General features: G+C 72.5%; 41 protein-coding genes. 11 read left to right on the plus strand and 30 right to left on the minus strand.

Annotation, left to right across the window (positions count from 1 at the left end):
- Positions 1-447: 447 nt before the first annotated feature.
- The 5 genes from C1I92_RS16560 to C1I92_RS16580 all read left to right on the plus strand — a co-directional run bounded on the left by C1I92_RS16560 (position 448) and on the right by C1I92_RS16580 (position 6,360).
- A complete protein-coding gene (locus tag C1I92_RS16560; protein WP_111255758.1) occupies positions 448-1,458 on the plus strand; it encodes a LacI family DNA-binding transcriptional regulator in 1,011 nt (336 codons plus the stop codon).
- 76 nt (positions 1,459-1,534) lie between these two features.
- Positions 1,535-3,172 carry a glycoside hydrolase family 13 protein gene (locus C1I92_RS16565; protein ID WP_111255759.1) on the plus strand — a complete coding sequence of 546 codons (1,638 nt, stop codon included), beginning with the start codon at positions 1,535-1,537 and terminating at the stop codon, positions 3,170-3,172.
- Positions 3,169-4,560 carry an ABC transporter substrate-binding protein gene (locus C1I92_RS16570; RefSeq protein WP_111255790.1) on the plus strand — a complete coding sequence of 464 codons (1,392 nt, stop codon included), beginning with the start codon at positions 3,169-3,171 and terminating at the stop codon, positions 4,558-4,560. Before C1I92_RS16565 ends, C1I92_RS16570 begins: the two co-directional genes overlap by 4 nt.
- 37 nt (positions 4,561-4,597) lie before the next feature.
- Entirely contained in the window at positions 4,598-5,485 is an 888-nt protein-coding gene (locus tag C1I92_RS16575) for a carbohydrate ABC transporter permease (protein WP_111255760.1), read from the plus strand.
- Positions 5,470-6,360 carry a carbohydrate ABC transporter permease gene (locus C1I92_RS16580; protein ID WP_438940533.1) on the plus strand — a complete coding sequence of 297 codons (891 nt, stop codon included), beginning with the start codon at positions 5,470-5,472 and terminating at the stop codon, positions 6,358-6,360. Before C1I92_RS16575 ends, C1I92_RS16580 begins: the two co-directional genes overlap by 16 nt.
- 18 nt (positions 6,361-6,378) lie before the next feature.
- Here the strand turns inward: C1I92_RS16580 and C1I92_RS16585 are convergent, their stop codons facing one another.
- The 6 genes from C1I92_RS16585 to C1I92_RS16610 all read right to left on the minus strand — a co-directional run bounded on the left by C1I92_RS16585 (position 6,379) and on the right by C1I92_RS16610 (position 12,408).
- Positions 6,379-7,575 carry a glycerophosphodiester phosphodiesterase gene (locus C1I92_RS16585; RefSeq protein ID WP_111255762.1) on the minus strand — a complete coding sequence of 399 codons (1,197 nt, stop codon included), beginning with the start codon at positions 7,573-7,575 and terminating at the stop codon, positions 6,379-6,381.
- 110 nt (positions 7,576-7,685) lie between these two features.
- Positions 7,686-8,891 (minus strand): low temperature requirement protein A, encoded by a 1,206-nt coding sequence (locus C1I92_RS16590; RefSeq protein ID WP_111255763.1) that lies wholly within the window; start codon positions 8,889-8,891, stop codon positions 7,686-7,688.
- A 47-nt stretch (positions 8,892-8,938) separates the two neighbouring features.
- The gene (locus C1I92_RS16595; protein WP_111255764.1) at positions 8,939-10,069 is read right to left on the minus strand and encodes a hypothetical protein; all 1,131 of its coding nucleotides are present in this window, start codon (positions 10,067-10,069) and stop codon (positions 8,939-8,941) included.
- A gap of 2 nt (positions 10,070-10,071) precedes the next feature.
- The gene (locus C1I92_RS16600; protein WP_111255765.1) at positions 10,072-10,389 is read right to left on the minus strand and encodes a PepSY domain-containing protein; all 318 of its coding nucleotides are present in this window, start codon (positions 10,387-10,389) and stop codon (positions 10,072-10,074) included.
- Positions 10,390-10,436: 47 nt separating this feature from the next.
- Positions 10,437-11,741, minus strand: a complete 1,305-nt coding sequence (locus C1I92_RS16605) for a sensor histidine kinase (RefSeq protein WP_111255766.1) — start codon at positions 11,739-11,741, stop codon at positions 10,437-10,439.
- Positions 11,731-12,408 carry a response regulator transcription factor gene (locus C1I92_RS16610; protein ID WP_111255767.1) on the minus strand — a complete coding sequence of 226 codons (678 nt, stop codon included), beginning with the start codon at positions 12,406-12,408 and terminating at the stop codon, positions 11,731-11,733. The genes C1I92_RS16605 and C1I92_RS16610 overlap by 11 nt, the downstream gene beginning before the upstream one ends.
- A 199-nt stretch (positions 12,409-12,607) precedes the next feature.
- On the opposite strand from C1I92_RS16610, the gene C1I92_RS16615 reads away from it, so the two are divergent.
- From C1I92_RS16615 to C1I92_RS16630, 4 genes are all read left to right on the plus strand, one after another.
- Positions 12,608-13,738, plus strand: a complete 1,131-nt coding sequence (locus C1I92_RS16615; protein WP_158564167.1) for a HupE/UreJ family protein — start codon at positions 12,608-12,610, stop codon at positions 13,736-13,738.
- 22 nt (positions 13,739-13,760) lie between these two features.
- Positions 13,761-18,476 carry an outer membrane protein assembly factor BamB family protein gene (locus C1I92_RS16620; RefSeq protein ID WP_146605167.1) on the plus strand — a complete coding sequence of 1,572 codons (4,716 nt, stop codon included), beginning with the start codon at positions 13,761-13,763 and terminating at the stop codon, positions 18,474-18,476.
- 187 nt (positions 18,477-18,663) lie between these two features.
- The gene (locus C1I92_RS16625) at positions 18,664-19,191 is read left to right on the plus strand and encodes a GVDTG sorting domain-containing protein (RefSeq protein WP_111255770.1); all 528 of its coding nucleotides are present in this window, start codon (positions 18,664-18,666) and stop codon (positions 19,189-19,191) included.
- 14 nt (positions 19,192-19,205) lie between these two features.
- On the plus strand, positions 19,206-19,859 hold the full coding sequence (locus tag C1I92_RS16630; RefSeq protein ID WP_158564168.1) for a sortase domain-containing protein: 654 nt from the start codon (positions 19,206-19,208) through the stop codon (positions 19,857-19,859).
- Here the strand turns inward: C1I92_RS16630 and C1I92_RS16635 are convergent.
- Both C1I92_RS16635 and C1I92_RS16640 read right to left on the minus strand, forming a co-directional pair.
- Positions 19,820-20,392 carry a GNAT family N-acetyltransferase gene (locus C1I92_RS16635; protein ID WP_111255772.1) on the minus strand — a complete coding sequence of 191 codons (573 nt, stop codon included), beginning with the start codon at positions 20,390-20,392 and terminating at the stop codon, positions 19,820-19,822. The two genes, C1I92_RS16630 and C1I92_RS16635, sit on opposite strands and share 40 nt — an antisense overlap.
- A gap of 60 nt (positions 20,393-20,452) precedes the next feature.
- Positions 20,453-21,028 (minus strand): TetR/AcrR family transcriptional regulator, encoded by a 576-nt coding sequence (locus tag C1I92_RS16640; protein ID WP_111255773.1) that lies wholly within the window; start codon positions 21,026-21,028, stop codon positions 20,453-20,455.
- Positions 21,029-21,057: 29 nt separating this feature from the next.
- Here C1I92_RS16640 and C1I92_RS16645 point away from each other — a divergent pair, with 29 nt between their 5' ends.
- Entirely contained in the window at positions 21,058-21,498 is a 441-nt protein-coding gene (locus tag C1I92_RS16645; RefSeq protein ID WP_111255774.1) for an SRPBCC family protein, read from the plus strand.
- Positions 21,499-21,502: 4 nt separating this feature from the next.
- On the opposite strand, the gene C1I92_RS16650 is transcribed toward C1I92_RS16645, so the two are convergent.
- The 18 genes from C1I92_RS16650 to C1I92_RS16725 all read right to left on the minus strand — a co-directional run bounded on the left by C1I92_RS16650 (position 21,503) and on the right by C1I92_RS16725 (position 44,835).
- On the minus strand, positions 21,503-21,979 hold the full coding sequence (locus C1I92_RS16650; protein ID WP_146605168.1) for a hypothetical protein: 477 nt from the start codon (positions 21,977-21,979) through the stop codon (positions 21,503-21,505).
- A 13-nt stretch (positions 21,980-21,992) separates the two neighbouring features.
- Positions 21,993-23,021 carry a sigma-70 family RNA polymerase sigma factor gene (locus tag C1I92_RS16655; RefSeq protein WP_369124109.1) on the minus strand — a complete coding sequence of 343 codons (1,029 nt, stop codon included), beginning with the start codon at positions 23,019-23,021 and terminating at the stop codon, positions 21,993-21,995.
- A gap of 171 nt (positions 23,022-23,192) precedes the next feature.
- Complete coding sequence (locus tag C1I92_RS16660; protein WP_111255776.1) at positions 23,193-24,152, minus strand: sugar phosphate isomerase/epimerase family protein; 960 nt, start codon at positions 24,150-24,152, stop codon at positions 23,193-23,195.
- Positions 24,153-24,187: 35 nt separating this feature from the next.
- Entirely contained in the window at positions 24,188-25,195 is a 1,008-nt protein-coding gene (locus tag C1I92_RS16665; RefSeq protein WP_111255777.1) for a sugar phosphate isomerase/epimerase family protein, read from the minus strand.
- A 35-nt stretch (positions 25,196-25,230) separates the two neighbouring features.
- Complete coding sequence (locus C1I92_RS16670; RefSeq protein WP_158564169.1) at positions 25,231-26,610, minus strand: alkaline phosphatase family protein; 1,380 nt, start codon at positions 26,608-26,610, stop codon at positions 25,231-25,233.
- Positions 26,607-27,782, minus strand: coding sequence for a metabolite traffic protein EboE (eboE, locus tag C1I92_RS33855; RefSeq protein WP_158564170.1), 1,176 nt, complete (start codon positions 27,780-27,782; stop codon positions 26,607-26,609). The genes C1I92_RS16670 and eboE overlap by 4 nt, the downstream gene beginning before the upstream one ends.
- Positions 27,782-28,654 carry a TatD family hydrolase gene (locus tag C1I92_RS16675; RefSeq protein ID WP_111255778.1) on the minus strand — a complete coding sequence of 291 codons (873 nt, stop codon included), beginning with the start codon at positions 28,652-28,654 and terminating at the stop codon, positions 27,782-27,784. Before C1I92_RS16675 ends, eboE begins: the two co-directional genes overlap by 1 nt.
- Positions 28,655-28,656: 2 nt before the next feature.
- The gene (locus C1I92_RS16680) at positions 28,657-29,319 is read right to left on the minus strand and encodes an EboA domain-containing protein (RefSeq protein ID WP_111255779.1); all 663 of its coding nucleotides are present in this window, start codon (positions 29,317-29,319) and stop codon (positions 28,657-28,659) included.
- Positions 29,316-30,197: a sugar phosphate isomerase/epimerase family protein gene (locus tag C1I92_RS16685; protein ID WP_111255780.1), complete on the minus strand. Its 882-nt coding sequence runs from the start codon at positions 30,195-30,197 to the stop codon at positions 29,316-29,318. The genes C1I92_RS16680 and C1I92_RS16685 overlap by 4 nt, the downstream gene beginning before the upstream one ends.
- 220 nt (positions 30,198-30,417) lie before the next feature.
- Positions 30,418-31,272 carry an SCO3242 family prenyltransferase gene (locus C1I92_RS16690; protein WP_111255781.1) on the minus strand — a complete coding sequence of 285 codons (855 nt, stop codon included), beginning with the start codon at positions 31,270-31,272 and terminating at the stop codon, positions 30,418-30,420.
- A complete protein-coding gene (locus C1I92_RS16695; protein ID WP_111255782.1) occupies positions 31,269-32,426 on the minus strand; it encodes an inositol-3-phosphate synthase in 1,158 nt (385 codons plus the stop codon). The genes C1I92_RS16690 and C1I92_RS16695 overlap by 4 nt, the downstream gene beginning before the upstream one ends.
- On the minus strand, positions 32,423-32,632 hold the full coding sequence (locus C1I92_RS33385; protein WP_146605169.1) for a hypothetical protein: 210 nt from the start codon (positions 32,630-32,632) through the stop codon (positions 32,423-32,425). Before C1I92_RS33385 ends, C1I92_RS16695 begins: the two co-directional genes overlap by 4 nt.
- Before the next feature lie 31 nt (positions 32,633-32,663).
- Positions 32,664-38,402 (minus strand): ThuA domain-containing protein, encoded by a 5,739-nt coding sequence (locus tag C1I92_RS16700; RefSeq protein ID WP_199521298.1) that lies wholly within the window; start codon positions 38,400-38,402, stop codon positions 32,664-32,666.
- A gap of 165 nt (positions 38,403-38,567) precedes the next feature.
- On the minus strand, positions 38,568-39,761 hold the full coding sequence (locus tag C1I92_RS16705; RefSeq protein WP_111255783.1) for a Gfo/Idh/MocA family protein: 1,194 nt from the start codon (positions 39,759-39,761) through the stop codon (positions 38,568-38,570).
- Between the two features lie 96 nt (positions 39,762-39,857).
- Positions 39,858-40,925 carry a substrate-binding domain-containing protein gene (locus C1I92_RS16710; protein WP_111255784.1) on the minus strand — a complete coding sequence of 356 codons (1,068 nt, stop codon included), beginning with the start codon at positions 40,923-40,925 and terminating at the stop codon, positions 39,858-39,860.
- Between the two features lie 84 nt (positions 40,926-41,009).
- A complete protein-coding gene (locus C1I92_RS16715) occupies positions 41,010-42,080 on the minus strand; it encodes an ABC transporter permease (protein ID WP_199521299.1) in 1,071 nt (356 codons plus the stop codon).
- Positions 42,077-43,561 carry a sugar ABC transporter ATP-binding protein gene (locus tag C1I92_RS16720; protein WP_111255795.1) on the minus strand — a complete coding sequence of 495 codons (1,485 nt, stop codon included), beginning with the start codon at positions 43,559-43,561 and terminating at the stop codon, positions 42,077-42,079. Before C1I92_RS16720 ends, C1I92_RS16715 begins: the two co-directional genes overlap by 4 nt.
- Positions 43,562-43,578: 17 nt before the next feature.
- Positions 43,579-44,835: an ROK family transcriptional regulator gene (locus C1I92_RS16725; RefSeq protein WP_199521300.1), complete on the minus strand. Its 1,257-nt coding sequence runs from the start codon at positions 44,833-44,835 to the stop codon at positions 43,579-43,581.
- A gap of 419 nt (positions 44,836-45,254) precedes the next feature.
- Between C1I92_RS16725 and C1I92_RS16730 the strand changes: the two genes are divergently transcribed.
- The gene (locus C1I92_RS16730; RefSeq protein WP_111255785.1) at positions 45,255-45,638 is read left to right on the plus strand and encodes a VOC family protein; all 384 of its coding nucleotides are present in this window, start codon (positions 45,255-45,257) and stop codon (positions 45,636-45,638) included.
- A 97-nt stretch (positions 45,639-45,735) separates the two neighbouring features.
- On the opposite strand, the gene C1I92_RS16735 is transcribed toward C1I92_RS16730, so the two are convergent.
- The 4 genes from C1I92_RS16735 to C1I92_RS16750 all read right to left on the minus strand — a co-directional run bounded on the left by C1I92_RS16735 (position 45,736) and on the right by C1I92_RS16750 (position 53,816).
- Positions 45,736-47,847: a PQQ-dependent sugar dehydrogenase gene (locus C1I92_RS16735; protein ID WP_111255786.1), complete on the minus strand. Its 2,112-nt coding sequence runs from the start codon at positions 47,845-47,847 to the stop codon at positions 45,736-45,738.
- Between the two features lie 201 nt (positions 47,848-48,048).
- A complete protein-coding gene (locus tag C1I92_RS16740; protein WP_111255787.1) occupies positions 48,049-51,375 on the minus strand; it encodes a PQQ-dependent sugar dehydrogenase in 3,327 nt (1,108 codons plus the stop codon).
- Between the two features lie 14 nt (positions 51,376-51,389).
- Positions 51,390-52,337: a sugar phosphate isomerase/epimerase family protein gene (locus C1I92_RS16745; protein ID WP_111255788.1), complete on the minus strand. Its 948-nt coding sequence runs from the start codon at positions 52,335-52,337 to the stop codon at positions 51,390-51,392.
- Between the two features lie 285 nt (positions 52,338-52,622).
- Positions 52,623-53,816, minus strand: a complete 1,194-nt coding sequence (locus C1I92_RS16750; RefSeq protein ID WP_111255789.1) for an ROK family transcriptional regulator — start codon at positions 53,814-53,816, stop codon at positions 52,623-52,625.
- Positions 53,817-54,053 lie beyond the last annotated feature (237 nt).

Below are 54,053 nucleotides of genomic sequence, written 5' to 3' on the forward strand. Positions count from 1 at the left end.
CGACGGCGGCAACAAAAACGCCTGGTCACGATCCACCGACCGGTACTCCTTCGCCACGACCGCCACCCTCTCAAACCACGATCAACCAGGCCAGACGCCACACCGAGCCAAAACGCAACAGGCTCCATAGCGGCGCAAAAGGTTGATGATCATGGGAATCCACAAGGAGGCCAGCGAACCGGCGAACGTGGGCCGACACCGGTACGGCGTGCCCACACTCCCCCGTCCCCCTGATAGCTGCCCGTTCTTGGCCGGGACGACGCGGGTCAAGTACGACGGCCCCAGCCACAACCCAACAGCAACCAGCAGGAGCCGCCGGACTTGAGGCGCGTCGGCACGGCTAAGAAAATGGGCAGCAGGGGGACGGCCAACGTTCGCCGTCCTCAAGCCAACTCGTCAGAGAACTCGCGCAAACTTCTTGCAAGATCCTGTCGTATGCTTGCAGCCATGGCTGGACGACTGACTGAGGTGGCGGCGAAGGTCGGCGTGAGCGAGGCGACCGTGAGCCGCGTGCTCAACGGACGCCCGGGGGTGTCGGCGGCGACCCGCGAGGCGATCCTCACGGCGCTCGACGTGCTGGGGTACGAGCGGCCGACGAAGCTGCGGGGCGAGCGCGCGCGGCTGGTCGGGCTGGTCCTGCCGGAGCTGCAGAACCCCATCTTCCCCGCGTTCGCCGACGTCGTGGGCGGGTCGCTGGCGCAGCAGGGACTGACGCCGGTGCTGTGCACGCAGACGGTGGGCGGCGTGACCGAGGCGGACTACATCGAGCTGCTGTTCCAGCAGCGGGTGTCCGGCGTGCTGTTCGCCGGCGGCCTGTACAGCGGCCGCAACGGGGCACACGACCACTACGCCCGGCTGATCGAGCGCAAGCTGCCCACCGTCATGGTCAACGCGGGCATCGACGAGCTGCCGTTCCCGCGGGTGAGCTGCGACGACGCGGTGGCGACGGAGCAGGCGGCGGGGCATCTGCTGTCGCTGGGGCACCGCAGGATCGGCCTGATCCTGGGACCGCCGGACCACGTGCCGTCGCAGCGGAAGCTGGCCGCCGCGCACACCCGGCTGGCGGCAGCCGGCCTGGAACTGCCCGACGACCACGTCGAGCACTCCATGCACTCCCTCGAGGGCGGCCAGGCCGCCGCCACCCGCCTGCTGCGCCGCGGCGTCACCGCCGTCATCTGCGGCAGCGACCCCATGGCCCTGGGCGCCATCCGCGCCGCCAAGCGCGCCGGCCTGCGCGTCCCGGACGACCTCTCCGTCGTCGGCTACGACGACTCGGCGCTGATGAACTGCACCGAGCCGCCGCTGACCACGGTGCGCCAGCCGATCGAGGCGATGGGCAAGATCTCCGTCGACCTGCTGGTGGGCCTGATCAACGGGCACGAGGTGGAGTCCGACGAGCTGCTGTTCGAGCCGGAGCTGGTGGTCAGGGGGTCCACGGCACCGCCGCCACGGCAGTAGGACGTAACGTAATCGTGTTGTTGCGTCTTCTTGTTTAACTCTTGCGTGACGTTGTCGCCATCGTTACGGTGACGCCATGGAGAACGCGTGGTGGCGCAGCGCCGTCATCTACCAGGTCTACGTGCGCAGCTTCGCCGACGGGAACGGCGACGGCACCGGCGACCTGGCCGGTGTCCGGGACAGGCTGCGCTACCTCGCCGACCTCGGCGTCGACGCCATCTGGTTCAGCCCGTGGTACCCGTCGCCGATGGCCGACGGCGGCTACGACGTGGCCGACTACCGGGACATCGACCCCGCCTACGGGACGCTCGAACAGGCCGAGCAGCTCATCGCCGAAGCGAAGCAGCTGGGCCTGCGCACCATCGTCGACATCGTCCCGAACCACGTGTCCGACCAGCACGCCTGGTTCCGGGCCGCACTCGACGCGCCGCCCGGGTCGCCGGCCCGGCAGCGGTTCTGGTTCCGGCCCGGCCGCGGCCCCGGCGGCGCGGAGCCGCCGAACGACTGGAGCTCGATCTTCGGCGGCCCGGCCTGGACCCGCACCAAGAACGCCGACGGCACGCCCGGCGAGTGGTACCTGCACCTCTTCGCCCCTGAGCAGCCCGACCTCAACTGGACCCACCCACTGGTCTGGCACGAGCACGAGCAGATCCTGCGGTTCTGGTTCGACCGCGGCGCCGCCGGCGTCCGCATCGACTCGGCCGGGCTGCTGGCCAAGCACGCCGACCTCCCCGACGTCGACCCCGACCACGCGCCCGGCCAGCACGTGCACACCGACCGCGACGAGGTGCACGACATCTACCGCAGCTGGCGCCGGCTGGCCGACAGCTACGCCGAGCCGCGCGCGCTGATCGGCGAGATCTGGCTGCCCGACCTGGAGCGGCTGGCCCGCTACCTGCGCCCGGGCGAGCTGCACACCGTCTTCAACTTCGACTTCCTCGCCTGCCCGTGGGAGCCGGACCGGCTCCGGCGCAGCATCGAGCAGAGCCTGTACTTCCACGAGCGGGTCGGCGCGCCCGCGACCTGGGTGCTGTCCAACCACGACGTCACCCGGCCGGTGACGCGGTACGGGCGCGCGGACTCGTCGTTCGCGTTCGAGACCAAGCGGGCCGGCACCGCGTCGGACCTGACGCTCGGTCTCCGGCGGGCCCGGGCGGCGGCGCTGCTGATGCTCGCGCTGCCCGGCTCCGCGTACGTCTACCAGGGCGAGGAGCTGGGCCTGCCGGAGGTCGAGGACATCGAGCCCGGCCGCATCCAGGACCCCATGCACTTCCGCTCCGGCGGCGTCGACCCCGGCCGCGACGGCTCCCGGGTCCCGGTCCCGTGGAGCGGCGCCGCGCCGCCGTACGGGTTCAGCGCGACCGCCGACACCTGGCTCCCCCAGCCCGCGACCTGGGCGGACCTGACGGTCGACGCGCAGCAGAACGACCCCGCCTCGACCCTCAGCCTCTACCGGGCCGCACTGCGGCTGCGCAGGGCCGAACCTGCCCTCGGCGACGGCGCGCTGACCTGGCTCGACACCCCGGCGGACGTGCTCGCCTTCCGGCGCGACGACGTCGCCTGCGTCGTCAACCTGTCGGCGGACCCCGTCGACCTGCCCGCACATGAGGAGGTCCTGCTCGCCAGCGCGGACCTCGACGACGGCCGGCTCGGCTCCGATGCCGCCGTCTGGCTACGCCTGCCGACCACAGACAACGGATGGAGCACGAGATGAGCAGCACACGCAGACACCTGGCCACCGTGGCCGCGGCGGCGATGGCGCTGAGCCTGACGGCCGCCTGCGGGTCCGACGACGACCCGGCCGCCGACGGCGGCGGCGACGGCGAGGGCGGCGACGGCGTCACCATCAGCGTGAGCAACCTGCCGCCGGCGACGGAGGCCGCGACCCGCGAGGCGTTCCTCGCCCGGGTCGAGGAGTTCGAGGCCGCCAATCCCGGGATCACCATCGAGCCCAGCGAGTACGAGTGGGACGTGACGACGTTCGCCGCCCAGCTCGCCGGCGGCACGCTGCCGACGACGTTCGAGTTCCCGTTCACCGACGGCCAGGCGATGATCGAGCGCGGCCAGCTGGCCGACATCACCGCCGAGGTGGAGGCGCTCCCCTACGCCGACGCGTTCAACCCCAGCGTGCTGCAGGTCGCGCAGGACGACGCCGGCGCCATCTACGCCGTGCCGACCGCCGCGTACGGCATGGGCCTGCACTACAACCGCGCCCTGTTCGAGCAGGCCGGCCTGGACCCGGACGCGCCGCCGACGAGCTGGGACGAGGTGCGCGAGTACGCCGACGCGATCGCCGAGGCCACCGGCCAGGCCGGCTTCGCCCAGATGAGCCAGAACAACACCGGCGGCTGGATCCTCACCACGCTCACCTATGCGCTCGGCGGCCGGATGGAGGACGGCTCCGGCGACGACGTCACCGCGACACTGGACAACGAGGGCACCCAGCGGGCGCTGGAGCTGCTGCGCCAGCTGCGCTGGGAGGACGACTCCATGGGCGACAACTTCCTGTTCGACTGGGGCACGATCAACCAGGCGTTCGCCGCCGGCCAGGTCGGCATGTACATCGGCGGCTCGGACGTCTACAACAGCCTGGTGACGGAGAACAGCATCGACCCGGACAGCTACGGGCTGACGGTGCTGCCGCTGGACGGGCCCGACGCCGGCGTGCTCGGCGGCGGGACGATCGTCGGGGTCCGGCCCGACGCCAGCGACGCCGAGCGCGAGGCCGCCGTCAAGTGGATCGACTTCTTCTACATGAGCAAGCTGACCCAGCAGGAGGCGGCGCTGGCCGACGCCGAGGCGCTGGTCGCGACGGACGCGCCGCTGGGCACGCCGGCGCTGCCGATCTTCGGCGCCGAGCAGCTGGCCGAGTCCGACGCGTGGGTGGCCGACCTGGTCAACGTCCCGCTGGCGCAGATGATGCCGTTCAAGGACGCGATCCTGGACCAGCCGCTGGTGCCGGAACCGCCCGTGCGCGCCCAGGACCTCTACGCCGAGCTGGACGCCGTCGTGCAGGCGGTGCTGACCGACGAGAACGCCGACATCGCCGCGCTGCTCCAGACGGCGAACGACAACGTCAGCTCGTTCGTCGAGGCCGGCTGACACCCGGGGCGACGGCGCCGTCGATGGGAGAACCGAGGTGAACGCGACCCTGCGCTGGGTCCGTGGCGGCGGGCTGAGCACGCTGCTGCTCCTGCTGCCACTGCTGCTGGTGTTCGGCTACTTCGCCTGGTTCCCCATCGGCCGCGCCGTCGTCATGAGCTTCCAGGAGACCAACCTGGTCACCGACCCGGCGTGGGTCGGCCTGGACAACTTCCGCCGCGTCCTGGAGGACCCGCTGTTCTGGACGTCGGTGCGCAACACGTTCTACTTCACCGGGCTCGCCCTGCTGTTCGGCTACCCGGTGCCGCTGGTGCTGGCCGTCGTGATGAGCGAGCTGCGCCGCGGCCGCGGCCTCTACAGCGCGCTGGCCTACCTGCCGGTCGTCGTGCCGCCGGTGGTGGCCGTGCTGCTCTGGCGGTTCTTCTACGACGCGAGCCAGACCGGCGTGTTCAACACGATCCTCGGCTGGGCCGGGCTCGGCCCGTTCAGCTGGATCCAGGACGCGTCGTCGGCGATGCCGTCGCTGGTGCTGCAGGCGACCTGGGCCAACGCCGGCGCGACGGTGCTCATCTACCTGGCGGCACTGACGGCCGTGCGCGGCGACCTGTATGACGCGGCCGAGGTCGACGGCGCCGGCCTGTGGCGCAAGATCTGGCACGTGACGCTGCCGCAGCTGCGCGCCATCCTGCTGATCACGTTGATCCTGCAGGTCATCGCCACGTTCCAGGTGTTCACCGAGCCATACCTGATGACCAACGGCGGCCCGCAGAACGCCACGGTCACGGTGCTGCTGCAGATCTACAACTATGCGTTCCGCTTCGGCGACTACGGCGCGGCGACGGCGCTGTCGGTGCTGCTGGCGCTGTTCCTCGCGGTCCTGTCCGCCGTCTACTTCCGGCTCACCCGGTCCTGGAGCACGACGTGAGCGAACGAAGCATCCTGTCCGGCTTCGATCGCGCCCGCACCGGCACCCGCTGGAGCCTGCGCGCCGCACAGGGGCTGGTGCTGGTGGCGCTGGCCGTCGCCAGCCTGGGCCCGATCCTCTGGCTGGCCCGGGCGTCGATCAGCACGACGCAGGACACGCTGCGCACGCCGATGGCGTTCTGGCCCAGCGGCGTGGACTGGGCGAACCTGTCGACGGCGTGGAACCAGGCGCAGATCAGCCACTACTTCGCCAACACCGTGTGGGTGGCGCTGGGCTCCTGGTTCGTGCAGTTGCTGATCGCGACGACCGGCGGCTACGTGCTGTCGGTGCTGCGGCCGCGCTACGCGCCGGCGGTGACGGCGGCCGTGCTGGCCACGCTGTTCATCCCCGGTGTCGTCGTGCTGGTGCCGCTGTTCCTGACCGTGCTCGACCTGCCGGTGGTGAGCGCGTCGCTGCTGAACACGTACTGGGCGGTGTGGCTGCCCGCCGGCGCCAACGCGTTCAACGTGCTGCTGGTGAAGCGGTTCATGGACGGCCTGCCCCGCGACGTCTACGAGGCGGCCCGGATGGACGGCGCCGGCCCGCTGCGGATGCTGTGGTCGGTGGTGCTGCCGATGTCGAAGCCGATCCTCGGCGTCGTGTCGATCTTCGCGTTCCTCAACGCGTGGAAGGACTTCCTCTGGCCGCAGATCGTGCTGCCGGAGCCGACGCTGCAGCCGCTGTCGGTGCGGCTGCCGCTGATCCGCGACACCGTCGAGCTGGACGTCTTCCTGGCCGCGCTGCTGATCTCGATGGCGCTGCCGATCGTGATCTTCCTGGTGTTCCAGCGGCTGTTCCTGCGCGGCGCCGGGCTGGGTGGCGCCGTCAAGGGCTGACGGCGCCACCCGCTCCGCCTACGGGACGAGCCGCGCCGCAGAAGCGTGCACGGCGCCGTCGCCGCCGAACGTCACCCGCGCGCCCAGCCAGTGACCGTCCGGCACCGCCACGCAGCCGCCGCGGCCGGAGGTCACCTCGGCGGACTTGTCGCCGCGCTCGAACCGCACCGGCTTGCCCGGGAAGCCGAACCCGTTGTCCGCGTTGACCAGGCAGATCTCGTCGATGCGGCCGCGCTCGCTCCGGCCGACCTCGATCGCGGAGTCGACGGCCTCGCCGGCGGCCGCGACGATGAGCTCCGGCTGGTTGGTCTGCACGCCGTCGGCGCCCATCGCGCGGGCCTGCAGGAACTGCGCGACCTCCTGCTCCGGGCCGGCGTCGTAGGCGTGCGGCATGACGATCGCGCAGTTGTCATGCGCGGCCGCGATCGACTCCGGCGTGTACTCGTCCAGCCGCGAGCCGAACACCTTGAAGATCCCGGCGATCTCGTAGATGAGGAAGTTGGGCTCCCACCGGTCCCGGTTGTAGATGAGCCGGGCGGCCGGCTCGGCCATGAAGATGCGCGCGTCGCCGGAGTTGAAGATCGACTCCTCGATCAGGCCGTACTCGCCGACCAGCTCGGCCAGCTCGCCCTCCTCGGTGACCGACCCCTTGATGTCCAGCTCGAGGCCCTTGCCGGCCTGCTGCGCGAGCTCGAGGACCTCCTCCAGCGAGGCGACCTGGGCGGGGTCGTAGGCCGTGCCCTTCCACGGCTCGTAGTCAGCCGCGTTGAGAGCGCGGACCTCGTCGTAGGTGAGGTCGGCGATGTTGCCGGTGCCGTTCGTGGTGCGGTCGACGGTGGAGTCGTGCAGCGCGACGAACCGGCCGTCCTTCGTCTGCTGGATGTCGACCTCGACCAGGTCGACGCCGTAGGCGAACGCGTAGGCGTAGGAGTCCAGCGTGTTCTCCGGCGCCAGCGTCAGCGCGCCACGGTGGGCGGAGATGACGGCATCGGCCGAGCCCTGGTCGGGGGCGCCGGCGTCGACCCAGCGGGCCGGCTCGGCCACCTGGTCGCAGGCCGGCGGGTCGGTCAGCGGACGCAGGGCCGCCAGCGCCTGGCGGTACTGCTCGATCCGCGGGTCCTCCTCGTCGGCGCCGGCTTGCACCGCCGCCAGGCCGGTGAGCAGCGCGATCGCGCCGGCGGCCGACACCGTCCGGCGCAGTGTCCGCAGAGCCATGACTGATCCTCTCGACGAGCGTGCAGGGGCTCGTCGAGTATTCGCACCGTCGCCGGACCGGCCGGTGAACCGCGGACGACGGCGGCACGGCGTCCGCGCGACGTTTCGCCTCAGTCCGGGTCTGACGACGCCCGCACCGCGCGACGGTGCTCGACGACCGCCAGCGTGCCCAGCACCACGAGCGAGAACGCCGCCGTCACGAGGCCGCTCTGCCCGGCCATGACCGGAACGCCCGCGAGCAGGACGACCACCGCGACGATCGCCGGCCAGCCGACCGGGTGCTTGACCCGGACGCCGCAGGCCGCCAGGCCGAGGAGGAACAGCGCCGGTCCGCCGAGGACGGCCAGCGCCCCGACCGTCTCCATGTCGTAGTCGGGGTGGGCGACCACCAGCTCGTCGCCGACAGCCATCAGCACGATTCCGGCGACGATCGGCACGTGCAGGTAGGTGTAGATGTCGCGGCCGAGCGCGCCGACGTCCTCGCTGCTGCTGCTCCCGATGCGGCGCGCGATGACCGGCGACGCGCCGGAGAAGTACAGCCACCACAGCGCCACCGAGCCGAGGAACGACAGGCCCAGGGCCAGGCCGGTCTCGGCGTTCATCTCCCCGTTCGACGCCGTCACACCGGTGAGCACGATGCTCTCGCCCAGCGCGATGATGATGAACAGCTGGAACCGCTCGGCGAAGTGGTGCCCGTCGATCGACCACTGGCTCATCGGCGTGGCGCCGGCGCCGGGGAGCCAGTAGCGGGCCAGCGGGCCGGCGAGGTCGAGCGCCAGCGCGGCCAGCCAGAGCGGCCAGCGGGCATCCTCGATCAGGCCGCCGGCCACCCACAACGGCGCGGAGAGGACGGACCAGGCGAGGATCTGGCGGAAGTTCTGGTGGAACAGCCCGGGCGGCGTCGCGAGGACGACGAAGAGGTTGCGGCCGATCTGCAGGCCGGAGTAGGTGCAGGCGAACAGCAGCGCGAGATCGCCGAAGCCGTCCGGGATGGCCACCGCCATCAGCAGGCTGGCCAGCATGACGAACGTCAGCACCAGCCGCACCGGCACCGTCTCTGGGTCGAACCAGTTCGCCATCCAGGTCGTGTAGTTCCACGCCCAGTAGACCGCCACCAGCATGAACGCCGTCTCGGCCGCCCCCGTCCAGCTCAGGTGCGTGGCCAGCAGGTGGTGCGAGAGCTGGGTGACGGCGAAGACGTAGACGAGGTCGAAGAACAGCTCGAAGAACGTCGCCCGCTGCTCCTGGCCGGACCGCCGCATGATCCGGATCTGCGGAATGAGCGCGTCCTGGCCGTCTCGGGTCGCGTCGGACATGAAGCGGAGCGTAGTACCGCACCCGCCCGGCCGCGACGCACGTTCGCTCAGCGCGTGGCGGCGCCACGGTCGCGCAGGGCCACGAGGATCGCCGCGTCCGACCGCTGCCCGGCCAGGTCACCGGCCGCGGTGTCGATCTCCAGCTGCCGCGCGACGACGTCCAGCCGCGCGCCGTCGACCTCGGCCGGCGGGCGGTGGACGAGGGTGAGGTCGAGCACGGCGGTCGCGGTGTCGACGGCCGCCTGCCGGACGGCGTCCGGGTCGCCGGCCGTCGCGGCCCCCGTCAGCCGGTCGAGCGCGTCGCCCAGTTCAGCGACCAGTACGGGCGGCGACGCGTCGCCTTCGGGCCGGGAGCGCCAGGCGGCGGCCATCGCGTCCGCCCGGACGGCGGCCGCGGCGGGGTCGTCGAAGACCCGCGCGGCGCCGTCGGCAAGCTGTTCGAGCAGCAGCGGGACCGGGCCCGGCGCCGCGTCCGTGGGCACGGCGAGGGCGACCTGGACCAGCTCGTCCGGCGCCTCGGCGCGGAACTCCCCGTACCCGGGCGCGAACACCTTGTGCTCGACGGTGCCGTCCATGAGGTGCTCCTCGGTGGCGACGGCGCCCGGCACCGGCCCGCGCGGGCCGTCGGCGGTGACGTCGTCATCCTGGATCGTGACCTCCTCGAACACCAGGTCCGGGATGTTCTCCGGCCGGAACACGTCACCCTCGCGAGGGTCGGCCGGCATGATCAGCCCACCGGGTCCGTCGCGGCCGGCCAGCCAGCTGCCCTCGTGGTCGGCGACCACCCCGTCCTCGTAGTTGTCGACGTCCTCGCCGAGGTACCAGACCCCGCCGGCGTCGTCCTGCGCGTAGTAGTCCAGCGCGATCTCGACGACGCGGCCGGACCGGTAGGCGACGTACTGCGACACGACGGCCTCGATCCGCCGGCCGTTCCAGCTGATCGTCCGCGTCCGCGGCAGCGTGGTCACCTCGACCCGCAGCGGCTCGCCCTCCTCCTGACCCAGCTGGATCGTCTGATCGCCGGGTCGCACGGGGAACAGCGGGTTGGTGACGGCGCTCCGGCCGGCGAACGACGGCGTCGCGGTGTCGACCCGCCGCGTGGTCGCGCCGCCGTCGTCGCCGCAGCCGGCCAGCAGCGCGCCGGCCACGGCGATCGCAAGCCCGGCCGCCGCGCGCACCGTCAGTCCTCGGTGTCGCCGGCGCCGTCGGACTCGTCGCCCAGCACGGCGAAGTCCCGGTCGAGGTGGACGTCGACCTGGGTGCCGTCGTCGAGGGTGACCTCGACCTCGTAGTAGCCCTCCTCGTCGCCGAGCTCGGTCGCGGTGACGGCGCCGCCGCCGGTGTGCTCCAGCGCCGCCGCGGCGGCGCGGTCCAGGGCGTCTCCGGTGATGGGCCGTTCGCCGCCGTCGTCGTCCCCGCCGGCCGCCGCGCCGATGGTGGCGATCCCTCCGGCCGCCACCAGTGCGGCGGTCCCGATCCATGCCTTTGTGTTCTTCATGGCACGAGCGTGCATCGGCGGTGCTGAACCGGCGCTGAACGCGGCGATCACCCAGCGGGGAGGTGGACGACGAGCCGGGCGCCGCCGCCCGCGCGCTCCGTCACCTCGACCGTGCCGCCGTGCGCGTGGACCAGCTCGTCGACGATGGCCAGGCCCAGGCCGGCGCCACCGGCGTCGCGGTCGCGGGCCTCGTCGAGGCGGACGAAGCGGCGCAGGACGCGCTCCCGGTCGGCCGGCGCGATGCCGGGGCCGTCGTCCTCGACGGCCAGGACGGCGGCGCCGTCGCGCGTCGCGGACGACAGGGCGACGACGGCGGACGCGTGCCGGGCCGCGTTGTCGCCGAGGTTGCGCAGCACCCGGCGCAGGGCCGCCGCGTCGCCGGTCGCCCGCGCGGCGGCCACGCCGGTCGTGTCGACGGTGACGCCGGCCGCCCGCAGCCGCACGGCCTCCTCGAGCACGAGGTCGTCGAGGTCGACGGGGTGCGCGGCCAGGCGCAGCAGCTGCTCGTCGGCGCGGGCCAGCACCAGCAGGTCTTCGACCAGCCGCTGCACCCGCAGGTCCTCGGCCAGCACGGTGGCGGCCAGCTCCGGCACGGTGGTGCGGTCCGGGTGCGCCAACGCGACCTCGGCGTGCTGGCGGATCGACGCCACCGGCGAGCGCAGCTCGTGCGACGCGTCGGAGACGAACTCGCGCTGCCGGGTCTGCGCCTCCTCCAGCCGGTCCAGCATCGCGTTCATGGTGCGGGCCAGCCGGGCGATCTCGTCGTCGCCGCGGCCGCCGGGCACGCGCCGGTGCAACTGCGCGGCCGAGATCTCGTCCACCTCGGCCCGGACCGCCTCGACCGGCGCCAGCGCCCGGCCGGTCGTCCACCAGGTCGTGACCGCCACCACGGCGAGCAGCGCGGGCAGCCCGAACCCGAGCAGCCGGGTCACCACGCCGGTCGCCTCGGCGACGTCGTCGGCGGACTGGCCGGCCACGACCGTCCGGTCGCCGGACCGCACCGCGACGGCCAGCATGTCCTCGCCGTGGACGACGTCCACCCGCGCCGTCTCCCCCGGCCGGACGTCGACGGCGGGCGCGCCGGCCACGTTCGCCGTCGCGGCGACGACCCGCCGATCACCGTCGAGCACCTGCACGAAGCCGTCGTCGTCGGTGCCGGTCAGCCGCGGATCGGCGGCGTCCACCGACGCGGCCCGCGACTGCGCGGCGTCGGCCACCTGCTCCAGCAGCGTCGAGCGCATGACGACGACCAGCGCGACGCCGCCCAGCAGCAGTGCCAGCCCGGCGATCAGCACGGCCCCGGCCGTCGTCCGCAGCCGGACCGAGCCCCGGCGACCGCCCTCAGCCGCCATCGGCGGCCATCCGGTAGCCGGCCCCGCGCACCGTCTCGATCCCCCGCCGCCCGAACGGGCGGTCCAGCTTGGTGCGCAGGTGACCGACGTAGACCTCGACGATGTTCGGGTCGCCGTCGAACGCCTCGTCCCACACGTGCCGCAGGATCTCCGTCTTCGACAGCACCTCGCCGCGGCGACGCAACAGGAACTCCAGCACGGAGAACTCGCGCGCGGTCAGCTCCACCTCGTGGTCGCCGCGCCAGGCCCGCCGCGACCCCGGATCGGCCCGCAGGTCGCCCGCCGCCAGGACCACCGGCCGTTCCCGCAGGTCACGGCGGAGCAGCGCGCGCAGCCGGGCCACCAGCACGTGGTGCGAGAACGGCTTGGTGAGGTAGTCGTCGGCGCCGGTGTCGAGCGCCTCGACCTCGTCCCACTCGCCGTCCTTCGCGGTGAGCACCAGGATCGGCGTCCACACGCCCCGCTCGCGCAGCCGGGCGCACACCTGGTAGCCGTTGAGGCCGGGCAGCAGCAGGTCGAGCACGATCGCGTCGTACGGATGCTCGGCCGCCGCCCAGAGCCCGTCGACGCCGGAGTGGGCGACGTCGACGGCGAACCCCTCGGCCTCGAGGCCGGCCCTGATCCCGGCGGCCAGCCGCCGCTCGTCCTCGACCACCAGGACCCGCATCGCCTCACCTCCGGTCCGACCGTGCGGTGGCGCACCTGAACCCCCGCTGAACGATCGGTCCCAGTCTCGTCCTTCGAAGGCCAGTCGTCGCCGGTACGAACCCTCGGCGAACATCGGGCGACGACCATTGCCCGGCCGAACTCCGGCAAACCAGGGTGTTCCCGGCGGAATGCCGGATCCCCTGGACCGGAAGGTGTGCATGTCGAGCAGTCGGGTGGTGCGCGCGGTCGTGGCCGGGACCGTCGCGGTCCTCGCGCTGCTCGCGGCCGCCGCGCCCGCCCTGGCGCACGTGCGCACCAGCGACGGCTGGTCGCAGCTGCGCGCCGACGGCGACCACGTCGACTACCGGCTCGGCCTGGAGTACGAGATCCTCGCCCGCGCCATCGGCATGGGCACCGAGGCGATCGAGGCGCCCGACGACGGCGGCCGCCGGGCCCAGCTCGACGCGCAGCGCGCGCTGATCGAGGACTACCTGCGGGAGCGGATCCTCCTCCTCGTCGACGAGGTCGAGTGCACCATGAGGCTGACGGGCGCCGACGTCCAGCAGCAGCCGGCCACCGACGCGACCGCCGAGGACATCCCGTACGCCGTCCTCGACCTGGACTACGACTGCCACGGCGCGACGTCGGGCCGCTACGTCGTCGACTACTCGGTGTTCTCCGGCGCCGGCTCCGACGCCGTCGTCGACGACCACACGACCACCGTCGACTACGACCTCGGCGGCGAGCGCGGCCGGGTCGTGCTGGACGGCGGGCAGACGTCGTTCAGCGCCGGCCGGCCATCGTTCGGCGACTCCGCGCTGCGCTCGGCCGGGCTCGGCGTGCAGCGCGTGCTGACCGGCGCGGACCACGCGCTGTTCGTCGCCGCGCTGGCCGTCGGCGCGACCGGTCTGGCACAGCTCGCTCGCGGCGTCGCCGCGTTCGCCGCCGCCGGCAGCGTGGGCCTGCTGGCCGTCGTCGCCGGCTGGGTCGATCCGCCGGAACAGTTGGTCGGCGCACTGGTCGCGCTGTCGGTGGTCTGGGTCGCCGCGGCGAACGTCGTCGGGCCGGGGTCGCGCCGGCGGCTGCCCGCCGTCGCCGTCGCGGGACTGCTGCACGGGCTCGCGTTCGCCGGCGAGCTGCGCTTCGGCGACGACCTCGGCTGGGACCTGGTGACGTCGTTCGCCGGCTACGACCTCGGCATCGCGCTCGGCACGGCCGCCCTGGCCGCCGGGCTGTACGCAATGGCGTCCGCCGCCCGGCGGCACGCCTGGTTCCCGCTGGCACACGTCGTCGCGGCCGCCGCGACCGTCGTGACCGGGCTGGCCTGGTTCGTCCATCGGCTGCTGTGACCCCTCAGTGAATGGAGTCGACGTGAGAACGCTCACCGCCCGCCTCGCCCCGGAGGCGCTCGGCCGCTACCGCCGCGCCGTCTACGCGGCGCTGGCGCTGCTCACCGCGCTGGCCCTGATCGGCCCGGTCGCGACCGTGGTCGCGGAGACGATCGCCGCCGCGGCCGCGCCGGTCACCGGCGTGGTGTTCGAGGACCACGACGGCGACGGCACGCAGGACGCCGGCGAGCCCGGCGTCGCGGGCGTCAGCGTGTCCGACGGCGTCGCGCTGGTCGAGACCGACGCGCAGGGCCGCTACCAGCTGGAGATGGACGTCGACCGGCGGCTCAGCGACATGGTGTTCATCACCCAGCCGACCGGCTACGTCGTCGGAGCCGACGAGTTCATGACGCCGCGGTTCTACCGGAACTTCGGCCCGGTGACCGCCGGGCAGGCGCGGACGGCGGACTTCGCGCTGACCCGCGACCCGGGCAGCCAGGGCTCCACGTTCTCGTTCGCGAACATCGCCGACCCGCACGTCAACCCGCAGTTGCCGGAGCAGATCCACGAGATCAACTCCACCTCCAACGACATCCCGTTCATCGCCGTCAGCGGTGACCTCACGAACAACGCCACCGACGCGGAGTTCACCACCTACAAGAACGCGACGGCCGGTTCCGAGGTCCCGGTCTGGCCCGCGGTCGGCAACCACGAGTACTTCTCCGGCGGCGGCACCACGTACGCCGCGCGGATCGACAACTACCGCCGGCACGTCGGCCCCGAGTGGTACTCGTTCGACTACGGCGACCGGCACTTCCTGGTGCTGGAGAACAACGGCCAGGCGCCGTTCGACGAGCAGCTGAGCTGGATCCGCCGCGACCTCGAGGCCAATGTCGGCGACAAGGAGCTGATCGTCCTCGCGCACCAGCCGATGAACGTGCCCTTCGGCTCGCCGTCGCAGTACGACCAGTACGGCGACCTGTTCGACCAGTACGGCGCGGAGCTGATGCTGGTCGGCCACGAGCACTCCAACGACGTCGAGCCGAACAGCGAGTTCGCTCCGTCGGCGAAGCACATCCAGACGGTGTCCAGCTCGTACACGATCGACAACGCGCCGCGCGGCTTCCGCTTCATCCACCTGCGCGGCGAGACGTTCGAGAACCCGTTCCGGATGTACGGCGTGGACCAGGCGCTGACGATCACCAGCCCGGCGCCGGGCAGCGAGGTCGGCGCCGACGGCAACCGCACCGGCTTCCCCGACATCCAGGTCAACGCGTACGACACCGCCGACGAGGTGGTCCGGGTCCGGTACCGCATCGACGGCGGCTCGTGGCGCAGCCTGAAGCCGTCCGGCGAGCTGACCTGGCACTCGGAGTTCGTCGGCCGGGCGCCGGCGCCGGGCCCGCACACCATCGAGGTCGAGGCGGTCGACGAGGGCGGTGAGCGTTGGACCGAGTCGGCCGACTTCACCATGACGACCCAGCCGCTGGTCGCGCCGGTCGCCGGCGCCGACTGGACCCAGCACCACGGCGACCCGGCCCACTCCGGCGTCGCCGCGGACACGGTCGACCCCGGGCTGGAGCTGGCCTGGAGCTACCGCACGCCGGGCACGTTCCTCACCGGCTCGCCGACGATCGTCGACGGCGTCGTGTACGCCGGCACCCGCGACGAGAACGGCGACGGCAACGCCGCGCTGCACGCCGTCGACCTCGCGACCGGTGAGCAGCTGTGGGAGTACGAGGTCCCGTCGTCGGTCGTCGGCACCCCGGCGGTGCTCGGCGACACGGTCTTCGTCGGCACGCTGCGCGCGCAGCTGTTCGCCGTCGACCGGACGACCGGCGAGCTGGTCTGGCAGCGCGACACCGAGGACGCCCCGGACCCGAACAACCAGCGCGCCTACGGCTACTACTCCCCCGCCGTCGCCGACGGGAAGGTCTACTGGGCCTACCAGACCCGCTACGGCGCGGCCGCGCAGGGCCTGCTGGTCGCGCTCGACCCCGACGACGGCAGCCAGCTGTGGGCGTCGCCGCTGGCCGGCGCGACCATGAGCGACGGCACCCCGGCGATCGCGGACGGCCAGGTCTTCGTCGGCAGCCAGACCGCCGACCAGGTGCTCGCCTTCGACGCCGCGACCGGCGCGCGCCAGTGGCAGTCGTCGGCCGTGCTCGGCGGCTGGCAGGACGGCATCCCGGCGGCCGCGGACGGCCGGGTCTTCATCGGCTCGAACAACGGCATCATCGCCCGCGACGCCGTGACCGGCCGGGACCTGTGGACCTACCGCAGCCCGCACGCCTCGCGGGTGTCCAGCGGCGCGACGCCGTCGGCCCCGGCCGTCGCCGGCGAGGTCGTCTACATGGGCTTCCCGAGCGGCGCGGTGACGGCGCTCAACGCCCGCACCGGTGCTGTGCTGTGGGACCGGCTGCTGCCCGGTGGCACCTACACCGGCGGCGTGCTGTCCTCGCCCGTGCTCAGCGGCGAGACGCTGTTCGTCGGCGCGAACAACGGCTTCTTCTACGCGCTGGACAGCGTGACCGGGCAGCCGCTGTGGCAGTACGAGATCGGCACCTGGGTCGGCTCCGGCCCGGCGGTCAGCGGCAACACCGTCGTCGCCGGCGCCTGGGACGGCAACCTCTACGCGTTCACGCCGGGCGGCAAGGCGGCGGCCCGCTGGGCCCGCGTCACCGGCGTCGTGACGGATTCGGCGACCGGCGCACCGGTGGCCGACGCCCGGGTCGTCGCGACCGGCGGCGGCACGTCGCTGACCACGACGACGGACTCGCAGGGCCGCTACGTCCTCGGCCTGGCCGCCGGCGACTACACGGTGTCGACGGCGAAGCGGGCGTTCCTGCCGGTCGCCGGCTCGTCCACGTCGGTGACTGTCGGCGCCACGGGCACCGTCACCGCTGACCTGAAGCTGGCCGAGGTGACCGGCCCGACGGCCGGCGCCGCCACCGTCGCGCCCGACTACGGGTCCGGCAGCCCGCGCCCCGACACGGTGGCCGGCGAGACGTACCACTTCACGATGAACGACCGGATCCAGGCGACGATCTCGTCGCGGGCGGCCGCGAACAACCTGCCCGGCACGCTCGCAGCGGGCGGCCTCGGCGACCTGTTCCTGCTCGACGGCACCGCGCAGGAGACGCTGGACTGGAGCGAGCTGATGCTGTCGCGGACGGCCGGCGGGCCCGGCACGCCGGACTGGAACCGTCCGAACGACTGGCTGAACCTCACCGACATCGGGACCGACGGCGACGCCGTTGTCGCCTCCGGGTCGGCGAAGATCGACAGCAACCTCAAGACGACGCTGCGCTACCGCGCGCTCGGCGACGCGCCCGTCGTCAAGATCACGCTGGAGGTGGAGAACACCGGGGCCACGGACTTCACCGGGTACTTCCAGTACCTGCTGGACCCGGACAGCGCGCAGGACGTCGCGTACGTCCCGGGCATCGGGAACGACCCCGGCTACCGCACCTCCGGCTGGACCGACAACTTCGCCTACGTCGGCTCCACGACGGTGCGGCCGGTGCCGGCGCACGGCCTGGCCTGGCTCGACGACGAGCCGTACGCCATCAGCGGCTTCGGCTACGTCACCGGCACCTGGTTCGACGCGAGCGTCGGCGCCGGCGACACGAAGGAGATCAGCTGGTACCACATCACCGACTACCCGGGCGCCGGACACGTCTCCTCGAACATCGCCGCGTGGGCCGATCAGCTCGACCTGCTCGACGACGAGGTGGCCGACCGGTCCCGCGTGGGCGGCACGGTGACGCAGTCCGACACCGGCGCCCCGGCCGCGGGCGTGCTGGTCGAGGCGCTGAACGCCGGTGGCACCGTCGTCGGCACGGCCCGGACGGCCGCCAACGGCAGTTACCTGATGGCGCTGGACCCGGGCGCCTACACGCTGCGTGTGGCGACGCTCGGCTACGCGACGGCATCGGTCCCGGCCGACGTGGTCGCGGGCGGCACGGCGACGGCGAACATCGCGCTGGCGCCGGTGACCGTCCTGGCCAGCACCGGGAGACAGATCTCCGGCGGCATCGTCGAGGGCGGGCCGCAGGACGTCGTCATGGAGAACAGCACGCTCGCCGTCACCATCTCCAAGGTCTTCAACGACGGCCAGCTGCCGAACTCCACCGTCGGCAAGCCGATCGACCTCGCCGTCCGCGGCCGGGCCGACCAGCTGGACTGGCTGAACCTGCCGTACATCGTCGACGAGCAGCCGACCGGCACCGAGGCCTGGCAGCAGACCACCGTCCGTTCCACCGGCGTGGAGATCGTGCAGGCCACCGGTGACGCGGCGATCGTGCGCACCACCGGCACGTCGTCGGCCCACCCCGACGTCACCGTCGAGACGACGTACACGATCCGCCCCGGCGAGCCGTGGGTGCGGGCGTCGACGGTGTTCCGCAACACCGGCTCGTCGGATCTGTCGGTCTGGGTCGGCGACGCGATGGACTGGGACGGCGCCGGCCAGCGGCACGGCGTCGCCGGGCACCCCGTCATCACGACGCCGTACGAGTCGCCCGCGGAGTACGTCCCGGCCGGGCGGTGGATCGGCGGCGCCGGCACCGACCCGCAGACGTACGGGCTGATCTACGCCGGTGACGACGAGTTCACCGCGTACGGCAACGGGAACTGGATCATGAGCCGGTTCCCGGTGACGCTGCCCGCGGGCGGGTCGTACACGCTGGACCGGCGGATCGTGGCGGCGCCCAACGGCGGCGCGACGAACCCGTTCGCGGTGCTCGACGGGCTCTGATCGTCCCCTCTCGTCCCCGTCGCCCGGCGCCTGCCGGGCGGCGGGGACGACGCGTTTCATGAGAGAACCCGGGCCGGCGATGAGGTCTCGATGAGAACGCTCTCAACAACACCCTCTGAGCTGGAATCCTCACGCTGAGCAGGCGAGATTGATGGCTGGAAGTCCACCCACACGAAGGAGTCCAGCCATGCGTTCCAGCAAGATCAGCCTCGCCGCGGCGCTCGCCGCAGCCGCCGGCCTGACCGGTGCGGGCGTGGCGCTCGCCGCGCCCGCGACCGCGGTCGACACGGTGGCCGTGTCGATGGACGACGACGCCGGTGACGACGACGGCGGCGATGACGACGACGGTGGCGACGACGGCGGCGACGACGACGGCGGTTCCGGCGACGACGACGGCGGTGCCGGCGGTTCGGGCGGGGGTGACGACGACGGCGGCTCCGGCGGCGGCGACGACGGCTCCGGCGACGACGACGGGGGCCAGGCCCCGAGCGGCGGCGTGAACACCGGCATCACCACCGACGACGAAGCCGGCGGCGACGACGACGGCTCCGGCGACGACGACGGCGGCCAGGCGCCCAGCGGTGGCGTCGACACCGGCGCCGGCAGCACGTCGTCCGGCCCGGACACCGGCTGGCTGGCGCCGGGCGCGCTCGTCGGGCTCGCGACGGTCGGCGGCGCCGGACTGCTCTGGCGTCGCTTCCGGACCGAGAGCTGACCGGGACACCCGCCGTGCGTCAGACCCGCGACGGCCGCCGCTCCGGGCGGGTGGCGGCCGTCGTGGTCCTCGCAGCGGTCCTGGCGGCGGCCTGCGGCGGTGACGACACCGGCGAACCGTCCGGCGCCGTCACGGTCCCGCCGCCGGCCACGACACCAGCCACGACACCAGCCGCGAGCCCCACACCGTCGCCCACCCCCACACCGGTCCCGGTCGCGGCCGAGGAACTGGCCGATCCGGTCGGGGTGGCGGTCCCGGCGGCCGGCATCGACACGAACGTCGTCCCGATCGCCGTCGACCCCGGCAACGTCCTCGTCCCGCCGCCGTACGGCGACGCGGGCTGGTGGAAGGCCGGGCCGGAGCCGGGCGAGAACGGCGCCGCCGTGATCGCCGGTCACCTCGACAGCAGCGACGGGCCGGACGTGTTCTACCGGCTCGGCGAGGTCGCGGCCGGCGACGAGATCGTCGTCACCCGCGCCGACGGCGGCACCTCCGCGTTCGTCGTCGTCGAGGTCGGGCAGTACTCCCAGGACGACTTCCCGACCGACGCCGTCTACGGCGGGCCGGACGACCGGCCGCTGCTGCGGCTGATCACCTGCGGTGGCGAGTACGACCGCGGGCTGGGCCGCTACCGCGACAACGTCGTCGTCTTCGCCGAGGCGGCGTGAGGCGGAGGCCACTCGGCGGCAAGCACGGAGTACAGCAGTGAGTCGCGCCAGGCGCCGTTGGTGAACACGTTCTCGCGCAGCCGCCCCTCCAGCACCAGCCCGAGCCGCTCCACGACCGCGATCGAGGCCGCGTTGTCCGGCCCGATCGCGGCCGTGACGCGGTGCAGGCCGAGCGGGCCGAAGGCCAGGTCGAGCACCGCGGCGGCGGCCTCGGTGGCGTAGCCCTGGCCCTGGTGCTCGGCGGCGATGAGGTAGCCGAGCTTGCCGGCGCGCACGCCGGCCAGCCCCAGCCGGAAGAAGCCGATCAGCCCGTCGTCGTCCTCGCGCAGCGTCACGGCCAGGTAGTACTCGACGCGCGGCTGCTCGCCGGCCTGCGTGACGAACCCGCGCAGCATGCCGGTCGCCTGGTCCCGGTCCCGCGAGTCGAACGACAGCGACCGTGTCAGCCGGTCGTCGCTGACCAGCGCGTGCAACCCGTCCAGGTCGTCGTCGCGGAAGTCGCGCAGCCGCAGCCGCGCGGTCGTGAGCTCCATCGATTCGTCACCGGCCCTTCCGAGAATTTTCGGCCCCCATTCTGACCGATCCGGGCGTTCTCAGCCCGTCGAGGACGGCAGGGTGGCGGCGTACAGGCCCACGAACTGCTCCATCGCCGCGTCGACGCCGGCGCGGTCGCCGGTCGCGAGCAGGTCCAGCAGCAGCCCGCGCCCGACCGCGACGCCGAGGCGGGCCTGCGCCCGGGCGATCTCCGGCGCGACGCCGGCCCGCTCCAGCGGCGCCGCCAGCGCCGTCACCCACGCGTCGACGACGCCGTCGAGCAGCGGCAGCGCGCCCGGGTCGCCCTGGAGGGCGCGGCCGTAGAGCTCGAAGAAGAGTCGTTCGTGCGGCCACAGCGCCGGGTCGGCGAGCTGCGCCCAGAACCGCCGGCCGGCCTCGATCGGGTCGTCGGTCGCGGCCAGCTCGGCCAGCAGATCGCGCTGGCGTTCCTCCATTGCCCGGGCGAGCTCGACGAGCAGGCCCTCCTTGGAGCCGAAATGGTAGATCAGCATGCGGTGACTGGTGCCCAGCGCCGCCGCGATCTGGCGCAGGCTGCGCTCGCCCACCCCGTTCGCGGCCACGTACTCCAGCGCCGCGCGCAGCAGCCGTTCCTTCCCGGCACCCGCCTCCGTCATGCCCCGATCCTATCTGTACCATTTGGTACATGGGTGTTCAGCGCATCGACGTCACTGCCACCACGACGGCGCCGCCGGGCGCCGTCTACGCACTGCTACGCGACGGCGCGAGCTGGCCGGGCTGGTCCCCGATCGGCTCGTTCGAGCTGGAGTCCCCCGGCCAGGACGGCGGCGAGAGCCTCGGCGCGGTCCGGGTCTTCCGCACCGGCCGCGTCGCCAGCCGGGAGCGCCTGGTCGAACTGGTCCCGGACCGGCGGCTGAGCTACGTCCTGCTGTCCGGCCTGGCGATCGAGGACTACCGCGCCGACATCGACCTCGCCGAGGGCCCGGACGGCACCACGATCCGCTGGCGCTCGTCGTTCCGGGCCAAGGTCCCCGGCTTCGGCGGCCTCTACCGCCGCACGCTCACCAAGTTCATCCAGCAATGCGCCGGCGGCCTCGCCGAGCACGCCGCCGTGGCGGCCGGCTGACCCGCTACTCCACCTCGTTGCGGACGAGGGCGACTGCGGCGTCGACGCGGGCTTTGGTGGCCGGGTCGGCCAGGTCGATGCCGGAGTCGACCTGGACGGTCCACGCGAGCTCGTCCGACGGGGTGCGGCGGCCGGTGACGCGGACGCCGCGGCGGCCGTCGACGGTGATGTGGCGGCTGATGACGACGCTCTGGGTGACCTGTTCGCGCACGACGTCGACCAGACGGCGCGGCGAGGACAGCGCCACTCGGTGCCGGGTCCGGCGGCCGCGGGCGTCGGGCACCTCGGTGACGACGAGCACCTCGGCCTCGCCGTCCCAGGACGCCGTCTCCACGGACGTCCACGCGACCGACCCGCCGCGCAGCAGCAGCCGGCTCGTCGTGGCGACGACGTCGCCGTCGGGCCCGTCGCCGGTGGCGAGCACCCGCTCCCCCGGCGCGAGCCCGTCGACGGCAGGGCGACTCGTGCGGCGCAGCTTCACGCCCCCACCCTAGTCAGCCCAGGTAGTCGCGCAGCTCGCTGGCCCACTCGTTGCGCCGCAGCTTGGTCAGCGTGCGGTGCTCGATCTGGCGCACCCGCTCCCGCGTCACGCCGAACTCGCGGCCGACCTCCTCGAGCGTGCGGGTGCGGCCGTCGTGCAGGCCGTAGCGCAGCCGGACGACCGCCCGCTCGCGCTCGCTGAGCCCGTCCAGCACCTGCTCGACCTGGTCACGCAGCAGCAGCTGGGCGACCAGCTCCTCCGGCGACAGCTCGTCGGTGTCCTCGACGAAGTCGCCGAACATGTTCTCCGACGACTCGCCGACCGGCAGCTGCAGGCTCACCGGCTCCTCGGCGTACGAGAGCAGTTCGACGACGCGGTCGGCGGAGAGCGCGGTGGCGGCGGCCAGCTCCTCGACGGACGGATCGCGGGCCTGCGCCTGCGACAGAGTCCGCAGCACCCGAAGGACCCGGTTCAGCTCGTCGACGACGTGGACCGGCAGCCGGATGGTGCGGCCCTGCTCGGCCAGCGCCCGGCTGATCGCCTGCCGGATCCACCAGGTCGCGTAGGTGGAGAACTTGAAGCCGCGGGCGTAGTCGAACCGCTCGACGGCGCGGATGAGGCCGACGTTGCCCTCCTGGATCAGGTCGAGCAGCGGCAGGCCGCGGCGGGTGTAGCGGCGGGCGATGGAGACGACGAGGCGCAGGTTGGCCTCGATGAGGGCGGCCTTCGCCTCCTGGCCCAGCCGCACCACCTCGGCCAGGGCCTCGTCGTCGAAACCGGACGCGGCGAGCCGCTCCTCGGCGAGCAGCCCGGCCTCGATCGCACGTGCCAGCCGGACCTCGTCGGGCCCGCTCAGCAGCGGGATCCGGCCGATCTCGCGCAGGTACCGGCGGGTGAGATCGGCGCCGGAACCGGCATCGGTGAACTGCGGCGCCGGCGCGGCCGGCGGCTCGTCGTCGTCGACGACGGCTGTTGGCACAGCGTCGCCCGGTCCTCTGACCTCGGAAAAGTCACCGTCCGGCCGTCCACGCTGGGACGGCAGCGCGCGACCCTCCGCCCTCGATCGGATCACCGGCACCACCTCGGTCCCCCAAGTGTGCCTTGACGAGGTGTCCCGCAGCTACCCTTCCGGCCGAATCGAAGATCATCGACACGCGGACGAAACACGGCGGCGGCCCGCCGGAGCGGACCGCCGCCGGCACCGACCAGCAGTTCAGCGCATGCGCAGACTGGTCAGGTACTCGTAGCCGACCTGCGCGGTCTGGAGCGGGGTCACATCCGGGGTGTCGTTCTCGACGATGTACTCCAGCACGCGGTGCGCGCGGAAGATCTTCGCGAAGTCGATGTGCCCGGTGCCGAGGTCGGCCATGTCGCCGCCGGCGAGATGCCGGTCCTTGACGTGGTACTGCAGCGTCCGCTGCGGCGCCGCGTCGATGACGTCGATGGCGAACTGCTCGGAGTCCGCCACCGCGACGCCGCTGTTGATGCCGCCGGTGACGGCCCAGTAGAGGTCGACCTCGAGGTGGACCAGGCTCGGGTCCAGCTCCGACGTCAGCACCTCCCACGGGGTCACGCCGCCGCCGAGGTCGGTGGTGAACTCGTGGGCGTGGTTGTGGTAGCCGTAGCGCAGCCCGTACGACCGCGCCAGCGCCGCCTCCTCGTTCATCTGCTCGGCCCACTGCTGCCAGTCCGAGAGCGAGTCCGAGGCAAGGAACGGGACGACGATGAAGCGCTGGCCGAGCGTGGCCGCGTTCTCCAGCTTCGCCTCCAGCGACGCCTGGTCGCCGCTGATGCCGTCGTGGCTGGACGTCGCCGAGATGCCGATGCTGTCGTAGAAGTCACGCAGCTGGGCGGCGGTCCGGCCGAAGTAGCCGAGCGCCTGCTCCACCTTCGTGTACCCGTAGTCGGCGATCGAGCCCAGCGTCGCGTCGTACAGCGCGCCGGGCGCCAAGGCGTCGCGCACCGTCCACAGCTGGATGCTGATCGCACCGCGCGGGACGATCGTGCGGCCGGTCGGCTGGGCGCCGGCCGACGCGGGCAGGGCGCCGGCCAGACCGCCGGCCAGCACGCCGCCGGCGGCCGCGGCGGCGCCGACCAGGAAGCGCCGCCGGCCCAGCCCACGGCTGCCCAGCGACTCGTCCAGCGCGCGATCGCCGTCGAATCCGTAACACATCGTCGTGCTCCTTTCGGGGGTGATGCTGCGGAGGTCTAGTCGGTGGAGCTGAAGGCCGCGTCGAACGCGGCCGTCGGCGCGTCGAACACGCGGGACCTCACGAACTCCAGCGCCTCGGGGGCGCCGCGCAGCCGGTCCATGCCGGCGTCCTCCCACTCGACGGAGATCGGGCCGTCGTAGCCGATCGCGTTGAGCATCCGGAACGACTGCTCCCACGGCACGTCGCCGTGCCCGGTGGAGACGAAGTCCCAGCCGCGACGGGGGTCGGCCCAGGGCAGGTGCGAGCTGAGCCGGCCGTTGCGGCCGTTGCCGAGCTGCTTCTTCGTGTCCTTGCAGTCCACGTGGTAGATGCGGTCGCGGAAGTCCCACAGGAACGCGACCGGGTCGAGGTCCTGCCAGACCATGTGGCTGGGGTCCCAGTTGAGCCCGAACGCCTCGCGGTGCCCGATCGCCTCCAGCGTCTGCACGGTGGTCCAGTAGTCGTAGGCGATCTCCGACGGGTGCACCTCGTGCGCGAACCGCACGCCGACCTCGTCGTACACGTCGAGGATCGGGTTCCAGCGGTCGGCGAAGTCGCGGTAGCCGGCCGCGATCATGTCGTCCGAGGCCGGCGGGAACATCGCGACGTACTTCCAGATGGCCGAGCCGGTGAAGCCGACGACGGTGTTCACGCCGAGCCGGGCGGCGGCGCGCGCCGTCACCTTCATCTCCTCGGCGGCGCGCTGCCGGACGCCTTCGGGGTCGCCATCGCCCCAGATGCGGTCCGGCAGGATGCCGCGGTGCCGCTCGTCGATCGGGTCGTCGCAGACGGCCTGGCCCTTGAGGTGGTTGGAGATCGTCCAGACCTTCAGGCCGTTCTTCTCCAGGATGTCCAGCCGCGACTTCACGTACGCGTCGTCCTCGGCCGCGCGCCAGACGTCGAGGTGGTCGCCCCAGCAGGCGATCTCCAGGCCGTCGTAGCCCCACTCGCCGGCCAGCCGGGCGACCTCCTCGAACGGCAGGTCGGCCCACTGCCCGGTGAAGAGGGTGATCGGTCGTGCCATGGTGTCTCCTTCGTGCGTCGGTGCGGTGCGCTCGGTCACTTCCGTACCGGGGTGCTGAGCCCGGCGAGGTCGAGCATGAGGTCGCGGACCTCGGTGGCGGCCAGCTGGTCGCGGGCCGTCGACGGGTCGCTGCACAGCAGCACCGGCCCGTCGGCCGGGTCGTCGGGCAGCCGGCCGTGAGTCCCGCGGACCCACTGCCCGTCCAGCGGCACGACGCTCATCGCGTACCGCAGCCCGAGCTTCTTCTTCGCCAGCGACATCCCGGCCCGCAGCTTGACCCGCGGGTCGGCCGGGTCGAGGAACAGCTCGGCCGGGTCGTAGCCCGGCTTGCGGTGGATCTCCACACCGCGGGCGAAGTCGGGGGCGCGGTCGTCGTGCAGCCAGTAGTAATAGGTGAACCAGGCGCCGAGGTCGGCGACCAGCACCAGCTCGCCGGAACGCTCGTGGTCCAGCCCGAACTCGCGCTGCGCCTGCTTGTCCAGGACGAGGTCCACCCCGGGCAGCGCCTCGCACTGCTCCCGGACGGCCTCGAGGTCACCGGGGTCGCGAACGTAGACGTGCGCCACCTGGTGGTCGGCGACGGCGAACGCCCGCGACGCCCACGGGTCCAGGTACTCCATGCCGGCCTGCGTGTAGACCTCGAGCAGCCCGGCCTGGCGCAGTGCCCGGTTGACGTGCACCGGGCGGCTGGCGGGGCCGATGCCGTACTCGCTCAGCGCGACGACGGTGACGCCCTGGTTCCGGGCGTCGGTGAGCAGCGGGGCGAGCACGCGGTCGACGTCGCGGGCGGCGGCGACGGCCTGGGGGCTGTGCGGCCCGAACCGCTGCAGGTCGTAGTCCAGGTGCGGGACGTAGGCCAGCGTGAGGTCGGCCCGCGGCATCAGCCGGCGGGTCGCCTGCACGATCCAGTCCGACGACTTGATCGACGCCGTCGGGCCCCAGTACTGGAACAGCGGGAACTCGCCCAGCGACCGGGTCAGCTCGTCGTGCAGCGCCGGCGGCCGGGTGTAGCAGTCCGGCGACTTGCGGCCGTCGGCGTGGTAGATCGGCCGCGGCGTGACCGTCCAGTCGGTGTCGGCGCCCATCGCGTACCACCAGCACACGTTCGCGACCTTGTAGTCCGACTTCGCGCGCCGGGCGACGTCCCAGACCTTCTCGCCCTGGACCAGCCGGTTGTGCTGACGCCAGAGGAAGATCTCGCCGAGGTCGCGGAAGTACCAGCCGTTGCCGACGACGCCGTGGTCGCGGGGCATCGCGCCGGTGAGGAACGTCGACTGGACCGAGCAGGTCACCGCCGGCAGGACGGTGCCGAGCGAGGCCTGCCAGCCCTCCCCGGCGATCGCCCGCAGGTTCGGGGTGTGCTCCAGCAGCCGCGGCGTCAGGCCGACGACGTCGAGCACCAGCAGCTTGTTCACGCGATCTCCTCCATACCGATCTCCGCCATCCGGTCCGCGACCCAGCGCAGCTCCGCCGCCAACCCGGCCACCAGCCCGTCGGGGCCGTCCGGCCGGCGCCCGGCGGGCAGCACCGACCAGGTGTACGTCTCGACCTCCACGTGGTCCGTGACCGCGCGCGGCCCGCCGAACAGCCCGCGCAGCGTCGCCGTCAGGTGGTCCTGGGTGGCGGTCAGCGGCGGCTCCGGCTGCTCGTGCACCGGGACGTGGAAGTGCACCCGCCACGGCCCGTCGTCGGGGAACGCCGCCGACGACAGCGCCGCCGGCAGATCGTCGGCGCTGACCACCTGGCCGCGGGTGAGCGCGCGGGTCTGGTGCAGGAACCGGTCCTCGGCGTAGGCCGCGAGCGCCCGGCGGGCGGCCGGGTCGGACGGGTCGGCCACCTCCAGCGCCGCCGACGCCTGCGTCTTGACGACGGACAGCCCGGCCGTCTCGAGCGCGGCCAGCGCGTCGGCCGGCTCCTCGAACTGCGTCGCCAGGTGACAGGCGTCGAGGCAGACGCCGATCCGGTCGGTGTCGACGCCGCCCAGCTGGGCCACGGCGCCGTCGATGGTCTCGACGACGCAGCCCGGCTCCGGCTCGAGCGCGACCCGGATCGTCCGCCCGGTGTCCGCCTCGACCTTGGCCAGCCCGTCGGCCAGCTGCGCCAGCCGATCGGCGGCCAGCCCGCGGCGGGCGTCGTCCCATGGCGTGCGCCAGGCCAGCGGCAGGCTGGACACGCTGCCGCGGACGGCGTCGTCGGGCAGCAGCGCCGCCAGCACCCGGGCGCAGTCCAGCGTGTACGCCAGCCGCTCGGCGGTCAGCCAGTCCGGGTGGTAGACGGCCAGCTTGACCCGCGGGTCGTGGAAGCCCTGGTAGGGGAACGCGTTGAGCGTCACCACCTCCAGCCCGCCAGCCGCGAGCGTCGCCCGCAGCCGGTCCAGGTCGGGCCGGCCGGCCTCGGACGCCAGCCGCGCGACCACCGGGGCCGGCAGCCACAGGCCCAGCCCCAGCCGGGACACCCCGAGCCGGGACCGGGCGCCGGCGCCGTAGCGCGTCACCTGGTCCAGCAGCGCCTCGACGTCCTCGGTCGGGTGGACGTTCGTGCAGTACGCGAGGTGGACGACGGTGCCGTCGGTGTGCCTGAACCGCATCACGCCTCCGGGCGCTGGCCGCGCAGGATCGAGTTGCCCTGGAACGTCGCGGTCCGCTCGGTGCCGGCGAGGTCGACCTCGTCCAGCAGCAGCCGGCCGCTCTGGCCGTAGAACGCGACCGGGTTCTGCCACAGCACGCGGTCGACGTCGTCGGCGTCGAACCCCTCGGCGAGCATGGCCCGGCCGGTCTTCACCGTCTTCAGCGGGTCGCTGTGCCCCCAGTCGGCGGCGGAGTTGACGATCATCCGGTCCAGCCCGCGATCGGCGAGGATCCGCACCATGCGGTGCTCGTCCATCTTGGTGTCCGGGTAGATCGAGAACCCCATCCAGCAGCCGGAGTCGGCGACCATGCCCACCGTGGTCTCGTTGAGGTGGTCGACGAGCACGCGCTCGGGCGGCAGCCCGCTGGCCGCGACCAGCTCCAGCGTGCGCCGGGTGCCGGCCGCCTTGTCCCGGTGCGGCGTGTGCACGAGGACCGGCAGGTCGTGCTCGCCGGCCAGCTCCAGCTGCCGGACGAACACCTTCTCCTCGTCGTCGGTCATCGAGTCGAAGCCCAGCTCGCCGACCGCGACGACGCCGTCCTTGGCCAGGTAGCGCGGCAGCACCTCCAGCACGCCGTGGCAGCGCGGGTCGTTGGCCTCCTTCGGGTTCAGCGCGATCGTGCAGTGGTGCCGGATGCCGAACTGCGCGGCCCGGAACCGCTCCCAGCCGACGAGCGCATCGAAGTAGTCGACGAACGAGCCGACGTTGGTGCGCGGCTGGCCGAGCCAGAACGCCGGCTCGGTGATCGCCCGCACGCCGGCGGCGTACATCCGCTGGTAGTCGTCGGTGGTGCGGGAGGTCATGTGGATGTGGGGGTCGAAGATGCGCATCGTCAGGCCTCCTGCGGCGGGACGGGGAAGCGGCCGTCGACGGCCTCGGGGTGACGGCCGAGGATGCGCCAGGCATCGCTCGGCACGGACCGCCCGGCGGCCACCCGCTCGTTGCCGTAGTCGGCGACCATGCGGGCCAGCTCCTCGTCGGTGCGCTCGTCCAGCCCGGCGACGGCGTCCAGCGGCACGCCGACGAACAGGCACTTCAGCACGCCCTGTCGCCACGCCGCCGCGTCCAGGTGCTGAGCGGCGTACGGGCCGAGCGCCGCGGCGACCAGCCGGACGTCGTTCGTCCGCAGCGCGTCGGCCACCAGCGGCAGCCCTTCGTCGGCGACGTCGAGGTCCGGCAACGCCCGCAGCACCGCCCGTTTCTCGTCCGCGTCGCCGAACCGGTACAGCTGGCCGACCTCGCGCACCAGCGCGGCGCGGTCCAGCCGGGCGGCGGCGGTGACCAGCAGCGCCGTCCGCGCCTCGTCCTCCAGCCGAGGGCTGCGCAGCCCGTCCGGGTCGGCCGGGTTGGACGGCCCGCGGACCACCCGCCGGCCGACCGCCGGGAACAGCACGGAGATCCGCCGGGGGTCCTCGGCGACCTCCGCGAGCAGCTCGGCCAGCCGCTCGCGGGCCGCCTGGTCCAGGTGCGGGGTCCGATCGATCGTCGCGCTCATGACGCTCCTCCCTCTCCCCCGTGTCCCAAGGCAACGGCCTCGGCGGCGCGCAGCGCCTCCAGCGACCGGCGTGCGACGGCGGGCGCGGCGTGCCCGTGCCGCGGCAGCTCGACGGCGGCCAGCCCGCCGTAGCCGGCGTCGAGCAGCGCGCCCAGCGCCGCCGGCAGGTCGATCTCGCCGTCGCCGAACTCCAGGTGCTCGTGCACGCCCTGGACCATGTCGTCGAGCTGCACGTTGGCCAGCAGGTCGCCGGCCTGGTGGACACAGTCGGCGACGGTGCCCGCCTCGTTCGCGACGACGTGCCCGACGTCGAGCGTCACCCGCAGGTGCTCCGGGTCGCCGAGCCGCTTGCGCAGCTCCAGCACGCCGCCGACGGTGTCGACGAACATGCCCGGCTCCGGCTCGAACGCGCAGATCATGCCCTGCTTGTCCGCCTCGTCCAGCACCGCGGCGACGCCGGAGGTCAGCCGCCGCCAGCCCTCCTCGGCGCTGACGCCGCCGGGCAGCGTGCCGGACCAGAACGACACCGCCTCCGCGCCCAGCTCGGCGCCGATGCGCACCGCCCGGCACAGCAGGTCGACGCGGCGCTCCCGGCCGGCGTCGGAGATCAGGTTCGGCTCGTGCTTGCGCCACGGGTCCAGCACGTACCGCGCGCCGGTCTCGATGACGACGGCCAGGTCCAGCTCGGCCAGCCGCTGCCCGACGGCGACGGTGCGCGCGGACAGATTCGGCGCGAACGGGTCCAGGTGCGGATGGTCGACGGTGAGCGCGACGCCGTCGTAGCCCAGCCCGGCGATCACGGCCAGCGCGTCGTCCAGCCGGTGGCTCCCGAACCCGTTGGTCCCGTAGCCGAAGCGCAGGTTGCGGGTCTCGCTCATGTCGCCGCCCCCTTGGCTCGCCGGGAGTCCGGTGACCGCTTGGCTCGCTGGGGGTGACCAGCCGCGCCCGAAATGCCCGCTTCGTGGAGCGCTCCGGCGTGCCAAGGAAACGCCCGCCACCCGCTCGCGCTCCCGGCGACCGCTTGGCTCGCCGGGGGTGACCAGTCGCGCCCGTAATACCCCACTTCGTGGAGCGCTCCGGCGTGCCAAGGCTGCCTGGTCATGTCGGCGACACCACCTTCGACAGCGCCCGCACGGCCGGCCCGATGCCGACGACGGCGCCGGCCAGCGCGACCGCGCCGGACCGGGCCAGCAGGGCCGACTGCAGCGGGATCACGCCGCGCACCCCGGCGCCGGTCGCCGAGCGCACCGTCGCCGCGTCCGGCGTGCGGGCCGCGCCCAGCTGCGCCTTGCCGACGGTCGCCGCGTACAGGCCGGCGAACGCCGCGGCGGCGATCGCTGCTGGCCGGACCGGCCACGGCACCGCAGCGGCGGCCGCGGCCGCCGTCGTCGTGCCGAGGGCGAACCGGGCCGACTCCGGCGAGCCGCCGTGCACCTCGCCGCGGCTCAGTACGGTGACGCCGGCGGTGTGGGTGGCGACGGCGAGCGCGGGCAGCGCCGCCGCGCGTTCCCGGCCGCCGGCGCCGAGCAGCACGTCCAGCCCACGCGCCGCCGCCATCACGACGGGGCCGGCCGGCGTCGGCTTGGCGATGAGGTCGTACGCCCACACCGTCGCGGCCAGCGGGACCGCGACCCGCAGCGCCCGCCGTCCGCCCGCGACCGCCGCCAGCCCGAGGCCGGCCGCGGTCAGTCCGGTGGCAACGGCCAGCGCCTGCGCCGGCGTGACCCGGCCGGACGGGATCGGCCGCTCCGGCCGCTCCGCCTTGTCCAGGTCGCGGTCGGCGTAGTCGTTCAGCGCCATCCCGGCCCAGTAGAGACAGGCCGAGGCCAGCGGCGTGACCGCGGTCCGGGCGCCGTACGGGAACCCGGCCGCGGCCGCGCCGGCCAGCGAGTCGCCCGGCACGGTCAGCGCCGCGGGCGCCCGCACCAGCTCGGCGACGTCGCGCAGCCTCATAGGTCTCCCCGGCCGGCCCGCTCGCACCAGGCGGACAGCGCCGCCCACTGCGAGCTGAGCGCGTGCACCTCGCTGCCGGCGGGGTCCTTGAAGAAGAAGCCGAACTCCTCGACCGGCCCGGCCGCGCCCAGCTCGTGCGCCCGCGCGATCAGCCGGACCAGGTCCAGCACCAGTGGCGCGGCCAGCGAGGAGTCGCAGCCGGACCAGGTGAACTGCATGGTCATCCGGGTGCCGAGGAAGCCCTCGAACGACACCAGGTCCCAGGCGGTCTTCCAGTCGCCCAGGTCCGGCACGTAGTCGATGTGCAGCGGCCCGTCGACCGCGTGGCCGAGGATCGACTCCAGGCCGTTGGCCTTGGTGGCGATCTTGCTGGCCGCGTTCTCCGGGTCGGCCAGGGTCTGCCCGTCGCCGCCGCCGAGCAGGTTCACCGACGACCACGAGCGCACCTTCAGCGCGCGCATCGCGAACATCGGCCCGAGCACGGTCTTGACCAGCGTCTCGCCGGTCTTGGCGTCCGAGCCGGCCCACGGCACGCCCCGTTCGAGAGCGAGAGCGAGCAGCGCCGGGACCCGCGGCCCCGGGCTCGGTGTGAACGCGACGTACGGGCAGCCGGCCCGGAACGCCGCGTACGCGTACAGCGAGCTGCCCGGCAGCGGCGACCCGCCCGCGTCCAGCGCCGCCTCCAGCGCCTCGATCGTCGCCAGCGCCGGCTCGTCGCCGGCCACCGGCGGCTCGGTGCTGGACACGTCGACGACGACGACGCGGTCCAGGCCGTGCTCGTCGCGGAACGCGCGCAGCTCGGCCTCGACCCGCTCGGCCGCCGCGCGCTGCGTGCCCTGCCCGGCCACGACGCCGGGCCGGATCCGCTCATCGGCCGCGGCGAGGTCGCCGGCCAGGACGGTGGCCAGCGCGGGCGGGAACACCCCGCCCGCGCTCAGCTCCTCGGCACGCTTGCCCAGCGTGCCCTCGACGACCTCGTGGCCGCCGACGACAACGCCGTCCAGCGCCGGCAGCCCGGCCGCCGCGACCTCAGGCAGCTCCGACACCATGCCGGTGTGCCCAGCCAGCCGGGACCGGATGGCCAGCAGCCCGACGGTGGTCGTGGTGGCCACCGACCCACGGGCGCCGACGAACCAGATGCCGACGCCGCTCATGCGACGACCCCTTCCGAGGACGCCACCAGGGTGGCGCCCCGGTGCCGGAACGGAGCGCGTCGCTCCGGCACCGGGGCCGGGAACCGGCTGACGCCGGCTCCCCGTCGCCCACGAGAGTCCGGCCCGGCGATCCGGGGCAGGGCCGAGGTGCCCTGGTCGCGGGTTCCGTTCCGGCGCAGGACGCCGGACGGCAGCTGAACTCTCATGGTGACGTCTCCTCGTGGTGGGTGGTGACGGTTATTCGGTGGCGGGCAGCTCCTCGCCGTCGCCCCGCACCGGGTCGCCGTCGAGACGGCCCAGTCCGGTGAGTGCCTCGCCGCCGTTGGCGCGGACACCGGCGGACGCCTGACGCGGCGTGCCGCCGAGCCGCAGGATCATCGCGTCGGCGTCGCGCAGCAGGGTGTTCTTCGCCCCTGCGTCGGTGACCTTCGCGTTGACCGTGCTCTTGAACGACTCCAGCGCGATCACGGCCCGGTCCTCACGGCCCATGCCCTCCTGCCGGCGGGCGGTGGCCAGCGACCTCTGCAGGTCCTTGGCCACCTGCGAGGTGAGCTGCCCGGCCGTCTGGAACTGGGTGATCAGGCTCTCCATGTCCGAGAACGACGTGGTGGAGAAGAACACCAGCTCCTGGACGGTCTCGTTGCCGGCCGCGTCGGTGGCCGTGACCACCAGCTCGTGCAGGCCGAGCGGGATCGCGTGCAGCGCGATCGCGCCGCCGGACTGGATGGCCTGGCCGTCCAGCGTCCCGGTCGTGGTGACCGGGCCGTTGTCGGTGGCCGTCCAGCTGACGGTCAGGCTCTGGCTGTCGCCGTAGAGCTGGCCGTGCGCGACGCCCGTGACCGACAGCACCGGCGCGGACCCGTCGACGGTCACGGTGACCGCCTTCGTGTCCTCGACGTTGCCGGCGGCGTCGGTCGAGCGGTAGGCCAGCTCGTGCTCGCCGTCTCCGCTGACCGCGACGGGGCCGGTGTAGGCCGTCCAGGCGCCGCCGTCCAGCGACCACTCGGTGGCCGCGACGCCGGACGTGGCGTCGGCGGCCGCCAGCGTCACGGAGACCGGCGCACTGCCCGTCACCGTGGCGGTGGTGACCGGTGCGACGGCGTCCTTCTTGACCGCCGCCGGCACCGGGTCGGACACGTTGCCGGCCGCGTCGGTGCCGCGGAACGCCAGCGCGTGCTCGCCGTCGGCGTCGACCACCACCGCTCCGGTGTACGGCGTCCAGTCGCCGCCGCCGATGCGGTACTCCAGTGCGACCTCGCCGCCCTGGTCGTCGGTGCCCACCGCGGTGACGGAGACCGGGCCGGTCCACCAGCCGTTCTGGCCGGTCGGCGCGGCCGGGTCGAGCGTGACCGCGACCGTCGGCGGCGTCTCGTCGACGGTCTCGGTGACCACTCGGAAGTGGTCGAACGTGACCGTCTTGGGCGCCGCCTGGTTGGTGCCGATGGTGAACAGGCCGACCCGCGCGTTGCCGGACGACAGGACGCTGTTGGTCACCGGTTCCGCCAGGTCGGTCCAGGTCTGCCCGTCGGCGCTGTAGGCGCCGGTGTAGGTGTCGCCGGACCGGGTGATCCGCAGGTGCCACACGCCCTGGGTCAGGCCGGTGACCTGGGGTTGCGGGTCCTGGATGGCGGCGCCGACCTCGCTGCGCAGCTCGATGCGGCGGGCCAGCGCCTGGCCGGCCGGGTTGTCCATCACGACGTCGAACTTGATGTAGTTGTCGTCGTCGCCATAGACGATCAGCCCGCCCTGCTGGTACTGCTCGACCAGGGCCGACGCGTCGACCAGGGTCTCGATGCTCCACTCGTCGCCCTCGGGCGCCGGCTGCAGCATGAAGTTCCCCGGCGGCGGCGTGGTGTCGCCGGTGTAGATGTCGCCGTCGGCGGTGTCGATCTCCAACTTGCCGCCGGCGACCCGGTACGCCGCCGGGTCCGGCCGCAGCACGGTCCAGCGGCAGCCGTCCAGCACGTCGCCGTCGAACTCGTCGCTCGGCTCGGCCGGGGTGGCGGTGTCGTCGGGCGTGATGTGGAACGAGTCGAACCGGACCTCGGTGACCGGCTGGCCGGTGCCGGACAGCGCGAACAGGCCGATCTTCGGGTTCGTGATGCCGGCCAGGCTCTTCGTCTGCGGCATCTCGGTGAACGTCACGCCGTCGGCGCTGTACGCGGCACGCAGGTTCGTGCCGTCGCTGATGTAGCGCACCCAGACGGTGTCCGGGTAGGCGGCGCCGAGGTTGGCGGTGTTGCTCTCGCCCACCTCGTTGGGCGCGCCGTTCTCCTCGCGGATGAACTGGAAGATCCGCGCGGCCGGGTTGGTCGTGCCGGTGTCGCGGCCCTCCAGCACAATCTTGGCGTAGTTGTCGTCGTCGCCGTAGATGATCAGACCGGCCTGCTGGTAGGCCCGGTAGGCCTGCATGGTCAGCTTCGCGGTCGCGGTGAACGGCCCGTCCGGCAGGTCCTGCAGGACGATGTTCGGCGTGTTCGTGTTGTTGGTGCCGTAGATGTCGGTGCTCGTCGTCGGCAGCACCAGGGCGCCGTCGGCGACGACCAGGTCCTGGTTCTCCCGGATCACCGTCGTCCAGCGGTCCCGGTCCAGCGACGTGCCGTCGAACCCGTCGGACCGCCCGTTCAGGCAGACCGGCGGCTCCACGACGACCGGCTCGACCTCGATGGTGACGTGCTCGGTCGCCGCGGCGCCGCGCGCGTCGGTCACCGTGACCGTGGCGTCGTACGTGCCCGCCTCGGTGTAGGTGTGCGACGCCGTCGCGCCGGAGGCCGTGCCGCCGTCGCCGAAGACCCACGCGTAGGTGAGCGGGTCGTCGCCCTCGGGGTCGGTCGCGGTGGCCGTGAAGTCGACGTCCAGCGGGACGGTCCCGCTGGTGGGCGTCGCGGTGACCTCGACGTCGGGCCGCTGGTTGTCGGTGACGCCGCGGCCGTTGAAGTCGATCCAGTTGACGTTCAGCCCGCCGGAGACGTTGACGAAGTACAGCGGGCCGCTGTCGTCGGCCGTCTCGCCGCTGACCGTGCCGGTGAAGTCGCCGTAGGTCTGCCAGGCGCCGGTCGGGGTCACGTTGATCGTGGCCACCGTCGGCCCGTCCGGCGAGCCGGTGCGCACCTCGACCGTCGACGGGCCACTGGGTGTGGCCGCCCGCAGCGTGATGCTGTCGATGCCGGTGAGGTTCATCGGGTCCCAGGCCCACCAGTCGCCGGGCTCGATGAACCCGATGTTCTGGCCGCCGCCGAGGACGTCGCCGGTGGTCTCGCGCTGCACGCCCGGGTCACCACCCGACGTGGAGCCCTCCAGCCGGCCGGTCAGGTCGAAGTGCTCGGCCTCGCGCCGCTTCGGCTGCAGGACGAACACCTCCTGCCCGGTCAGCGGGCTGACGTTCGGCGCGCCGTTGTCGGTGTAGGTGAACGTGACGGTGCCGAAGATGTTCGCGCCGACGTGGCCCTCGTCGCCGGGCAGCGGGAACACGCCTTCGCAGCCGAAGTACTCGGCGTACTCGTGCGAGTGCTCATCGTGCCCGAGCGCCGGTTGGGTGACGATGCGCGGGCACTCGGCCTGGCCGTCCTCGGCGTCGGTGGCGCTCACCTCGTACCGGATCGTGTCGCCGAACTCGAAGAACCCGCCGTTCGGCGGCCACGCCACGTTGACGTCCGGCACGGTGTTGCCGGCCGCGATGTCGACGTTGGCGACGTCGGCCAGGCCGTCGGCGTCGGTGACGGTGAGCGCGACGGTGTAGTCGCCGGCCGTCGTGTAGGTGTACGACGCCTCCGGCTCGGTGGAGTCGGTGGTGCCGTCGCCGTCGAAGTCCCAGGCGTAGGTGATCGGGCCGCCCTCGGGGTCGATCGACGCGGAGCCGTCGAAGTCGACCGTGAGCGGGACCGGGCCGGACGTCGCGCTGGCGTCGATGCGCGCCACCGGCGCCCGGTCGCCCTGCACGTAGTCGATGCGGTAGACGCCGGAGTCGGCGTTGTTGCCGCCGAAGCCGCTGCCCCACTCGATCACGTACAACGCGCCGTCCGGGCCCCACTGCAGGGCGTGCGGCCGGGCGAACGGCCAGTCCGGGAGCACCGCGTTGATGTCGGTGACGTTCGAGCCGTCGGCGTTGAGCTGGAACGAGTACAGGTTGCCCTGGTTCCACTCACCGAAGATCGCCTTGCCGTCCCAGTACGCGGGCCACTTGCGGTCCGACACCAGGTCCGGGTCGTACCGGTAGACGCCGCCGGCCATCGGTGCGCCGCCGCCGCCGATCTCCGGGTACAGCGGGTTGGTGGAGTAGCCGTACCAGATCTCGGCCTGGATGGCGGCCGGCAGCTGGGTCAGGCCGGTGTTGTTCGGCGAGTTGTTCACCGGAGCGTCGCAGTTGAAGGCGGCGCCGGAGGCGTTGGTGGCGAAGTCGAAGTCGATGTACGGCGTGTTGTTGCCCACGCAGTACGGCCACCCGTAGAAGCCGGGCTGGTCGACGATGTTCCACTCCACCCGGCCGTCCGGGCCGCGGCTGGGGTTCGCGCTGCCCGCGTCCGGTCCGTAGTCGGCGACCATGAGCTTGTTGGTCGCCGGGTCCAGGCCGATGCGGAACGGGTTGCGGAAGCCCATCGCGTAGATCTCCGGCCGGGTCTGCGCGGTGCCCGGCGCGAACAGGTTCCCCGCGGGGATCGTGTAGCCGCCGCCGTCGGACGGGGTGATGCGCAGCACCTTGCCGCTGAGGCTGTTGGTGTTGGCCGCCGTGCGCTGGGCGTCCCAGAGCGCCCGGCCGGGCCGCTCGTCGATCGGCGTGTAGCCGCTGGACGCGAACGGGTTCGTGTTGTCGCCGGTCGTGAGGTACAGGTTGCCGTCGTTGTCGAACTCCAGCGCGCCGCCGGCGTGGCAGCACTCGACCCGGTTCGTCGGCAACTCGATGACGACGGACTCGCTGGCCAGGTCCAGCGTCTCGCCGGTCAGGGTGAACCTCGACACCCGGTCGATCGCCTGTCCGCCCGCCGGGGCGTAGGTCAGGTAGATCCAGCCGTTGGTCGTGAAGTCCGGATCCAGCGCGATGCCCGTCAGGCCGAACTCCTGGCCGGTGTACACGCTGAGCGTGCCGACCGTCGTGGCCGACCCGTCCGGCCGGACCAGCCGGACCGCGCCGTTGCGGTCGATGTAGAAGACCCGCCCGTCGTCGGCGACCGCCAGCTCCATCGGGTTGCTGGTGGTGTCGTCGAGCGTGACCTTCTCGAAGCTGTCCGGGAGGCTGGCCGAGCAGTCGGCCGGCGTGGCGCCGGCGGCGGTCTCGATGCCGCCGAGGAGCAGCTGCAGGAAGTTCGGGTCGGCGAAGGACTCCTGGGTGTGGCCGAGGCCGGTGTACCAGGAGCGGCCGCCGTCGAAGTTCTGACACCAGGTGATCGGGTGGTCCGCGCCCATCGCGCCGGTGCCCGGCGAGTACGACTTCTCGTCCAGCGACGTCAGCACGTGCACCGTGCCGCGCGGGTTCGTCTGGTAGTTGTACCACTCGTCGAACCGGGACCAGAGCGGGTCCAGGTGCTGCGTCGACGGGTGTGCCGGGTCCTCCACCTTGACCGTCGCGGTCTGGTTCTGCGGGTGGTTGGCGAAGTAGGCGCCGACGAGCTGGCCGTACCACGGCCAGCTGTACTCGGTGTCGGACGCGGAGTGGACGCCGGCGTAGCCGCCGCCGGCCTGGATGTAGCGCTCGAACGCGGCCTGCTGGTCGGCGTTGAGCACGTCACCGGTGGTCGAGAGCCAGACGACGGCGTCGTACTGGGCGAGGTTGGCGTCGGTGAACGCCGCGGCGTCCTCCGTCGCGGTCACGTCGAAGTCGTGCTCGGCGCCCAGCTGCTGGATCGCGGCGATGCCGGCCGGGATCGAGTCGTGCCGGAACCCCGCCGTCTTCGAGAACACCAGGACCGAGTAGCCGCCGTGGCCGGGGTGGGCCGCCGCCGGTGGCGCCATCGCGGCCACCGCGAGCGGCACCGTCGTCACGACGGCGACACCTGCAGCCAATAATCGCCGCGCCCATCGGCGGGCGCGTTGCGTGGGATGACTCACCACAGTCTCCTTCGACTGTCGGGAACGGATGATGCGCTCCGTGCCCCGGGGTCGCCCCCGGTGTGTACTACTACTCGGCCCTGCGGGTGTCCTCTGTGTTCAGGCGGGTGCGGGAACCTCCGTCCACGCGCTGCCGGCGGCGGCGCTGTCCTCGACCGCGGCGAGGATGCGCTGCACCGCCAGCCCGTCGGCGAACGACGGCTCCGGGTCGCGGCCCTCGCCGATCGCCGTCAGCAGGTCGACGGCCTGGTGGGTGAACGCGTGCTCGTACCCGAGCCCGTGTCCGGCGGGCCACCAGGCGCTGACGTAGGGGTGGCTGGGCTCGGTGACCAGCACCCGCTTGAAGCCGGCCAGCCGGGCGTCCTCGGTGTTGTCGAAGACGTTGAGGACGTTCATGTCCTCGAAGTCGAACGCCAGGCTGCCCTTCGAGCCGTTGATCTCGATCCGGATCGCGTTCTTGCGGCCGGTCGCGAATCGGGTCGCCTCGAACGAGGCCACCGCTCCCCCGGTGAACCGGGCGAGGAACAGCGCGGTGTCGTCGACGGTGACAGGACCCTTCTCGGCGTTGGCCGCTGCGGAGCCGGCCAGCCCGGTGAAGGAGTCCGGGATCGGGCGCTCCTTGACGAACGTCTCCAGGATCGCGCTGACCCCGGTGATGCGCTCGCCGGTGATGAACTGCGTCAGGTCGATGATGTGCGCGCCGATGTCGCCCAGCGCGCCGGAGCCGGCCCGCTCCTTCTGCAACCGCCACGACAGCGGCGTGTCCGGGTCGGCGATCCAGTCCTGCAGGTACTGCGCGCGGACGTGGTGCAGCTGCCCGAACCGGCCCTCGGCCACCAGCTGCCGGGCCAGCGAGATCGCCGGCACCCGGCGGTAGGTGAAGCCGACCAGGCTGCGCACCCCCGACTCCGCCGCCTTCTCCGCGGCCGCGACCATCGCCTCGGCCTCGGCGACCGTGTTGGCCAGCGGTTTCTCGCAGAGCACGTGCTTGCCGGCCTCGAGGGCCGCGATCGCGATCTCGGCGTGCGTGTCGCCGGGCGTGCACACGTCGACGAGTCCGACGTCGTCGCGTGCGACGAGCCGCCGCCAGTCCGTCTCGACGCTCTCCCACCCGAAGCGTCTGGCGACGTCGCGGGCCGCGTCGGCGTTCCGCCCGCCCAGTGCCCGCAGCACCGGGACGACCGGCACGTCGAAGAAGCTCGTCGCGTTCCGCCAGGCCTGGGAGTGGGCCGCCCCCATGAATGCGTAGCCCACCATCCCAACGCCGAGAGTCGGCGTGTCGTCAACCGTCATCTGTCGTGCCTTCCGTTGAATGCCCCCGTTGGTGACGGGCGAGACGGTGGCGGGGCCGGCGCCGGCCCCGCCACGCTCGTCCGTCCTAGGACGTGGTCAGGACTCGAAGCCCAGGTGCAGGTAGTCCTCGACGTTGTCGATGTTGACGACCGGCGCGTTGAGCACGATGCGCCGCGGCACCTCCACCTGGACCAGGTCCGACATGCCCTTGTTCTGCGCGATCAGCCGGGCCAGCCGGATGCCGTCCGCGGCCTGCGTCGGCGGGTAGAGGATGGTCGCCTCCATCTCGCCGTCCTGGATCCACTGCATCGCGTTGGCCGAGCCGGCGCCGCCGATGAAGAAGAACTCGTCGCGGCCGGCGTTGTCGAAGGCCTGCTTCACACCGACGCCCTGGTCGTCGTCGTGGTTCCAGATGATGTCGATCTCCGGCGCGGCCTGCAGCAGGTTCGCGGCCTGCTCCTCGCCGGACTCGACGGTGAACTCGGCGGCGACCCGGTTGTCGACGGTCTGCCCGCAGGCCTCGAGCGCCTCGGCGAAGCCCCGCGAGCGGTCCTGGGTCAGCGGCAGCGAGTCGATGCCGGCGATCTCGGCGATCACCGGGTCCTGGATGTCGTTGTCCTCGATCAGCTGGCACGCGTAGGTGCCGGCCGAGATGCCCATGCCGTGGTTGTCGCCGAGGATCGTGGCGCGGGCGGCGAACGGGCTGGAGAACTCGCGGTCGACGTTGATGACCGGGATGCCGGCCTCCATGGCGCGGATGGCCACCTCGGTGAGCTGAGCGCCGTCGGTGGGCAGCAGCACGATCGCGTCGACGCCCTCGTTGATGAACGTCTCGATCTGGCTGATCTGCAGGTTGGCGTCGTTGGTGCCCTCGGCGGTGCGCAGCTCGATGTCGTCGTAGCTCTCGGCCTCGGCGATGGCCGAGTCGTTGACGGCGGCCAGCCAGCCGTGGTCGGCCTCCGGCCCGGAGAAGCCGATGACGACGGTCTCGCCCGGCTCGTCGTTGCCGCTCCCACCGCCGTCGCCGCCGGTCTCCTCGGCCGCCGGCTGGTCCTCCTCCTCCGGCTCGTTGCTGGTGCAGCCCACCACGAAGGCCCCGGCCGCGAACACGGCGACCGTGGACGTCAGTAACCGGCGGTACGGCCGATTCGTGCGTACGGACATGGGTCTCTCCTCGTCTTTGATTCGGTCCCGGACTGCCCGTCCGGAGGGTGCGCTCTCTTGGGGGGTGGGTTCGGGAGGGGGACGCTAGGTCGAGTCGCTGCTGCGGACCGCGACCCGCTGCTGGAGCAGGACGGCGACCACGATGATCGCGCCCTTCGCGACCGCCTGGGTGGAGCTGTCGAGGTTGTTCAGCGTGAACACGTTCGTCAGCGTCTGGAAGATCAGCACGCCGAAGACGGTGCCGACGATGGTGCCGCGACCGCCGGTGAGCAGCGTCCCGCCGATGACGACGGCGGCGATCGCGTCCAGCTCGTACAGCTGGCCGTGCGTCCCGCTGCCGGTGCCGGTGCGGGCGGTCAGCATGATCCCGGCGATGCCGCAGGCCAGCCCCAGCACGACGTACAGCAGGACGGTGTGCCGCTTGACCGCGATGCCGGCCAGCCGGGCCGCCGTCGCGTTGCCGCCGACGGCGATGGTGCGCCGGCCGAACGTGGTGCGGTTGAGCAGCACCCAGCCGATGGCGGAGACGACGGCGAAGATCCAGATCAGCACCGAGATGCCGAGGAGTTCGCCGTTGATGGTGTCGACCAGCTCGCGGACGTCCACGAGCTGGGTGCGCTGCTCGGAGATGATCTCGGCCAGGCCGCGGGCGGCGGCGAACATCGCCAGCGTGGCGATGAACGGCGCCATGCGCCCGTACGCCACGAGGACGCCGTTGATCAGCCCGCAGCCGACGCCGACGGCGCAGGCGACGAACACCATGAGCAGCCAGTGGGTGTCCTCGGCCATGGTCTGGGTGGCCAGCGTGGTGGCCCATACCGACGAGAGCGCGACGATGGCGCCGACCGAGAGGTCGATGCCGCCGCCGATGATCACGAAGGTCATGCCGATGCTGACCACGCCGATGATGGAGGCGAACCGCAGGATCGTCACCATGTTGTCGGTGTCGACGAAGCGGTCGCCGGCGGTGATGGCGCCCACGGCGCACAGCACGAGCAGCGCGATGATGAGGCCGAGGTTCCGGCCGACCGGGCTGCTCATGAACCGGACGAAGCCGGACTGGGTCTCGCCCTCGGCCGCGGCGGCCGCCTCGATGCGGCGGTGCTCGTCGGCGGGCGGGGTGGCCGGCGGTGCGGCCGGAGTCTGCTCGCTCACGCTGCGCTCCCTTCCATGACCAGGTCGAGGACCCGGTGCTCGTCGATGTCGTCGGCCGGCCCGGTGTGCACGACGACCCCGTCCCGCAGGACCAGCACCCGGTCGGCCAGGCCGAGCACCTCGGGGACCTCACTGCTGACCAGGACGACGGCCACACCCTCGTCGGCGAGCCGGCGGACGAGCGCGTAGATCTCGCTGCGCGCCCCCACGTCGACTCCTCGGGTCGGCTCGTCCAGCAGCAGCACCCGGCAGTCCCGGAGCAGCCACCGGGCGAGGACGACCTTCTGCTGGTTGCCGCCGGACAGGGTGCGGACGGCGCGGTCGACGTCGGCGGGGCGGACGTCGAGCGCCTTGATGTGCTCGGTGGCGGCGCGCTTCTCGCCGCCGCGGTTGAGGAACCCGCCGCGGGCGAACCGTGACATCGACGCGATGCTGACGTTGCGGTAGATGGCCTCGTCGAGCAGCAGGCCCTGGCTCTTGCGCTCCTCCGGGCAGAGCCCGACGCCGGCGCCGACGGCGGCCCGGACGTGCCCGTTGCGCAGCGTCTTGCCGTCGACGGTGACGGTGCCGGTGGTCGCCCTGCGGGCGCCGTAGATGGTCTCCAGGATCTCCGAGCGGCCGGAGCCGACCAGCCCGGCCAGCCCGACGATCTCGCCGGCCCGGACGTCGAAGTCGACGCCGCTGAACGCCTTGCCGGAGGAGAGGTCGCGGACCGCGAGCACGACCGCCCCGTCACCGTCGCGGGACTGCCGCTGCGGGAACACGTACTCGATGTCGCGGCCGGTCATCCGGCGGGTGAGCTCGCGGGTCGGTGTGTCGCGGGCGGGCAGGCCGGTGGCGACGGTGCGGCCGTCCTTGAGGACGGTGACGCGGTCGCCGATCTGGCGGATCTCCTCCAGCCGGTGCGAGATGTAGACGACGGCGACACCGTCGGCCGTGAGGTCGCGGATGACCTTGAACAGCCGAGCGACCTCCTCCTGGTCGAGCACCGCCGACGGCTCGTCCATGACGATCAGCTTGACGTCGTGGGAGAGCGCCCGCGCCATGCTGACGATCTGCTGGCCGGCCGCCGACAGCGTGCCGACCTCGCGGCGCGGCGAGATCTCCGGGTGGCCGAGCCGGGCCAGCAGCGCCGCGGCCTGCTTCTGCGTGTCGCCGCGGTGGGCGAAGCCGGCAGTGGACAGCTCGTGGCCGAGGTAGATGTTCTCGGCGACGGAGAGGCCGTCGACGAGGTCGAGCTCCTGGTAGATGGTGGCGATGCCGTGTTTCATCGCCGCGAGCGGCGTGGTGAGCCGGATCTCCTCGCCCTGCCAGCGGATCTCGCCCTCGTCCGGCTGGTGCGCGCCGGCCAGCACCTTGATCAGCGTGGACTTGCCGGCGCCGTTCTGGCCGAGCAGGCAGTGCACCTCGCCGGCGCGGACCTCCAGGTCGACGCCGTCGAGGGCCCGGACGCCGGGGAAGACCTTGACGATGCCGGTCATCTGCAGCAGCGGGTCGCTCACGCCATACCTCCGGGAAGTGGGGTCGGGACGGTGGCTACGGCCACGGATGCGGGGTCGGTGAAGACGGCCTCCAGCGCCACGTGCGCGCCGCCGCGGCAGGCAGCGGTGAACCCGAGTGCGGACAGCTCGATCCGGCAGCCGCCACGGGCCGGCGCGACGACCCGCTTGTCCAGCTCGGTCTCCATGGCCGGCAGGAAGAACTCGCCGAGGGCGGCGAAGTAGCCGCCGAGCACGATCACCCGCGGGTTGAACAGGTTGACGAGGATGGCCACGCCCAGCCCGAGCGCGGTGCCGACCGCCTCGATGCCACGCAGCGTCCGCCCGTCGCCGAGCGCGGCCCGGCGGCGGATCTCGGCCAGCCGCACCTCCAGGTCGACCGACGGGTCGGTGACCGGGTCGTCCTTGTCGGCCACCTCGCGCAGCAGCGCCGCCAGACCGACCGAGGCCTCCCAGCAGCCGAGCTTGCCGCAGCCGCAGCGGTGCGCCGGGTCGCCGATCGGCATGTGCCCGATCTCGCCGCCGTAGCCCTCGGTGCCGCGCAGCAGCACGCCGTCGGAGATGACGCCGCCGCCGACGCCGGTCTCGCCGGTGACGTAGACGAGGTCGGCGGTGCCGGCCGAGGCGCCCATCGCGGACTCGGCCAGCGCGCTGAGGTTGGCGTCGTTCTCGACCCGGATGGCCGTGACCGGGCCGGGCAGCCGCGCGACCAACTCGTCGGCGATGCGTACCTCGCGCCAGCCGATGTTCGGCGCGTGCCGCAGCACGCCGGGCGCGGTCTCGACCATGCCCGGGATGCCGACGGTGATGCCGGCGATGTCGTGCCCTGTGGCCGCGGCGTCGTCGGCGGCGGCCGCGATGGCGACGGCCAGCTCGTCCAGCGTCTTCTCCACGCCCAGTCGCGGCACGTCCAGCGGGGTGCGCACGTAGCGCACCTCCTCGCCGCGCAGGTCCAGCACGAGGACGGCGACGTAGTCGACGTTGACCTCGGCGCCCAGGCCGCAGACCCGCCCGTCGATCTCGACCGTCTGGCCGGGCCGGCCCACCCCGCCGCCGCGTTCGACGTCGCCGTCGCGGACCAGGCCCAGCTCGGCCAGCTCGGCGACCAGGCTGGAGACGGTGGCCTTGTTCAGTCCGGTGTCGGCGGCGATGCGGGCCCGCGAGCGCGGCCCGTGGTCGCGCAGGTCGCGCAGCACCATCGCGAGGTTGTGCCGGCGCAGGAACACCTGATCGGCGGGCGCGGACGTGTCCGTCATCAGTGCCCCCTCTCCCGGCGTGACCTGCATCACGAGTGTTCGTCGGATGGGACAACAAACTAGGAAGGGCAGCCACTCAAGGTCAAGAGTTACGAACGAGTTTCTTCCGGTGACCAGCCGATGACCTACCGGCGACGACGGCGCCGGACAGGGCCGCCGCGACCGCCGGACGATCCGGCCCATACCAGGCGTTATGCACGCTGAGCTGCGGGTTGACGGCTCCCGGCCGGTCGCGGCACGAAGCCGGCGAGCGCTTGCCCCGTCGAGGTCACGGTTCGGCAACATCCGGCGCCGGTCCGGCGGAACGACAGCAGCGAATCCACGTTTCACGCACGCATATGTCGAACTTCCGACTTTCACTGGACAAAGTGGCGAACCGTTTCAAGCCCGCTACGGCGCGCCGCGTACGATCGCCGGCCATGCATCGCAGCCGCCTCTCCACCCTGCTCATCGACGTGCCGGCCGACCAGGCCGGGCAGAGCGTGGCGTTCTGGACCGCCGCGCTCGGCACCACCAGCCAGAGTTCGCCCGGCGAGCCGCAGTTCCACAGCCTGACCGGCGCCGTGCCGGGTCTCGTGACCGCCGTCCAGTCCCTGGAGGACGGGCCGTCCCGCTACCACGTGGACATCGAGACCGACGACGTCCCGGCCGAGGTGGCCCGGCTCACGCGGCTCGGCGCCGTCGAGATCGGCAGCTGGCAGGGCTGTCACACGCTGCGCGTCCCCGGCGGGCACCTGCTGTGCGTCATCCCGCTGCACAGCGACCCGGCCGAGTTCGCCGCTGCCGCCCGCAGCTGGGAGTGACCGGACGCGCCGGCGGGTCTCGACGCGGTGCTGGACAAGTCGCGGCCGGGCTCCCGCCCCGTGGACGGGAACCCGGCCGCGAGACCGGATCAGGACGTCAGCCCGCCGGGGTCAGCACCACCTCCGCGCTGTCGCTCAGCACCGGCACGCCCTCGGCGGGCGCGTCGGTGTACGTCACGTTGAAGACGCCGGTCAGGTTGTCGCCCGGGTCGTGACCGCCCGGCAGCGTGGTCAGCAGCGTGCCGCTGCAGCCCAGCGCCGTCGTCTGCGGGTGGCCGTGCTCGTCGTGGCCGAGGATGTAGGTGACCCGCACCCGCGAGCAGTCCACCGGCTGGTCGTCGATGACCTGGATCTCGTAGGCGACCTGGTCGCCGAAGTTGAACGTGTCGCCCGTCTGCGGCGTCACGAACTCGACCTGCGGCGTGAGGTTGCCGACGATGATGTCGACCTCAGCCGACGCCGACTTGTGGCGGTGCTTGCCGCCCACGTCGGTGACCTTGAGCGTCGCGTGGTACAGGCCGTTCTCCTCGTAGGTGAACGACGGGTTGCGCACCCGCGAGTCGATCGTCCCGTCGCCGTCGAAGTCCCACTCGTAGCGCAGCCGGTCGCCGTCCTCGTCGACCGTGCCGGCGCTGGAGAACTGCACCGTCATCGGCGCGTGCCCCTCGGTGACGTCGGCGGTCACCTTCGGCGTGGGCGTGTGGTTGCCGCCGACGCCGATGTAGTCGATCCGGGACAGCTGCGCGTCGGGGTTCTCGGCGAAGAAGCCGTCGCCGTACTCCAGGACGTAGAGCGCGCCGTCCGGGCCGAACTCCATGTCCATCGGGTTGTCGACGACGATGGACGGCACGACGTCCTCGATCGCCGCGACCTCGCCGTCGTCGAGGTGGATGCCCTTGATCCAGTCGCGGGTCCACTCGTAGAGCAGCGGGATGCCGTCGTAGTGCGCCGGCCAGGCGATCGGCGCGCGGCCACGGGTGGTCCTCGGGTCGAAGTCGTAGGCCGGGCCGCCCATCGGGCCGATGCCGCCGGTGCCCAGCTCGGGGAACTCCTCCGACAGGCCGTAGCTGTACCAGATGTCCGGCTGCGCCACCGGCGGCAGCTGGGTCAGGCCGGTGTTGTGCGGCGACTCGTTGACCGGCGCCGCGCAGTCGAACGGCTCGCCGGACACGCCCGTGGCGAAGTCGTAGTCGATGTAGGGCAGCTCCGCCGTGGCGCAGTACGGCCAGCCGTAGTTCGCCGGCTCGCGGATGACCGTCCACTTGCCCTGGCCGGCCGGGCCGCGGGCCGGGTCGGCGGCGCCGGCGTCGGGCGAGTAGTCGCCGACGTAGACCTCGCCGGTCTCCGGCTGCACCTCGATCCGGAACGGGTTGCGCAGGCCCATCGCGTAGATCTCCGGCCGCGTCCCCTCGGTGCCCGGCTCGAACAGGTTGCCGTCGGGGATGGTGTACGACCCGTCCTCCTGGACGGTGATGCGCAGGATCTTGCCGCGCAGGTCGTTCGTGTTGGCCGCGGTGCGCTGGGCGTCGAAGGCGGGGTTGCGGGTGGGCCGCTCGTCGATCGGCGCGAACCCGTCGGACTCGAACGGGTTGGTGTCGTCGCCGGTGCCCAGGTACAGGTTGCCGGCGTCGTCGAAGGCGATGTCGCCGCCGACGTGGCAGCAGATGCCGCGGTCGACCGGGACGTCCATGATCTGCTGCTCGGTGGTCAGGTCGATCTGGTCGCCGACGAGCTCGAACCGGGCCAGCGTGATGTGGCCCTCGAACGGCTCCCAGTCCGCCGGGGTGCCCTCGAACAGAGCGTCGCCCTCGTTGACGGTGGGGGTGTCGGGGTCGTCGAGCGGTGTGTCCAGCGGCGGCGAGTAGTACAGGTAGATCCAGTTGTTGCTCTTCCCGAAGCCGGGATCGATGGCGATGCTCTGCAGGCCCTCCTCGTCGTGCTCGTAGACGTCGAGCTCCGCGGCCAGCGTGTTCAGCCGCGTGTCGGGGTCGTGCAGCCACACCTCACCGGCGCGGGTGGTGTGCAGGACCCGGCCGTCCGGCAGGACCGCGAGGTCCATCGGCTCGCCGGGTGTGTCGTTCAGCGTGACCTTCTGGAACGCCGAATCCGGCGGCGCTGCCTCCGGCGCACCGGATGCCGCGAGGCCGGGTGCCGCGACGAACGTGGACGCGACGAGCGCCCCGGCCGCCATCACTACGGCTTTGCGCATGCTGCCCTCCGATCAGTTTCGGAAGGCCTCAGATAAACGTCCTGTTTCCACCATGTCAAGGCGTTTGAAACTGTTTCGTAGAGAACTGTGCAAACTTGTCGCCCAAGTGACGAAAGTGGCTGTTGCACGGCCCTGGCCTGGGCAGAGTGAGGCGCCGGTGGGCCGGCTCGCGGCCCGGCCCACCGGCGTTCACCTGCGCCGTCAGGCGCTCAACTGCGCTGTCACCACCTCCCCGTGGTGGGTCAGCACGGTCCGCGCGGCGGCGTCGGTGACGAACGACGCGCTTCTGGCCGTGGTCAGGAACTGCGCCAGCGACCGGACGGCGCTGTCGTTACGGCCCGCGGCGGCCTGCCGGATCGCGGTGTCGAGATGCAGCCGCAGCCGGCTCTCCCCGGCGGCCGTGAAGGCGCCCGCGGTGTCGTAGTGGTCGACGATCGCGGCCAGGTCGGCCAGCGACGTGGTGACGGTGAAGGTGGCCGACGCGCTCCCCTGCCGGCCGGCGTTGTCGGTCGCCGTCGCGGCGATCGTGTGGTCGCCGACGGTCAGCGTCCACAGCGGCACCGTCGCGCCGGAGGCCAGCGGCGCGCCGTCCAGCGTCCCCGTCACCGAGGCGAGTCCGGAGACCGCGTCGGCGCCGGCGAACGACGGCGTGAGCGTGCCGCTCGCGGCGTAGCTGCCGCCGTTGTCGACGCCTGAGATCGACGCGACCGGCGGGGTCTTGTCGATCTTCACCGTGACCGAGCCGGCGGACGACACGTTGCCGCCGTTGTCGGTGGCGCGGTAGTGCACCGTCGTGCTGCCCTCGGCCGTGATGGTCAGCGGGTTGTTCGCATTGACCCAGGTCACGCCGCCGTCGGTGGACCGCTGCCGGCTGGCCACGGTGCCGTTGTCGGTGGCGTTGACGGTGAGCGTGACGTCGCCGGTGTACCAGCCATTGCTGCCGGTCGGCGCCGCCGGGTTGAGCGTGTGGCTCACCTCCGGCGGGGTCACGTCGGCCACGCCGTCGCCGACGAAGCGCACGTCGTCCAGCTCGAACCCGCTGGTCGACGTCAGGTACAGCCGGCCCGAGCCCTGCGGCAGGTTCGTCAGCGCCTGCTCCACCTCGAACCAGCCGGTCCGGTTGCGGAACGAGAGCTGCGCGAACGGCGGCGCCTTCGGGTCGTTCCAGCGCAGGTGCAGCGTGCCCCGCCCCCAGGCGCGGGCGACGACGCTGTCGATGTTGACCAGGTTGACCGGGTCGAACGCGATCCAGTCGCCGGCGTCGAACGACGTGACCTTGCGCAGGCCGTTCGCCGCGGGGTCGTCGGTGATCTCCACACCGTTGCTCGCGTCGAACCACTCCGCCTGCTGCGTCTTCGGGTTCAGCAGCAGCGACGCCTCGCCGCGGGCCGGCGGGACGCCCAGGTGGCCGTTGTCGGTGTAGCCGACCACCAGCGCGCCGTAGATGTTCTCGGTCTCGCCGTGCTCGGGCGCGTCGGCCGGCGTCGGCACGCCGAACCGGCAGCCGGTGCCGGAGCTGAGCGGGTGCGCGTGCTCGTCGTGCCCCAGCCCGAACGCCCAGGTGGCGCGCGTGCAGACCGGCGTGTTGCCGTCCTCGGGGTCGCTGACGGAGACGTTCACCGGCACCGCCTGGCCCCAGTCGAAGAAGCCGCCGGTCGGGGTGTCCAGCGTGACCGTGGGGGCCATGTTGCCCACCGTGATCTGCGTCGACCGGACGCCGAACTTGCCGGACGGGTCGGTGACCCGCAGCGCCGCGTTGTACTGGCCCAGCTCGGTGTACGTGTGCGAGGCCGTGGCGCCGGTCGCGTCGAACGCGCCGTCGCCGTCGAAGTCCCACTCGTACGTGAGCGCCGCGCCCTCCGGGTCCGACGACGCGCCCGCGTCGAAGGTCACCGTGAGCGGAGCACTGCTGCTGGAGATCGGGGTGGCGGTGAACCGGGCCTGCGGCGACTTGTTGCCCTCGGCCCAGTCGACCCGGTACAGGCCGGCGTCGGGGTTCTGCCGGAAGAAGCCGTCACCGTACTCCAGCACGTAGAGCGAGCCGTCCGGGCCGAACTCCATGTCCATGACGTTGTCCCAGATCGGCTGGGCGGCGTGGTTGAGGTGGGCGTTGGGCAGGAAGTCGGTGATGCCCGTGACCGGGCCGTTCGTGGCCAGGTCCAGCGAGAACACCGCGACGTAGTCCTGGGAGAACTCGGCGAAGAACGGGTGGCCGTCCCAGAACGCGGGGAACTTCGACGGCGACGGGTTGTCCGCGTCGTAGCGGTAGACCGGTCCACCCATCGGGCCCTGGCCGCCGCCGCCGAGGTCGGTCAGCTCCGGCCACGGCTGGTGGGTGGCGTTGTCGCCGTAGTACAGGTGCGGCGCGGTGGCCGGCGGGACGACGTCGAGGCCGGTGTTCCAGCGCGAGTTGTTCTGCGCGCCCGCCTCGCAGTCGAACCACGCGCCCGGCGTCGCCGTCGCGTAGTTCCACTCGTTGTAGTTGGCGTTCGGGCCATGGCAGTACGGCCAGCCGCCGTTGAGCGGCTGCTGCGTGGCCTGCCACTCGACGTAGCCCATCGGGCCGCGGTCGGGGTTCGGCGCGCCGGCGTCGGGCCCGTAGTCGCCCCAGACCAGCGCGCCGGTCTGGACGTCGTAGTCGATGCGGAACGGGTTGCGCACGCCCATCACGTAGATCTCCGGGCGGGTCTGCGCGGTGCCGGGCGGGAACAGGTTGCCCTCGGGGATCGTGTACGACCCGTCGTCCTGGACGTGGATGCGCAGGATCTTGCCGCGCAGGTCGTTCGTGTTGCCCGCGCCGCGACGCGCGTCGAAGCCCGGGTTCATGCCCGGCGCGTCGTTGTTGGGCGCCATGCCGTTCGCGCCCGGCGTGCCGGCCGGCGTGTTGTCGCCGGTCGACAGGTACAGGTTGCCGTCGGCGTCCCAGGCCATGTCACCGGCGACGTGGCAGCACTGGCCGCGCTGCGTCTCGATCTTGATGATCTTCTGCTCGGTCGAGAGGTCCAGCGAGTCCGTGGCCTCGTCCCACTTGAACCGGGACAGCAGGTTGTAGCCCTTCCAGCGGTCCCAGTAGGACTCGGTCTCGCCGGCCGGCAGCGAGTTCGGCGCGTTGCCCGTCGGCGTCGTCTGCGGGTACGGCGCCTCCATCACCCGCGGCGCGTACAGCAGGTAGACCCACTGGTTGGTCGCGAAGTCCGGGTCGAGCGCGATCGTCTGCAGCCCGTCCTCGGAGTTGGCGTAGACGTCGAGCGTGTTGATCACCCGGGTGATGCCGGTCGACGGGTCGGTCAGCCGGACGTCGCCGTTGCGGGCGGTGTGCAGGACCCGGCTGTCGGGCAGGATCGCGAGGTCGATCGGCTCGCCGGTGTTCTTGCTGAGCAGGATCTTCTCGTAGTTGTCCCAGTCCAGGGCCGGGTCGTCGGCGCCGGGCTCGTGGTCGGGATGCGCGCCGGCCGGCGCTGTCGCCGTCAGGGCGGCGGCGAGAAGGGCGGCCAGCAGGGCGATGAGGATGCTGCGGATGCGGCGCATGGGGTGTCCTCTCGTCAGCCGCGCAGGCCGTGGATGGCGTCGAAGCTGCGCTCGGCGGCGCCCAGCGCGCCACCGGCGTCCGGCGACGTGTTCGGGGCGTTGTCCTGCTCGTAGAGCGAGTAGTGCCGGCCGCGGGAGCCGATGGTGCTGTAGAACCGCTGGAAGTCGATGTTCCCGGCGCCGAACTCGACGATGTCGTAGCCGTTGGCGGCGGCCGAGCGGCGGCCGTCCTTGGCGTGGAACAGCGGGTAGCGCAGCCGGTTGGCGACCACGTAGTCGATCGGGTCGAAGCCGGGCGCGATGTGCTGGCCGACGTAGGCCCAGTAGATGTCCATCTCGAGGAAGACCAGCTTCGGATCGGTCTCCGCGAGCAGGACATCGTAGAGGCGGACGCTCGGGTCGTCGGCGGCCATGCGGAACTCGTTCTGGTGGTTGTGCTGGTACCACCGCAGCCCGCGGGCCTGTGCTGCCGCGCCGAACGCGTTGAACTCCGCGGCCGCGGCCTGGTAGCCGGCCACCGTCCGGTTGGCCGCAGTCACGGGCTCGTTGGCCGTGCCGACGAACGGCAGACCGAGGATCTCCGCGCGGTCGAGCTCCAGCTCGAGGTTGGTGCGGAACGCGTTCAGGCCGACGTGGCTGCCGATGCCGGTCAGCCCGTTGTCGTCGAGCAGCTGCTTGATCTGCGGGACGGTGATGCCCGGCTCGGCCGGCGAGCTGTAGCCGGCGAACTCGACGTTCTGGTAGCCGATGCGGGCCAGTTCCTCGAAGACGACCCGGAAGCCCAGCGTGGAGACCAGGTTGCGGATCGTGAACAGCTGGATGCCGATCTTGCCGGGCGGCACCAGCATGCCCTTGGCGGCGGTCGCGGCGGACGGCGCGGCCAGCCCGGCCGCGGTCACCGCCATCGTCGTGCCGGCCACGGCGCCGAGGAAGCGCCGTCTGTTGATCTCGGGACGTGCCATCTCGTTCTCCTCATTGAGCCGATCGCCCGCGGGGGTGGCCGGGGATCGGGGACGGGATGTGCAGGCGCGCGCCGAGCGTGGCCCCCCTCCTCCCAGGCACGTGCCCGTGCGAACGCGCGAAGAAACGGCCCGAAACAGCCGTTGATCACGCAAACTAGACGTCCGCGTAATCTCCGGTCAACAGTTCACGGCGCACTTTCGCAACTTGACGCGGGAAGTAACGCGGCTCTCAGCGAATCTCTGGGCGGCCCACCGAGGTGCGCCTCGGGGCCACCCAGGCGCGCCTCAGGGCGCGGCGAAGATCGCGTCGCTGATCAGCGCCGCGGCGCCGACCACCCCGGCGTCGTCGCCCATCTCGCTGAGCACGACCGGGAGGTTGCCGGTGGCCAGCGGCAGCGAGCGCCGGTAGACGACGCCGCGGATCTCCGCCAGCAGCGGGTGCCCGAGCCGGGCGACCCGGCCGCCGATGACGATCAGGCCGGGGTTGAAGAACGAGACGAGGCTGGCCAGCACCCAGCCGACTCGGTGCCCGCCGTCGCGGATCATCTGGACGGTGTACGGGTCGCCCATCGCGACCGCCTGTGCGACGTCGGCGCCGGTCAGCTCGCCCTTATCGGTGAGGATCGAGGCCAGCGCCGGCGACCGGCCGCCTCTCGCCGCCGCGAGCGCGTCGCGGGCCAGCGCGGAGCCGCCGAAGAACGCCTCGAGGCAGCCGGTGTTACCGCAAGCGCACGTCGGGCCGAACTCCTCGACCCGGATGTGCCCGATGTCCCCCGCGCACCCGTCGACGCCCCGGTACAGCTGCCCGTCGACGACGATGCCGCAGCCGATGCCCGTCCCGATCTTCACGAAGAGGAAGTCGCGCGCGTTCTTGGCGACGCCGGAGTGCTGCTCGCCCAGCGCCATCACGTTGACGTCGTTGTCGAGCAGCACCGGGCAGCCCAGCTCGCGCGCGAGCGCGTCGCGGACCGGGTAGCCGTCCCAGCCGGGCATGATCGGCGGCGAGACCGGCATGCCGCCGTGGAAGTCCACCGGCCCCGGCACGCCGACGCCCACACCGGCCGGGCGGCTGACGCCATGCTCGGCGAGGACCTTGTGGGTGAGCTCGAGCGCGCGGGCCAGCACCGGCTCGGGCCCCAGGCGCACGTCCATGTCGACCGAGCGCTGCCCCAGCACCGTCAGCCGCCCGTCGGTCAACGCGACGGACACGGTGGTGGCGCCGATCGCGACCCCCACGAACCGCACGTCCGACGACAGGTCCACGAGCGTCGATCGGCGGCCGCCCCTGCTGGCCGCCGGGCCGGCGCCCTCGGCCAGGCCGAGCTCGGTCAACCGGCCGACCTCGCTGGCCATCGTGGTGCGCGAGACACCGAGGCGATCGGCGAGCTCCACCCGCGAAAGCGGCCCCTCGTCGCGCAGCAGCTTCAGGACTTTCGCCTGGGTCGCCGTCTCCGGACGGCCGGCGAGCGTGTGCGCCATGCGGTAATCGTGCCACACTTTCGCCGCCCCACCGCGAAAGTGTCTCTCATCGTGAGCCGGATCGTCTCATCCGCGCGCGCCCATGATCATCAACCATTTGCGTCGTCATAGAGCCTGTTGCTCTTTGTGGTTGTAGCTGACCGGTGTGGTTCGGGTTGGTGGTTCTTGGGTTGTCGGCTTGTCGGGGTCCGGTGCTGGTGGGCTGGTCAGGCGGTGGCGATCTGGGCGGTGGTGATG

It is taken from the genome of Jiangella anatolica, from assembly GCF_003236295.1.
In the GTDB taxonomy this organism is placed as follows: Bacteria; Actinomycetota; Actinomycetes; order Jiangellales; family Jiangellaceae; genus Jiangella; species Jiangella anatolica.

What these genes read in the sequence shown, in the direction of transcription:
- C1I92_RS16560 (WP_111255758.1), top strand. Translation starts at nt 448, where the DNA reads ATGGCTGGACGACTGACTGAGGTGGCGGCGAAGGTCGGCGTGAGCGAG.
- C1I92_RS16565 (WP_111255759.1), top strand. Translation starts at nt 1,535, where the DNA reads ATGGAGAACGCGTGGTGGCGCAGCGCCGTCATCTACCAGGTCTACGTG.
- C1I92_RS16570 (WP_111255790.1), top strand. Translation starts at nt 3,169, where the DNA reads ATGAGCAGCACACGCAGACACCTGGCCACCGTGGCCGCGGCGGCGATG.
- C1I92_RS16585 (WP_111255762.1), bottom strand. Translation starts at nt 7,575, where the DNA reads ATGGCTCTGCGGACACTGCGCCGGACGGTGTCGGCCGCCGGCGCGATC.
- C1I92_RS16590 (WP_111255763.1), bottom strand. Translation starts at nt 8,891, where the DNA reads ATGTCCGACGCGACCCGAGACGGCCAGGACGCGCTCATTCCGCAGATC.
- C1I92_RS16600 (WP_111255765.1), bottom strand. Translation starts at nt 10,389, where the DNA reads ATGAAGAACACAAAGGCATGGATCGGGACCGCCGCACTGGTGGCGGCC.
- C1I92_RS16605 (WP_111255766.1), bottom strand. Translation starts at nt 11,741, where the DNA reads ATGGCGGCTGAGGGCGGTCGCCGGGGCTCGGTCCGGCTGCGGACGACG.
- C1I92_RS16610 (WP_111255767.1), bottom strand. Translation starts at nt 12,408, where the DNA reads ATGCGGGTCCTGGTGGTCGAGGACGAGCGGCGGCTGGCCGCCGGGATC.
- C1I92_RS16615 (WP_158564167.1), top strand. Translation starts at nt 12,608, where the DNA reads ATGTCGAGCAGTCGGGTGGTGCGCGCGGTCGTGGCCGGGACCGTCGCG.
- C1I92_RS16625 (WP_111255770.1), top strand. Translation starts at nt 18,664, where the DNA reads ATGCGTTCCAGCAAGATCAGCCTCGCCGCGGCGCTCGCCGCAGCCGCC.
- C1I92_RS16635 (WP_111255772.1), bottom strand. Translation starts at nt 20,392, where the DNA reads ATGGAGCTCACGACCGCGCGGCTGCGGCTGCGCGACTTCCGCGACGAC.
- C1I92_RS16640 (WP_111255773.1), bottom strand. Translation starts at nt 21,028, where the DNA reads ATGACGGAGGCGGGTGCCGGGAAGGAACGGCTGCTGCGCGCGGCGCTG.
- C1I92_RS16645 (WP_111255774.1), top strand. Translation starts at nt 21,058, where the DNA reads ATGGGTGTTCAGCGCATCGACGTCACTGCCACCACGACGGCGCCGCCG.
- C1I92_RS16660 (WP_111255776.1), bottom strand. Translation starts at nt 24,152, where the DNA reads ATGTGTTACGGATTCGACGGCGATCGCGCGCTGGACGAGTCGCTGGGC.
- C1I92_RS16665 (WP_111255777.1), bottom strand. Translation starts at nt 25,195, where the DNA reads ATGGCACGACCGATCACCCTCTTCACCGGGCAGTGGGCCGACCTGCCG.
- eboE (WP_158564170.1), bottom strand. Translation starts at nt 27,782, where the DNA reads ATGCGGTTCAGGCACACCGACGGCACCGTCGTCCACCTCGCGTACTGC.
- C1I92_RS16675 (WP_111255778.1), bottom strand. Translation starts at nt 28,654, where the DNA reads ATGCGCATCTTCGACCCCCACATCCACATGACCTCCCGCACCACCGAC.
- C1I92_RS16680 (WP_111255779.1), bottom strand. Translation starts at nt 29,319, where the DNA reads ATGAGCGCGACGATCGATCGGACCCCGCACCTGGACCAGGCGGCCCGC.
- C1I92_RS16685 (WP_111255780.1), bottom strand. Translation starts at nt 30,197, where the DNA reads ATGAGCGAGACCCGCAACCTGCGCTTCGGCTACGGGACCAACGGGTTC.
- C1I92_RS16690 (WP_111255781.1), bottom strand. Translation starts at nt 31,272, where the DNA reads ATGAGGCTGCGCGACGTCGCCGAGCTGGTGCGGGCGCCCGCGGCGCTG.
- C1I92_RS16695 (WP_111255782.1), bottom strand. Translation starts at nt 32,426, where the DNA reads ATGAGCGGCGTCGGCATCTGGTTCGTCGGCGCCCGTGGGTCGGTGGCC.
- C1I92_RS33385 (WP_146605169.1), bottom strand. Translation starts at nt 32,632, where the DNA reads ATGAGAGTTCAGCTGCCGTCCGGCGTCCTGCGCCGGAACGGAACCCGC.
- C1I92_RS16705 (WP_111255783.1), bottom strand. Translation starts at nt 39,761, where the DNA reads ATGACGGTTGACGACACGCCGACTCTCGGCGTTGGGATGGTGGGCTAC.
- C1I92_RS16710 (WP_111255784.1), bottom strand. Translation starts at nt 40,925, where the DNA reads ATGTCCGTACGCACGAATCGGCCGTACCGCCGGTTACTGACGTCCACG.
- C1I92_RS16720 (WP_111255795.1), bottom strand. Translation starts at nt 43,561, where the DNA reads ATGACCGGCATCGTCAAGGTCTTCCCCGGCGTCCGGGCCCTCGACGGC.
- C1I92_RS16725 (WP_199521300.1), bottom strand. Translation starts at nt 44,835, where the DNA reads ATGACGGACACGTCCGCGCCCGCCGATCAGGTGTTCCTGCGCCGGCAC.
- C1I92_RS16730 (WP_111255785.1), top strand. Translation starts at nt 45,255, where the DNA reads ATGCATCGCAGCCGCCTCTCCACCCTGCTCATCGACGTGCCGGCCGAC.
- C1I92_RS16735 (WP_111255786.1), bottom strand. Translation starts at nt 47,847, where the DNA reads ATGCGCAAAGCCGTAGTGATGGCGGCCGGGGCGCTCGTCGCGTCCACG.
- C1I92_RS16740 (WP_111255787.1), bottom strand. Translation starts at nt 51,375, where the DNA reads ATGCGCCGCATCCGCAGCATCCTCATCGCCCTGCTGGCCGCCCTTCTC.
- C1I92_RS16745 (WP_111255788.1), bottom strand. Translation starts at nt 52,337, where the DNA reads ATGGCACGTCCCGAGATCAACAGACGGCGCTTCCTCGGCGCCGTGGCC.
- C1I92_RS16750 (WP_111255789.1), bottom strand. Translation starts at nt 53,816, where the DNA reads ATGGCGCACACGCTCGCCGGCCGTCCGGAGACGGCGACCCAGGCGAAA.